Origin of the sequence: Streptomyces sp. RKAG293 (assembly GCF_023701745.1) — a bacterium.
GTDB lineage: Bacteria > Actinomycetota > Actinomycetes > Streptomycetales > Streptomycetaceae > Actinacidiphila.
In genome coordinates this window covers 4,941,732-4,995,000 of the sequence record NZ_JAJOZB010000001.1, presented here as the reverse complement: position 1 = coordinate 4,995,000, position 53,269 = coordinate 4,941,732, and the positions used below count along the sequence as shown (strand labels likewise).

Genomic DNA, 53,269 nt, shown 5'->3' with positions numbered 1-53,269 from the left:
GACGTGACAGACCGCCTACGAGCTCTTTACGCCCAATAATTCCGGACAACGCTCGCACCCTACGTATTACCGCGGCTGCTGGCACGTAGTTAGCCGGTGCTTCTTCTGCAGGTACCGTCACTTGCGCTTCTTCCCTGCTGAAAGAGGTTTACAACCCGAAGGCCGTCATCCCTCACGCGGCGTCGCTGCATCAGGCTTTCGCCCATTGTGCAATATTCCCCACTGCTGCCTCCCGTAGGAGTCTGGGCCGTGTCTCAGTCCCAGTGTGGCCGGTCGCCCTCTCAGGCCGGCTACCCGTCGTCGCCTTGGTAGGCCATTACCCCACCAACAAGCTGATAGGCCGCGGGCTCATCCTTCACCGCCGGAGCTTTTAACCCACCCCCAGGAGGAGGAGAGTGTTATCCGGTATTAGACCCCGTTTCCAGGGCTTGTCCCAGAGTGAAGGGCAGATTGCCCACGTGTTACTCACCCGTTCGCCACTAATCCACCCGAAGGCTTCATCGTTCGACTTGCATGTGTTAAGCACGCCGCCAGCGTTCGTCCTGAGCCAGGATCAAACTCTCCGTGAATGTCTCCACGCAAGAGCGGCACCACCGGCCGGAATAAGGCCCGTGGTGCACAGCGTCCTCGCTGTGTAATTGCCTCCCACCAGTTCCCGTCCCGAAGGACCGGAGGGCGGAAGGACTTTTTCAAAGGAACCACCAAACGAAACCCGAATGGGTTCCGCCCGGGGTGTTTTAAGTCTGGCGTTGACTTTTGGCACGCTGTTGAGTTCTCAAGGAACGGTCGCTTCCTTTGGTGCCGTTTCACCGGCGCCCTCCGGGCTTCCCTTCGTGTTTCCGACTCTATCAGACGCTTTCGCGTCCGATTCCCAGTCAGCGGGTTCCGCCTTCTGCGCTTTCGCGCTTTCCGGCGATTCCGACTCTATCAGAACCTTTCGGGCCTGACTTCCAGTCAGCGGGGCTTGCCATCCGGGCCGTTGAGCCCTTCCGACGAGTGAAACTTTAGCGGAACTTCGGCATCCGATCCAATCGGCTGCTTTCTGTTCCCATTCCGAAAACGCGCACGAAAACAAAACGACTGAGCGTCGTTCGTTCGAATGGTTGTGATCTGGAGTGGCTGCCTCGGGACCGACTCGCGTCGGCGTTCACCGGCGGGCAACTCGGAGAACACTACGCATCCATCCGCAGGGTGTCAACCCCCGCCCGTCCGCCCGGCGAAGCCCCGTCGAGAGTCCTGCCGGGGCCCTGCCCGGAGCCCAGCCGGAACCCCGTCAGTCGAGGTCTTCCAGCCGGCCGCCCGCGTCCGGCTGGGCCACCTCCACGCGGCGCAGCAGGCGCTGGAGCACTTCGCCCAGGACTGCTCGTTCGTCCGTGGAGAGGTCCTGGAGCAGGTCGGCCTCGAAGGCGGCGGCCATGCGCATGGTCTCCAGCCACTTGCCGCGGCCCTCGTCCGTCAGCTCGACGATGACCCGTACGCGGTTGGACTCGTCGCGGTCCCGGGTGACCAGGCCCTCCGTGACCATGCGGTCGATGCGGTGGGTCATGGCGGCCGGGGTGAGGCCGAGTCGCTTGGCGAGGTCGCCGGGGCCGAGGCGGTACGGCTTGCCGACGACGACGAGAGCCTTGAGGACCTCCCACTCGGCGTTGCTGATGCCGAGGGCCGAGAGGTGCCGGCCGTAGCCGACGTTCATCCGGCGGTTGAGCCGGCCCAGGGCCGTGACGACCTTCTCGACCTGGGGGTCCACCTCGGGAAACTCGCGCTGGTAGGCCGCGATCTGTTCATCGAGGTCCAGCTCTTGCGGGGGACTGGCGGGACCGTCTGCTGCTGGCATGGGCCGAGTATCGCACGTAACCGCTTGGCGCTAAAGCCCTTCTCTGTGTACTCTTTAGGTTCTAACTTTAACTTTGAAGTCTTCGAGACTCAACGACAACCGAGGTAGGTGAGTGTGACCACCGAGATGGGCGCGGCTCTGCGCCGGATCCAGCTGGGCAACGCGCTGAGCGCGTTCGGCAACGGCTTCACGGTCCCGTTCCTGTTCATTTACGTGGCACAGGTAAGGGATCTTGGTGCGACGACGGCCGGGGTGGTGCTGGCCGCCTACGCCGTGGCCGCGCTCTGCGTGCTGCCGTTCACCGGCCGGGCCATCGACCAGCGGGGCCCGCTGCCCGTGGCCATGACCGGTGCGGTGCTCGCCGCCATCGGCGCGATGGGCTTCGGGCTCGCCTCGACCGCGGTGACCGTGGTCGCTGCGTCGGCCGTCATGGGCGCCGGGGTCGCGATCATCGCGCCGTCGCTCGCGACGCTCATCGTGTGGTGCTCCACCACGAAGACCCGTTCGCGGGCCTTCGCGACGCAGTTCTTCCTCAACAACCTGGGCCTGGGCATCGGCGGCCTCATCGGCGGTCTGATGGTCGACACCTCGCGGCCCGGCAGCTTCACGCTGCTGTTCTCGATCGAGGCCGTGATGTTCCTGGTGCTCGGCGCGGTGGTCTGCACCGTGCGGCTGCCGAGGACGTCGCGGATCGAGTGCGCGCCGTCGGACAAGGCCCCGGGCGGCTGGCGGATGCTGGTCAGGGACCGGGCCATGGTGCAGCTGTGCGTGCTCGGCGGCGTGATGTTCTTCGCCTGCTACGGACAGTTCGAGTCGGGCCTGGCGGCGTTCGCGACCGAGGTCACCCGCATCCAGCCGGCGACGCTCGGCATCGCCCTCGCGGCGAACACGGCCGTCATCGTCGCTGCGCAGTTCCTGATCCTGAAGAAGATCGAGCGGCGGCGGCGCAGCCGGGTGATCGCGGCGGTCGGGCTGATCTGGACGGTCGCCTGGGCCGCGGCGGGTGTCTCGGGTCTGCTGCACGGGAGCCACGCGGTGGCGACGGTGACGCTGATCTCCACGTACGCGCTGTTCGGACTCGGCGAGGCGATGCTGTCGCCGACCGTCGCTCCGCTCGTCGCCGATCTGGCGCCGGCGCGGATGATCGGGCAGTACAACTCGGCGTTCGCCCTCGTGAAGCAGCTGGCCCTCGCGGTCGGGCCCGCGGTGGGCGGGCTGATGGCCGGGGCCGGGATGTGGGGCGCCTACATCGGCATGCTGATCGCGTTCTCGCTCGGCATCACATGGCTGGCGCTCCGGATGGGCCGTGGGCTCACTCCCGCCCAGGACAACCCGCACGCGGTCGTTCCGGCGCCGCGTGAGCCGCTGGCGGCCGACCACCCGCTGGTGACCGGCCGGCCGGTCGAGGCCTCCGTCGGGGGCTGAGCCCCGGACGCGCCGCAGAACGCGAAGCACGCAGCACGCAGCACACTGCCCCGGCCGGTCGGCCGGGGCAGCTGTCGTTCTCAGGCCTCGTTTCTCAGGCCTCGTGCTCAGGCCACGCTCTCAGGGCTCAGGCGCGTGGAAGGGCGAACTCGCACCAGACGGCCTTGCCGCCGCCCGGCGTCCGGCGGGAGCCCCAGCTGGAGGCGATCGTGGCGATGATCGAGATCCCGCGGCCGGCCTCGTCCGCAGGCTCCGCGCGGCGGCGGCGCGGCAGGTGGTCGTCGCCGTCGGTGACTTCGATGATGAGCCGGCGGTCGGTGCGGCGGAGCCGGAGCTTCATCGGCGGGGTGCCGTGCTGCAGCGAGTTGGCGACCAGCTCGCTGGCGGCGAGGACGCCGAGGTCGCGCAGCTCGGCGGGGAAGCGCCAGCTGGACAGGACGCCGGTGGCGAAGGCGCGGGCGCGGGGCGCCGCCTCGATACCGCCGAGGAGCTCCAGCGAGGCGTTGCGGAAGAGCTCGGCGTCGGCGCCGGCGTGGTCCGGGTACTGCAGGACCAGGACGGCGACGTCGTCGTCGTGCTCGGAGGTCACGCCCAGGGCGCGCAGCAGCCGGTCGCAGATGACCTGCGGGGTGCCGGTGGCACCGGCGAAGGCGCTCATCAGGGAGTCGATGCCGACGTCGATGTCCTCGCCGCGCCGCTCGACCAGGCCGTCGGTGTAGAGCACCGCCATGGAGCCGGGGCCGAGCGGGATGGATCCGGAGGTGTGCACCCAGCCGCCGGTGCCCAGCGGCGGGCCGGTCGGCTCGTCGGTGCGGTGCACCTGGCCCTCGGGGTCGCGGACGAGGATCGGCAGATGGCCTGCGGTGGCGTACGAGAGCCGGCCCTCGCTGGGGTCGTGGACCGCGTAGACGCAGGTGGCGATCTGGGTGGCGTCGATCTCGGAGGCGAGGCCGTCGAGCAGCTGGATGACCTCGTGCGGCGGGAGGTCGAGCCGGGCGTAGGCGCGGACCGCGGTACGGAGCTGGCCCATCACGGCGGCGGCACGGACGCCGCGGCCCATGACGTCGCCGATGACGAGGGCCGTGCGGCCGGCGCCGAGGGTGATCACGTCGTACCAGTCGCCGCCGACGGCGGCGTCGGTGCCGCCGGGCTGGTACGTGGCGGCCACCCGCAGATCGTCGGGCTGCTCCAGTTCCTGCGGGAGCAGGCTGCGCTGGAGGGTGACGGCGGTGGCGTGCAGCCGGCGTTCACTCTCCCGGAGGCGCTCTGCGGCCTGCACCTGGTCCGTGACGTCGGCGGCGAAGACGAGGACGCCGCGCTTGGCCTCGGGGGCCTCCTGGGTGCCGTGGGCGGCGCTGTGGGCGGTGTTGTGCGCGGCGCTGTGGGTGCCCTGCGCGCCGGGGGCGCCCTGGGTGCCGTCGTGGCCCGCGCCGGTGTGCACCGGCGTGCAGGTGAAGGTGAAGTAGCGGTCCCGGTCGGGGAGGGTGACCTTGCGCGCCTTGACGGTGCGCGGCTTGCCGCTGCGGTGCACCTGGTCCATGAGCGGCAGCAGCCCGAGCTCGTCGAGCTCGGGAAGTCCTTCGCGGGCGGGTTCACCCGTTCTGCGCGGGCCGAAGACCTCGGTGTACGCCTCGTTGACGTACGCGATGCGGTGCGCGGCGCCGTAGGTGATGGCGATCAGCGCGGGGACCTGGCTGAGGACGTCGTTGACGGAGAGCGCGTCGACGGCGCACGCCGGCGCTTCCGGGTGCTCGGCGCGGGCCGCGGGCACGGCTCCGCCGGCCGTCGGCGCGCTGGGGGCGGCGGGGGCGGCGTCGGGCGTGCGCCCGGCCGCGGCCGTACGGCGCTGTGTGCCGGGGAGCCGGGCGCTCCAGCGGGTGAGGTTCACCGAGCCCCACCTCGCGGTGTTGTTCGGGGCAGCCCGGACCGCCTGGCTCTGCGCGGGGGTACGGGGGGTCGCTCCCCGGGAGAATTCAGCAAACGTCCGATTCCTCGTATTTGTCACGCTTTGCAGGTGCTGGCGCACACATGGTCACACGCCCAGTGTGGCCGACCCGCGGCCCGGGGGGAATCGCGAGGCTCAGGGCGCGTCCGGCTTGGGGAGCCCTCCAGCGGCCAGTTCGAACTCGGCGCGCGGGTGTTCCAGCGAGCCCAGCGAAACGATTTCCCTCTTGAAAAGACCGGACAGTGTCCACTCGGCGAGCACTCGCGCCTTGCGGTTGAAAGTGGGCACCCGGCTGAGGTGGTAGGCGCGGTGCATGAACCACGCGGGATAGCCCTTGAGCTTGCGTCCGTAGACGTGGGCGACGCCCTTGTGCAGCCCGAGGGAGGCCACGGAGCCGACGTACTTGTGCCGGTACTCCTTCATCGGCTGTCCGCGCAGCGACGCGAGGATGTTCTCGGCGAGCACCTTGGTCTGGCGGACGGCGTGCTGCGCGTTGGGGGCGCACTCCTTGCCGGGCTCCTCCGCCGTCAGGTCCGGAACGGCCGCGGCGTCGCCGGCCGCCCAGGCGCCCTCGACACCGTCGATCATGAGGGTGGCGGTGCCCTTGAGCCGGCCGCGCTCGTTGAGCGGCAGGTCGGTGGCGGCGAGGATCGGGTGCGGCTTGACGCCCGCGGTCCAGACGACGGTGCGGGTGGGCAGCCGGGTGCCGTCGGAGAGGACCGCGACCCGGTTCTCGCACGAGTCCAGCCGGGTGCCGAGCCGCAGGTCGATGTTGCGGGCGCGCAGCTCCCGGATGGCGTACCTGCCCATCTCCTCACCGACCTCGGGGAGGATCTTCTCGGTCGCCTCGACGAGCACCCACTTCATGTCCTCGGGGCGCAGGTTGTGGTAGTACCGCGTGGCGTAGCGGGCCATGTCCTCCAGCTCGGCGAGCGCCTCGACGCCCGCGTAGCCGCCGCCGACGAAGACGAACGTGAGCGCGGCGTCCCGTACGTCGACATCACGGGTCGAGGAGGCGATGTCGAGCTGCTCCAGGACGTGGTTGCGCAGGCCGATCGCTTCCTCGACGGTCTTGAAGCCGATGGCGAACTCGGCGAGGCCCGGGATGGGCAGCGTGCGGGAGACGGAACCGGGGGCGAGGACGAGGTGGTCGTACGGGATCTCGATCCCGGAGGTGCCCTCCTCCTCGGTGGCCAGGGTCGCCACGGTCGCGACCCGCTTGGAGTGGTCGATGTGCGTCGCCTCGCCCACCACCAGCCGGCACTTGCTGAGCACCCGGCGCAGCGGCACGACGACATGCCGGGGGGAGATCGACCCGGCGGCCGCTTCGGGGAGGAACGGCTGATAGGTCATATAGGGCTGCGGGTCGACGACGATCACTTCCGCTTCCCCGCGCTTCAGCTTCCGCTGCAGGCGCAGGGCGGTGTACATGCCGACGTATCCCCCGCCGATCACGAGAATGCGCGGGCTGGTCCTGGCTCTTGACTGGGCTGCCGACTCCGTCATTGCTCCATGACGCAATGGATGAAGGACGTTTGTCCACAGGGCGTACCGCAGTGATTCACCGGATACGCGGATCCGGCAGGTCAGGGATGTGTCGTTGACCGGGCAAAGCCGGTGAAAGAAGAACAGCCGGGCCCGCTACTCCGATCGGGGACGCGCCGGGCGGAACGGACCCCCTTCTTTCCTGACCTCGGCTCAACTATGTTCGTACTCCATCGGGGTACGTTCGTCGTGCGCCGATGATCATTACGGGTGGGGAGTCTCCGGGGGGAGACGTCATAACCGGGGGATACACATATGCACATTCAGGACTCTCAATGGACGGTAGCGGCAGGCGCGGAGGGTAACGGCGGCAGCAGCCGCGCGACCCCGCTGCGGGTGGACGCCCAGCGCAATCTGGAACATGTGCTGAGGGCCGCGCGTGAGGTGTTCGGGGAGCTGGGCTACGGGGCGCCGATGGAGGACGTGGCACGCCGTGCGCGCGTCGGCGTCGGCACCGTGTACCGGCGGTTCCCGAGCAAGGACGTACTGGTGCGGCGGATCGCCGAGGAGGAGACCTCCCGGCTGACCGAGCAGGCGAGGACCGCTCTCGGGCAGGAGAACGAGGCGTGGTCGGCGCTGGCGCGCTTCCTGCGGACCTCGGTGGCCTCGGGTGCCGGGCGGCTGCTGCCGCCGCAGGTGCTGCGGGTCAGGACCGGGGCGCCGGCGGCATCGGGCGGCTCCGGTGGATCCGGGTTCGCCGTCGAGTCGGCGGTCTCCGCGCTGTCCGGGCTGCCCGCGCATTCCGGGCTCTCGGAGGAGGCGGCGCGGGTTCCACAGCAGCGGGCGCCGCTGAGCGTGGCGGCGGAACCGGGCGAACCGTCGACAGGACCCGCGGGTCCTGCGTCGGCGGCCGATGCGTCGGCCGATGCCTCGGCCGATCAGCCGGCCGGTGCGGCTCCGGTGCTCGACGCCGGCGTTCCCGACGGTGCCGGGGAAGGCGACGACGCCGGGATTCCCGCGCTGCTGGAGGTCGTCGGCCAGCTCGTCGACCGGGCGCGGGCGGCGGGCGAACTGCGCGGTGATGTCTCGGTGGCCGACGTGCTGCTGGTGATAGCCACCGCGGCGCCCTCGCTGCCCGATCCGGCACAGCAGGCGGCGGCGTCGGCACGGCTGCTGGAGATCCTGCTGGACGGTCTGCGCTCGCGCCCGGCCACGGCGCACGGGGCCGCGGAGGGCTCTTCGGCGCCGTCCGCGCTCAGTTGGAGCACTGCCCCGGTCGAGTAGACCGGGCGAAAAGGCGATCAATGGTGAAGGACCGGTGAGCGAAAGCTCCCCGGACGAGTGGTTCCCTGTCGCGGCATATCTCGGGATGCACCAGGTGTGACACCCTGGCGCGGTGGACGAGGCAAACGGCGAGTCGAACGCTGCTGCAAGTGCGGAAGCGGGCGGCGGACTGCCATCGCGCCGGGTTCCCGAGCAGCGTGAACCGGAGTCCCACGTACCGCTGTCGGACGCCGATCTGGTCGCCCGGGTACGCGGTGGTGACGACAGCTCGTACGAGGAGCTGTACCGGCGCCACGCCGACTCGGTACGCCGTTATGCCCGCAGCTGCTGCCGGGACGCGCACACCGCGGAGGACCTGACCGGCGAGGTCTTCGCGCGCACGCTCCAGGCGGTGCGCGGCGGCAGCGGGCCGGACTCGGCGGTGCGCGCCTACCTGTTGACGACGGTCCGGCGCGTCGCCGCGTCCTGGGGCAACACCGCCCGGCGCGAGCAACTCGTCGAGGACTTCGCGGTGTTCGCGGTGACGGCGGCGGGCTCGTCCACGAACGAGGACACGCTGGACCTGGGCGCGGACGTCCGCGCGATGCACGACGCCGAGCAGTCGCTGGCCATCCGGGCGTTCCGTACGCTGCCCGAGCGGTGGCAGACGGTGCTGTGGCACACCGCCGTCGAGGAGGAGTCGCCGAGCGAGATCGCACCGCTGCTCGGTCTGACCGCCAACGCCACGGCGGTACTGGCGCACCGGGCCCGCGAGGGCCTGCGGCAGGCCTATCTGCAGGCGCACGTCAGCTCGACGCTGACCACCGGTAGCAGTTGCGCGCGCTACGCCGACCGGCTCGGCGCGCATGCGCGCGGCGGTCTGCGGATGCGTGCGGACCGGGAGTTGAGCAAGCACCTCAAGGAGTGCGAGCGGTGCCGGGCGGCGGCGCTGGAGCTGGCCGACGTCAACTCCGCGCTCAAGGGCCTGCTGCCGGTCGCGGTCATCGGCTGGTTCGCCGCCGCGTACGCGGCGAAGGTGGCCGGCATCGTGGCAGGGGTCGGAGTGGCGAGTGCCGCCGGAGGTGCGGCAGCCGCCGCCTCGGGCGCCGCGTCGGGTGGCGGTGCGGGAGCCGGCGCCGCCGGCGGAGGCGCCGCGGCCGAGGGTCTCGGCGCGCCCGTGAAGGCCGGGATCGTGGCGGCCGTGGTGGTCGCCGCCGCCGGTATCGCGTTCGCCGCGATGAACATCGGGGACGGCGCGCCCGCGCCGAAGCCGCAGGCCAAGCCGGCGGTGGTGGCGCCCGTCACCACACCACCGCAGACACCGCCCCCGAAGCCGAGGCCGAGTCCTGAACCGCCGAAGGCGGCACCGAAGCCGCCGGCGCCGAAGCCGACGCCCAAGCCCGCCGTTCCCGTCGCTCAGCCGAAGCCGAAGCCGAAGCCGTCGCCGACGCCCGCCCCCACGCCGACCCCCGCCCCGGAGCCGACACCCACACCCACGCCCACCCCCAGTCCCGCCCCGCCCCCCGCTCCCACCGTCTTCCAGATCAACCAGCTGGGGTGGAGCGGGGTCGGTGACGACACGAAGCCGACGGTGCGGCTCGGGCGCAGCAGCTGGGTCTGGGACCGCTGGGGCCTGAACATCGGCGGCGAGGAGTACGAGCACGGCATCACCGTGCGCTCCCCGTCGTCCGTGCTCATCGACCTCAACCGCAGCTGCACGACGTACGACGCACTGGCCGGTGTCGACGACATGACGATGGGGCTGGGCGCGGTCCGCTTCTCCGTCTACGGCGACAACGGGCGGCTGTGGCGCTCGCCGGTGGTGCGCGGGGGCGACGCGGCGGTGCCGGTGAGTGTCGGGATCGCCGGGCAGAAGACGATCCGGCTGGTCGTCGAGTCCGCCGAGCGCTACCAGTTCGTGAACGTGGCGGACTGGGCGCAGTCCAGCATCAGCTGCCAGTAGGGGCTGTTCCTGATCGGCCGGGGTCAGCCCTGGTGGTCGCTCTAGTGCTCGTGGTCCTTCGCCGGGACCTCGCAGGCTCCGTCGGCGCACGCGCCGCCGTCCTGGTCCGTCACGACCGTTCCGGTGTCCTTGGCGACCTGTTCCAGGGCACGGAGGAACGTGGACGTCTCCTGGCCGCCCTGGACCATCCACTTGCCCTCGAAGACGAAGGTCGGGACGGCCGTGATGCCGAGCTGCCGGGCCTCGTCGATCTCCCCGGTCACCTCGTCGACGAGGTCGTCACCGGCGAGGAACTCGGCGACCGGCGCACGGTCCAGGCCGACGGCCACGGCGGCGTCGGCGAGGCGCTCGCGGTCGCCGATGTCCAGGCCCTCACCGAAGTGGGCGTCGAGGAGCCGGCCCTTGAGGCGCGTCTGCGCGGCGTGACCGTAGGTGTCGAGCACGAAGCGCAGCAGGCGGTGGGCGAGCAGCGAGTTGTTCTCGACGACGGTGTCGAAGTCGAAGGTCAGGCCTTCGGCCGCGCCGAGCTGGGTGATCTTCTCGTCCATGGCGAGGGCCTGCGGCCCGTACTTGGCGGCCAGCACCTCGCGGTGCGGCTGCGGCTTCTCGGGGGCGGCCGGGTCGAGCTGGAACGGCCGGTAGACCACTTCGACGGACGCGGCCCCCGGGAAGGCGGCGAGGGCGCGCTCGAAGCGGGCCTTGCCGACGTGGCACCACGGGCAGGCGATGTCGCTGTAGATCTCGACCTTCACGGACACTCCCAAATTGCTTGAATGATCAATATTCAGCAACGGTGACCGGCGCGGAGCTATTCCCCGGCAGAGGTGGAGGCGGGGGCAGGGGCGGCGGCTGCCGCTGCCGCTGCCGCTGCCGCTGCCGCTGCCGCTGCCGCTGCCGCTGCCGCGAGGGTGGCGGCCGTGGCCTCCAGGTCCAGTCCCTCGCCGTCCCTGTACGCGGCCTCGTATCCGGCGTCTCCCAGCGCGGCACGCGCGCCCGCCTCCGCCTCGCGGAAGCTCACCGTCTCGGGCACCGTACGCGGCAGCAGCGGCCCGCGCAGCGCCGACGACGCTCCCTGCAGCCGTGCGGCGGCGGCCGGCTCGCCCAGCTCGACGAGGAGCTCGACCCCGTACTCCAGCAGGCCCGCGATCATCGGCTCCGTACAGCCCGTGTCGATGCCCAGCCGCACCGCGCCACTCGCCTGGGCCAGCGCGTCCCGCGGATCGCCTTCCGCGGCCGCGATCCGGGCGAAGAGGCCGGCGAGAACCACCGCGAAGACCGGCGGCGGAGTCCCCTGGCTCGCCTCGTCACGGGCCAGCACGCTCAGCTCACGGGCCCGCCGCACATCGCCGCGGCGCAGCGACAGCCCCGCGGACAGGGCGCGGACGTAATTCCGCGCGTCCATCACCCCGAACTGTTCCGCCCCCTCCTCGGCCCGGCGGCAGAGCTTCTCGGCCTCGGCGTAGTCACCCGAACGAATGGCCAGCTCGGCCATCCTCCCGACGAGGAACGGCCCCTCGGCGCGGGCGCCGAGCTCCTCGCCGAGCCGGAGCGCCGCCTCGAAGTCGGCGCGGGCCGCCGCGTACTCGCCCCACATGACCTCCATCTCGGCACGCGCGCCGTGCACCTGCGCGAGCATCCAGCGGTCGCCGACGCGGCCGCTGAGGGCCGTCAGCTCGCTCCAGTCGTCGGTGGCGCGGGCCAGTCCGCCGGGCAGGTCGATGGTGACGTGCGTACGGAACATCAGCGCGGCCGCGAGCGCCCAGTCGTCGCCGTACTCACGGCAGTTGGCGACGACCATGTCCGTGCACTCGCGGATCGCCAGCCGGCCGCCGCCGACGTAGCTGGCGATCGGCCACAGCAGGCCGGGGAAACGGGCCGAGGCCGCAACCGCCTCCCCGTACACGTCGGCGATCAGCGCGGCCGTCTCCTGCACCGGCGGAGTGTTCAGGAACTCCTCCGAGGCGTGGTCCGTGCTCACGAAGAACAGCAGCAGCCGGGCGTCCATCCGGTCCCAGTAGGACGGGCCGTCGTGCTCGCCCGGTTCGCTCATCGCGATGACCCGGCCCAGCCAGCCGGCGCCCTCCTCCCGGTAGTTGCGCAGCCACCAGAACCAGCCCATGTCCACGGCCAGGGGCAGCGCGTCCGCCTCGTCCCGTGCCGTGATCGCCCGTTGCAGTGCCGCGCGGATGTTGTCCAGCTCGGCCTCCACCCGGCGCAGCCAGACCAGTTGGCGGGCGGTGCGCAGTTGCGGGTCGGCGGCCCGCACGAAACCGCGGAAGTAGTGGGTGTGGCGGCGGGCGGCCGCGGCCAGCTCCTGCGGGCGCTCCAGGGCGCGTTCGGCCGCGTACTCGTGGATCGTCTCCAGGAAGCGGTAGCGGACGCCGTCCTCGGTCTGGATCGCCGTGCCGGTGCCGGTACCGGTACCGGTCTCCGGCTCAGTGCCGGTCTCAGTGCCGTCGTCCTCGGTGTTCTTGTCCGGCTGCGCCGCGACCACCAGGGACTTGTCGACCAGCTGGCCGATCAGCTCGATGACGTCGTCCCCGCCGACCACCGCCTCGGCGGCGGCCAGCGTCCAGCCGCCCGCGAAGACGCTCAGACTGCGCAGCGCCGCGTGCTCCTCCTCCGACAGCAGGTCCCAGCTCCAGTCGACGACCGCACGCAGCGTCTGCTGACGCGGCAGGAGCGTACGGCTGCCGCTGGTGAGCAGGCGGAACCGGTTGTCCAGGCGGTCGGCGATCTGCCGCGGGGACAGCATGCGCAAGCGAGCCGCGGCCAGTTCGATCGCCAGCGGCAGACCGTCCAGCCGGCGGCAGATCTCGTCCACGGCCGCCACGTCCTGCTCCGGGTCGAACCCCGGGCGCACGGCCGCGGCGCGCTCGGCGAACAGCCGGTGCGCGGTCGTCGGCGACAGCGGCTCCACCGGGCGCACCGTCTCGCCCGGCACTCCCAGCGGCTCCCTGCTCGTCGCCAGCACGGTGACGCCGGGGCACGCGGCGAGCAGTTCGGCCGCCAACTCGGCGGCGGCGCCGATCACATGCTCGCAGTTGTCCAGCACGAGCAGCAGCCGGCGATGCGCGCAGTGCTCCAGCAGGCGCACGGTCGGATCGCCGGGGTCGGCGCCCGCGCCGCCGACCGAACCCTTGATGCCCTCGCGGGCCACGCCGAAGATCGTCGTGTCCCGGCGGCCGAGAGCGCTCAGGACCGCCTGCGGCACCGCTTCGGGGTGGTCGAGCGGCGCCAGTTCCGCGATCCAGACGCCGTCGGGGTAATCGGATCCGGTCAGCGCCGTGCCCGCCTCTTCCGAGAGACGGGTCTTACCGGAACCGCCGGGTCCGGTGAGCGTCACCAGGCGCGACTGCGCCACGTCGGCCCGGATTTCGAGGAGTTCGAGCTCGCGGCCCACGAAGCTGGTGAGTCTGGGGCGCAGGTTTCCCTGCGGGGCTTTGGGGGGTGGGGGTGCGGGGGTCGGGGTGGTGGGGGTGGGCGTGGTTGGTGCGGGTGCTTCGTCGGTTGCCAGGAGTTGGGCGTGCAGCTTGCGGAGTTCCGGGCCCGGGTCCGCGCCCAACCGGTCCGCCAGCGCTCTGCGGGCCTGTTCGTACGCCACGAGCGCGTCCGCGGAGCGGTGCGCGGCGCGCAGCGCCCTGATCAGCTGTACGTGGAACGGCTCGTCCAGCGGATGGTCCGCGACCAGCTCCCGCAGCTGGGGCAGCGTCTCGGCCGCGCGTCCACAGGCCAGGTCCGCGTCGATCCTGCGGTGCAGCGCCGTGAGGCGCAGCGCTTCGGGGCGGGCCGCCGCCGACAGCCGGTCCGGCAGATCCGCGAACGCCGGGCCGCGCCACAGGGCGAGTGCCTCGCGCAGTGTGCTCGCGGCGGTCTCCGGGTCGCCCGCGTCGAGGGCGGCGGCGCCTTCTGCGGCGAGCCGCTCGAAGAGGTTGAGGTCCACGTCGCCGGGTCCGGTGCGGAGGCGGTAGCCGCCGGGGCCGGAGGTGACGACGTCCTTGCCGAGGGCGCGGCGCAGACGGGAGACGAGCGCTTGCAGCGCGCCGCTCGCGTCGTGCGGCCGGTCGGCGTCCGGGCCCCAGACCTCCGCGATGAGGGCGTCGGCGGAGACGGGGCGGTCGGCGTGGAGGGCGAGGGCGGCGAGCAGGGCGCGGAGCCGGCTGCCGCCTAGGGGGACGGGGGCGCCGGCGGGGTCACGTGCTTCCGTGGTGCCGAGGATCAGGTACCGCACGTCGTCCATTCTGCCGGGTTGGTGTGCGGGTGGTTCGTGGGTGCGGGGGCCGGGCCCTCCGGGGCGGGGCTTCGAAATCGACTGTTTACGGGCGTGGCCGCCCACAAATAGCTCGGCAGCATTTCGAAACCCCACCCCTGCGGACCCGTCCCCCTCACGTCACCACCGGCTCGCGGGTGCCGACGCACGTCCGCCCGTGCCGGCGATGGCCGGGTGGGTGGGCGAACAGCCTGCCGCAGGCGTGACGGCGGGACGGCCGCTGATGTACCCGCACCCCCACCGCAGGCGCGCACCGGCCCGCGCGGCCGTCGCACGCCGCACCCCCTGCCGGTAGGCACATGGGCGGGTGGGCCAACAGCCCGCCGCAGGCGCAACGGTGGGGCGGGCGATGACGTACCCGCACCCCCCGCCGGAGGCTACCGGCCCGTAGGGCCGTCGTCGTCGTGGGAGCCCAGGAGTTCGTCCGCCAGGGTGGGGAGGTCGTCCAGGGGGGTTTCCTCGGCCCAGTCGGAGCGGGGGCGGCGGGCCGGGGGGGCCTTGTCCGGGTTGATCGCGGGGAGTTCGCGGGTGCGCTCGTTGTCGGGGGTCGTCTCCGGGCGGAAGAAGCCGGGCGGGACGCGGTCGGCCGGGCCGCGGTCCGCAGGTTCCGGGCGGACCGGCGGCAGGACGGCCGTCTCGTCGGCGGCCGAAGGCGGGACCGGCGGCAGGACGGCGGTCTCATCGGCGGCGGACGCCGGAGCCTTCGGGATCCTCGGAGTCTTCGGGAGGACGGCGGTCTCGTCCGCAGCCGGGGTCCTCGGAGTCTTCGGGAGGACGGCGGTCTCGTCCGCAGCCGGGGTCCTCGGAGTCTTCGGAAGGACGGCCGTCTCGTCCGCCGCCGGGGCCTTCGGGGTCTTCGGGACCTGCGGGAGGACGGTGGTCTCCGCCTCCGGGGCCTTGGGGGCCGGCTTCGGGGTCTCCACGGTCTGCGTGGCGTTGCTGGCGGCGGCCGCTGCTGCCGCCGCGGCAGCGGCAGCCGCCGCGCGGGCCGCTTCGGCGCGGCGCAGAGCGTCCTCGGCCTTGCGCTGCTTCTCCAGGCGGCGGGCCTCGGCCTCGGCGCGGAGCCGGGACTCCTCCTCGGCCTGGCGGCGCAGCCGGTCCTGTTCGGCGCTGCGGGCGGCCGCTTCGGCGGCGAGCCGGAGGCGTTCCTCCTCGGCGAGGCGGGCGGCCTCCTCGGCGCGCAGGCGGGCCGCTTCGGCCTCCTGCTCGGCGGCCTCGCGGCGGGCGGCCTCCTCGATCTCCCGCTGGCGCTCGGCCTCCTCCTCGCGGAGCCGGGCGAGCTGGGCCTGGCGTTCGGCTTCGAGGCGGGCTTCCTCGGCGAGCCGGGCGGCCTCCTCCTCGGCGCGGATGCGGGCGGCTTCCTCGGCCTGGCGGCGGGCTTCCTCGCGGGCCTCGATCTCCTGCTGGGAGAGCGGCAGGGCCTGGTCGAGGCGGTGCCGGACCACGGTGGTGACCGCTTCGGGCTCCTGGCCGGCGTCGATGACGAGGTAGCGGGAGGGGTCGGCGGCGGCCAGGGTCAGGAAGCCGGCGCGGACCCGGTGGTGGAATTCGGCGGGCTCGGACTCGAGCCGGTCCGGTGCCTCGGTGAAGCGCTCACGGGCCGCTTCGGGCGAGACGTCGAGGAGGACCGTCAGGTTGGGGACCAGTCCGTCGGTGGCCCAGCGGGAGATGCGGGCGATCTCCGTGGGGGCCAGGTCGCGGCCGGCGCCCTGGTAGGCGACGGAGGAGTCGATGTAGCGGTCGGAGATCACGACGGCGCCACGCTCCAGGGCGGGACGGACGACGGAGTCGACGTGTTCCGCCCGGTCGGCCGCGTACAGCAGCGCCTCGGCGCGGTGCGACAGGCCGGCGGACGAGACGTCGAGCAGGATCGAGCGCAGCCGCTTGCCGACGGCGGTCGCGCCGGGTTCGCGGGTGACGACGACCTCGTGGCCCTTGGCGCGGATCCATTCGGAGAGCGCCTCGACCTGGGTGGACTTCCCGGCGCCGTCGCCACCCTCTATGGCGATGAAGAAGCCGGTGGCGGAGGGTGCCGCGGCGGGCTCGCCGCCGCGCAGGGCCTCGCGCAGGTCGCGGCGGAGCGGTACGCCCTGGCGGTCGTCGGTCTTGCCCAGGACGAGTGCGGCGACCGGCAGCAGGAGCGCGCCGATCAGGATGAGCGTGAAGGCGGCGCCGCCGTGCTGGAAGGTGAAGTGCCCGTTGGCGAGGCGGTGCGGGCCGATGAGTCCGGCGAGCACCGGGGCGCCGATGGCGGCGACGGCGACCGCAACGCGGACGACGGCGTGCAGGTGGTCGGTGGTGCGCGCGCGGCGCTGCTCCTCGGCCTCCTGCTCGATGAGGAGGTGGCCGGTGTTGGCGGTGACGCCGGCGGCCGTGCCGGCGAGGGCCGCCAGCAGCAGGACGGTGGTCTGGTCGGGGACCAGGCCGGTGAGCAGCAGCGCGAGGCCGGTGACGGCGATGGCGATGGCCAGCAGGCGGCGGCGCGAGAGGGTCGGCAGGGTGCGCGGTCCGACCCGGATGCCGGTGACGGTGCCCGCGGTCAGTGCCAGGACGAGGAGTCCGAAGCCGACCGGGCCGAAGCCGAGGTCGAGTGCGTGCAGCACCGACAGGGCGACGGCGGCGGCGATCGAGCCGGCCACGCCCGCGGTGGCCAGGACGAGGAGCGGGAGGGCGCCCGTGCGGCCGCGCTCGGAGCCGTCGGGTCCCTTGGGGAGCCGGAGGCCTTCGAGCGGGGAGTGCGGGCGGACCGTTGTGGTGTCGGGCAGTTCGAGGAAGTACAGGACCGCGATGGACGCGGAGAACAGCCCGGCGGCGACGTAGGAGGACAGCGCGACCTGGTGGAGGTCGAACCAGTCCACGCCGAGGGCGAGCAGGCTGTTCAGCAGGGTCACGACGACGAGCGCGGCCGCGGCGATCGGCAGGGCGGCGAACCCGGTGCGCAGGTCGAGGCGGTGGAGCGTCGCGAGGTGGTCGGGAGCGGGGCGTACGGCCGTGTCACCGGGGGTCGGGACGGGGAGCAGCCCGGGGGCCGCGCCGTCCTTGGCGACCGTCCACAGGCGTTCGGCGATACCGGCCACGAAGGCGGTGACGAGCAGCCAGGTGACGGCGGAGGACGGGACCCAGGTGATCCACAGCGGGGCGACGATGAACAGCGCCAGCCGTGCGCCGTCCGCGCCGATCATGGTCCAGCGGCGGTCGAGGGCGCCGGCGGTCGCGGTGAGCGCCGACAGCGGGCCGAGCAGCACGGCGCCGAAGAGCAGGGTGGACGCCAGCCGGACGCCGAGCACCGCGGCGACGGCGAAGGCCGCGCCCCGGTAGCCGCCGCCGAAGGACCCGGCGAGGACGGCCGCCTGCACGGTCAGCCAGATCAGCACCAGCATGCCGAGCCGGTCGGCGATGCCTCCGGTGAGCTGGGCGCTCCACAGCTTCCGCAGCGGCGGGATCTTCAGCAGGGCACCTACCGCCCGCTCGCGCGAGTCCGCCGCGAGGTCGCCGGCGAAAGCGTCGGTCACGTCCCTTGGCCGCTCGATTCGCGTCATTCGGACAGCCTATCCGGAGCACGGAAATCCATGACCCCCCGCCCGAACAAACAGGCGGGGGGTCATGGACGGGCCGGCGTTACGGCGGGTTATTCGGTGGTCTGCGCCGCCGTGGTCTTCTTCGCGGTGGTCTTCTTGGCCGTGGTCTTCTTCGCCACGGTCTTCTTGGCGGCCGTGGTGGTCTTCTTCGCCGCCGCCTTCTTGGCGGGGGCCTTCTTCGCCGTGGCCTTCTTCTTCGCCGGACCCTTGGCACGCTTCTCGGCGAGCAGCTCGTAGCCGCGCTCCGGCGTGATGGTCTCGACGTCGTCGTCGGTCCGCAGGGTCGCGTTCGTCTCGCCATCGGTGACGTACGGGCCGAAGCGGCCGTCCTTGACGACGACCGGGCGCTCGCTGACCGGGTCGGTGCCCAGTTCCTTGAGCGGCGGCTTGGCGGCGGCGCGGCCGCGCTGCTTGGGCTGCGCGTAGATCGCCAGTGCCTCGTCGAGGGTGATGTCGAAGAGCTGGTCCTCGGTCTCCAGGGAGCGCGAGTCGGTGCCCTTCTTCAGATACGGGCCGTAGCGGCCGTTCTGCGCGGTGATCTCGACGCCTTCGGCGTCCGTGCCGACGACGCGCGGCAGCGACATCAGCTTGAGGGCGTCGGCGAGCGTCACCGTGTCGAGCTGCATGGACTTGAAGAGCGACGCGGTACGCGGCTTGATCGCGTTCTTGCCGGTCTTCGGGGTGTCCTCGGGCAGCACCTCGGTGACGTACGGGCCGTAGCGGCCGTCACGGGCGATGATCGGGCGGCCGGTCGCCGGGTCGGTGCCCAGCTCGAAGTCGCCGCTCGGCTTGGCGAACAGCTCCTCGGCGTACGCGACGGACAGCTCGTCCGGCGGGAGCTCCTCGTGGACGTCCGCGCGCTGGTGGTTCTCCTCGCCCTTCTCGCCCCGCTCGATGTACGGGCCGTAGCGGCCGACCCGCAGCACGATGCCCTCACCGATGGGGAAGGAGGAGATCTCCCGGGCGTCGATGGCGCCGAGGTCCTCGACGAGCTCCTTGAGGCCGCCGAGGTGGTCGCCGTCGCCGTTGCCGGCGTCGGCCGCGGAGGCCTTGGCGGCGGAGTCGTTGCCGCCGAAGTAGAAGTGCCGCAGCCACGGCACGGCCTGGGCCTCACCGCGGGCGATGCGGTCGAGGTCCTCCTCCATGGAGGCGGTGAAGTCGTAGTCCACGAGCCGGCCGAAGTGCTTCTCCAGCAGGTTGACCACGGCGAAGGAGAGGAAGGACGGCACGAGGGCCGTGCCCTTCTTGAAGACGTAGCCGCGGTCCAGGATCGTGCCGATGATCGACGCGTACGTCGACGGGCGGCCGATCTCGCGCTCTTCGAGCTCCTTGATCAGCGAGGCCTCGGTGTAGCGGGCCGGCGGCTTGGTGGCGTGGCCGTCGACGGTGAGCTCTTCCGCGGTCAGTCCGTCGCCCTCGCTGACCTGCGGCAGCCGCCGCTCACGGTCGTCGAGCTCGGCGTTCGGGTCGTCCGCGCCCTCCACGTAGGCCTTCATGAAGCCGTGGAACGTGATGATCTTGCCGGAGGCGGAGAACTCCGCCGCGCGGCCGTCGCTCGACGTGCCACCGATCTTCACGGTGACGGAGTTGCCGACCGCGTCCTTCATCTGGGACGCGACGGTCCGCATCCAGATCAGCTCGTAGAGCCGGAACTGGTCGCCGGTCAGACCGGTCTCCGCGGGGGTGCGGAAGCGGTCGCCGGAGGGGCGGATCGCCTCGTGCGCCTCCTGCGCGTTCTTCACCTTGCCGGTGTAGACGCGCGGCTTCTCCGGGAGGTACTCGGCTCCGTAGAGCTGGGTGACCTGCGCGCGGGCGGCCTTGATCGCGGTCTCCGACAGGGTCGTGGAGTCCGTACGCATATAGGTGATGAAGCCGTTCTCGTACAGCTTCTGCGCTACCTGCATCGTCACCTTGGCACCGAAGCCCAGCTTGCGCGAGGCCTCCTGCTGCAGGGTCGTGGTGCGGAAGGGAGCGTACGGAGAACGGCGGTAGGGCTTGGACTCGACGCTGCGGACGGCGAAGGCGCTGTCGGCGAGCGAGGCGGCCAGCGCGCGGGCGTTGGCCTCGTCCAGGTGGAGGACGGTCGCGTTGTCCTTGAGCTGCCCGGTCGACGCGTCGAAGTCGCGGCCCTGGGCGACGCGGCGTCCGTCGACGCTGGTCAGCCGGGCGGAGACGGTCGACGGGTCGGAGGCGTCACCCGTGCGGCCGGTGGCGAAGGTGCCGCTCAGGTCCCAGTACTCGGCGGTGCGGAACGCGATGCGCTCACGTTCCCGCTCGACGACGAGCCGGGTGGCGACGGACTGGACACGGCCGGCCGACAGGCGCGGCATGACCTTCTTCCACAGGACCGGCGAGACCTCGTAGCCGTAGAGGCGGTCGAGGATGCGGCGGGTCTCCTGGGCGTCGACGAGCGGCTGGTTCAGCTCGCGCGGGTTCGCCACCGCGGCCTGGATCGCTTCCTTGGTGATCTCGTGGAAGACCATCCGGCGGACCGGGACCTTGGGCTTGAGGACTTCCTGCAGGTGCCAGGCGATGGCCTCGCCCTCGCGGTCCTCATCGGTGGCGAGGAAGAGTTCGTCGGAGTCCTTGAGCAGGTCCTTGAGCTTCTTGACCTGCGCCTTCTTGTCGGCGTTGACGACGTAGATCGGCTCGAAGTCACTGTCTACGTTGACGCCGAGGCGAGCCCACGGCTGGCCCTTGAACTCCGCCGGCACTTCGGCGGCCCCGTTGGGGAGGTCGCGGATGTGCCCGACGCTGGCCTCGACCACGTAGCCCGGGCCGAGGTAGCTCTTGATCGTCTTCGCCTTGGCAGGCGACTCGACGATGACGAGTCGGCGGCCGCTCTTTGCGGTCTCGCGGGTCGGGGACAACTTCGCTCTTCTCTCCGGGTCGAAGGGGGTTCGCTGCGGAGTGTGACCGTACATCCCGGTCCCATGTCAAACGCGAAAAGTCCGCAACGCCACTCGAACGGTAACCCGACAACCGTCATTCCTGCCGCACGGCCCGGCGGCTCCGTCCGTTTCCAGGCGGCGTGACGTGCGCTTATACCTGTGCGAGACACCAGACGCCGGCGAGCAGTGACACCGCTCCGAAAAGAATGGTCAGGGCCGCCCCCACCGGGCCGCCGCCCTGGGTCACCGGCGCACGGCCCGCCGTGCGCGCCCCCGCCCAGACCAGGAGCGCCGCCCCGAACAGCGCGAAGACCATTCCGGCGAACAGCGCGGGTGTGCTCTCCATGCCCGTCCCCCTTCTTCCTGCGGCTCCACGGTCTTTTTACGGCTCGCGCCGGAGACTCGCACCTCCGTACGGCGTCCGGGCGAACCCCGGGTGAATGGCGGCCGACAACCGAGCGCTACATCACATCGAGCGTGGCTCGTTTCCGACTGCCGCGCTCGAAGATCCGCAGCAGGACGACGGCCAGCACGGTGTACCCGGCGGCCACCGCCAGCTCCGCCCCGATCCCGGGCAGCGCGGCCCGCCAGCTGCCCCCGGCGGCGAGCGCGCGGGCGGCCCCGGTCGCGTGGGTCAGCGGCAGCAGGTCGCCGGCCGTCCGCATCCAGCCGGGCAGCGTCCCGCGCGGCACGTTCGCGCCGGTGAGCAGGAGCAGGACGGCGCTCGCGACGTTCGACACGAGGAAGACGTCGCGGAACCGCAGCCCGAGCGCGCCCAGGGTGATCCCGAAGGCCGAGCACGACAGGGCGGCCGCGCCGATCGCGGCGGCCAGCCCCGGCAGGGCGGCGGCCGGGATCCGCAGCCCCAGCAGCAGGGCACCCGCCGCAAGGGTGAAGGCGGTGACGAACAGACCGTTGACGACGTAGGGCAGCGCGCGGCCGGTCCACAGGGCGGTCCTGCTGCGCGGGCTGAGCAGCACCGCGCCGAGCGTGCCGTAGCGGCGCTCGTTCGCGACGGCCATCGTGCCGCCGTACACACAGGCGGTGGACGAGGCCAGCACCGCGTTGCCGAGGATGTAGAACCGGTCGTCGGCGACCCCGAGCTGACGGCCCAGGAAGGTGAAGAAGACCAGCTGGAGCAGCGGCCCGGCGAGCAGGGTGCCGGTGAACATCGCGGGCGAGGTCCAGTTGAACAGCGCCCGGTAGGAGATGGTGCCGCCGACCACGACGAGGCGTGCGGTGCGGGTGAGGTGACGCATGGTCGGCTCCTTACGTGAGGGCGAGGGTGGCGGCCGCGCGGGCGCGGCGTTCGACGCGGGTCAGGGCGAGCAGGGCCAGCAGCAGCCAGAGCGCGCCGACGCCGAGACCGGTGAGCATCGGCGTGACGACCTCGCCCCCGGCGGTCGCGGCGTGGACGGCGCGGGCGCCCCAGGTGGTGGGCAGCGCCCAGGACAGCGGTCGGGTCCAGCTGGGCAGGACGGTGATCGGCACGAGCATCCCGGAGAGCATCCAGACGGGGTGGTCGAGCGGGTTCGCCAGCGCGTTCGCGTTGCGCAGCAGCACGAACGCCGAGGCCAGCAGCATCCCCATCATGCCGAGCGACAGCACGCAGACCGGGACCGCGACGAGGAAGAGCAGCGGGTGCGCGAAGGTCAGCGGCACCCCGTAGAGCACGGTGCCCCAGAGCAGTGTCGCGCCCATCGCGTACGTGCCGACGACCGCGGTCGCCAGCGTGATCGGCAGCAGGATCAGGCCGAGCGGCGCGGGTGCGGCCACCAGGGTCTCCAGCGTGCCGAGCCAGCGCTGGTTCTGCACCGCCCCTCCCGAGCCGAACAGCACCGACGACCAGATCCCCATCAGGCCCGCGCCGACGGACGCTTCGAGCAGCCGCTCGGGGTGGTCCGCGGCGCGGAAGAGATAGACGGCCAGCGTCGCGTAGACGACCGGGACGATGACGGCGAAGGTGATCTCCAGCGGGGAGCGCGACATGTAGGAGACATGCGTGCGGACGCCGACGGCGATGAGGCGCAGGGCCCTGCGCGCCGCGCGCATCACGCGGCCACCTCGGGGAGCGGCGTTTCGGCGGCCGTCTCCGGGAGCGGCGTTTCGTGGGTGCCCGCGGTTTCGTGGGCGGCGCGTTCGTGGGCGGTCGCGTCGTGGGCGGCGGCGTGGGCGGCGGCTCCCTCCACGATCGCCACGTAGGCGTCCTCCAGTGTGGGTTCGCGGCTGGTGATCCGGCCGAGGCGGACACCGTCGAGGGCCCCGAGCACGGGCCCGTGCAGATCCGCGTCGCGTTCCGCCTGGACGGTCAGCACCTGGACATGGCCGCGGTCCTCGACGGCGACACCGCGTACGCCCGGCAGCGCCCGGATTCCCGCCAGCTGCTCCTCGGCCGCCCCGTACGCCTCGATCTCGGTGACCGCGCGCTCCTGGACGCGCGTCTTCAGCCGCTCCGGGGTGTCGAGCGCGCGGATCTCACCGCCCGCGATGACGGCGATGCGGTCGCACAACTCGTCGGCCTCGGCCATGTAGTGGGTGGTGAGCAGCACGGTCGTGCCGCCCGCCCGCAGGTCCGCGACGGTGCGGCGCAGTTCGCGGGCGGCGACCGGGTCGACGCCGATCGACGGCTCGTCGAGGAACAGCACCTCGGGCCGGTGCAGCAGCCCGCGGGCGATGTGCAGCCGCTGGCGCATTCCGCGCGAGTACCCCTCGACGCGTTCGCGTTCGCGCCCGGTCAGCCCGGTGAGGTCGAGGAGTTCGGCGATCCGGCGCTTCTGCTCACGGGGTTCGACGCCGTACAGCTCGGCGAAGTAGCGGAGGTTGTCGAGTGCGGAGAGGCGCTCGTACAGACCTCGGTCGCCGCCGAAGACGTAGCCGATCCTGCGGCGTACGGCGACGGGGTCGGTGGCCACGTCATGGCCGAGGACCCGGGCCGCGCCGCCGGTGGGCAGCAGCAGCGTGTTGAGCATCTTGATGGTGGTGGTCTTGCCCGCGCCGTTGGGGCCGAGCAGCCCGAACAGCTCACCGCGCCGCACCTGGAAGGTGACTCCGCGGACGGCCTCGGTCTCGGTGGTGCGCGGGCGCAGCCATCCGGTGCGGGAACGGTAGGTGCGCCGCAGCTCGTGCGCGTCGATTGCCAGCATGCGGGCGACGCTACGAAGCGGGGGCGGGCGCCGGCGACTGATTCGGTGGCCCCCGAATCGTCACCCGTTCCGCCGGTCACGGCCGGCCGGGGGCCCGGGCGTCAGGAGACCGCTTGGAGCACGTTCTCCCCGCTGAGCAGCGCGAGCAGCGCCCGGCCGGTGTCCGTGAGCTGGTAGTAGACGCTGCGGCCGACCCGGTGGCGGCTGACGACGTCGGCCTCGGCGAGCACGGACAGGTGCTCCGAGACCGTCGAGGGCGCCAGCCCCAGCCGGTCGGCGAGGCCGGCCGTGGTGAGCGGCGCGGCCAACTCCCGCAGCACGGTCGCCCGCCCGCGCCCGAGCAGCGCGCCGAGCCGGTCGTCGGTGCGCTCCTCGGGCTCGTCGCGCAGCGCGCCCGCGCCGCGGGCCTGGAAGGAGACGGCCATGACGCCCGGGTCGTCGGTGGAGTACAACCGGCAGCCCTCGGCGAAGACCAGCGGCACCAGCAGCAGACTGCGCTCCCCCGCCCGGTAGTCGGCCTCGATGTGCTTGGTCAGTTCCAGGACCGGCGGGTTCCAGCGGGCGCGGGCCTCCAGGCCGGCGAAGAGCGCGTCGACGCCCTCGGTGGCGAACGTCCGGGCCCGGATGAGGACCTCGTCCTCGACCAGCCGGCGCATGACCGGCCAGTGCGGTTCGAGGACGGCGTACCAGTAGGCGGCGTAGGCGTCGGCGAGCTCGCCGCAGGCGCGGCGCGGATCGTCGAGGTAGGGGCGGTACAGCTCGGGCAGCCCGTCGGGGAAGTGCTCGGCGATCTGCAGCCGCACCGTTTCGCCCGTGGTGGCCCGCAGCACGTCCAGTTCCGCCTCGACCGAGCTGGTGCCGAGCGGCCGCGGCAGCATGAAGTCGGGGAAGCCGAGCGGGCCGTCCAGCAGGGCGCGCAGCGGTTCCGTCCGGTCGTCGGACGCCAGGACGTGCCGGGCCCGGCCGACCCATTTCCGGTACGGCCAGGACGGCTCCCGGCCCGGCTTCGCCAGGTGGAGGCTGCAGAACGCGTCCCACAGGGGACTCATGGCGATGCGTGTGCGGCCGAGCGACGCCTCGTCGAGTTCTATGCGGATCACCCTCGCATTCTGCCCCGGGCGGGACGTGCACTCGGGCGAGCTGGAAAGATGTGCGGCGTCGACCGAAAAACGATGTGTCCGACGCCCGACGTTTCTCAGCAGGGGGAGCCACCCGCCATGTCCGACCAGAACCCGTACGGCCAGCCGCAGGACCCGCAGCAGCAGCCGGGCGCGGCATACGGCTACCCGCAGTACGGCCAGCCGCAGCAGCCCCCGCAGAACCCGTACGGCCAGCCGGCCGGCGGCCAGCCCGGTTACGGCTACCCGCAGCAGCCGGGCATGCAGCCCGGCTACGCGCAGCCCGGCGCGTACACCGGCGACCCGGCCGCCCCGTACGGCTACGACCCCTACGGCCGCCCGTACTCCGACAAGTCGAAGGTGACGGCGGGGCTGCTCTCGCTGTTCCTGGGCGGCTTCGGCGTGGGCCGGTTCTACACCGGCCACATCGGCATGGCGCTCGGCCAGCTCTTCACGCTCGGCGGCTGCGGCATCTGGTCGCTGATCGACGGCATCATCCTGCTGACCGGCAACAACAACACCGACTCGCAGGGTCGCGTCCTGCGTGGCTGAAACCCGACTGCGGCCGACCGCCGGCCGGGTGCGGCGCCTCGTCTCGCACCCGGCCTCGGTCCCGCTCACGCTCCTCGCGGGCGCCGGGTACCTCTGGACGACCAACCCGCACGAACCGGGGCACCTGTTGCCGCGCTGCCCGTTCAACTGGGCGACCGGGCTGCTCTGTCCCGGGTGCGGTGCGACGCGCATGGTCTATGACCTGATGCATGGTGATGTGCCCGGCGCATTCCATGACAACGCCGCCCTGTTCGTACTCGCGCCGGTGGGCCTGTTCCTCTACGGCCGCTGGCTCGCGGAGGGGCTGCGCGGCCGGACGTACCGGCCGGTGATCCCGGGCCGGTACCAGGCGGTCCTCATCGCGGGGGCGCTGGTCTGGGGTGTACTGCGGAACATCAACTAGCACACCTCTGATCACGTTTTCATGAAGTCCGGTCAAATGATGTGACTCCCGACAGGCGTTGCTGCCAGGATCAGGCCACGCATCGGGGGCGGGGCACCTACGCACGTCCCTTTGGTGTTTCGTCCCCAACGCAAGGAGCCATCCATGGCCACGCCCACGCCCGACGCCCCGTTCGGTTACGACCCGCAGGGTCGTCCGCTGTCGGACAAGTCCAAGATCACCGCGGGTCTGCTGCAGCTCTTCCTCGGCACCCTCGGCATCGGGCGCTTCTACACCGGCCACACGGGCATGGCCCTCGGCCAGCTGTTCACCCTCGGCGGCTGCGGCATCTGGTCGTTCATCGACGCCATCATCTTCTTCACCAGCAAGGACCGCACCGACTCCAACGGTCGTGTGCTGCAGGGCTAGTCCCCGGCCCCGCTGATCGCCCCGCCTCGGCCCGCTCTCCGTACTCCGCTCGGGAGCGGGCCGAGGTGTGTCCGGCGCGCACCAGTGCCCGATGGGCTCCGGTCAGTTGTCCACCGGGTCCAGGAACCCCTGCTCGACGAGGAGCCGGATCGATTCCGGCGTCCGGTCGCGCAGTATCACCGGGTCCTCCCCCAGCAGCTGCGCGATGGCGTCGAGGATCCGGCCGGCCGGCAGCGTCCCGTCGCACACGCCCGCGAAGCCCGCGCCCACCGTGTCGACCTTGGTGGCGCGCCGCATACCGCGGTTGGCGCGCAGCACCACGTGCTCCGGGTCCTCGGCGCCCGGCAGGCCCACCTGCTCCTGCACCACCTCGTCGGCGAGCCGGAAGCGCGCCTCCAGCAGCGCCGCGTCGTCGTGCGTGCGCAGGAAGTCCTGGCGGACGAACCAGTCCTTGATGTGCGCGCCGAGCGGCTGCTCCACGGGGTGCGGCCATTCCTCGGCGGTGATCGCCGGCCGGTCGGAGCCGGACTTGCGGAGGGTGATCCAGCCGAAGCCGATGCCCTTGACCTTGCGCTGCTCGAACTCGTCCAGCCAGGCGTCGTAGCGGGCCGCGTACCGCTCGGGGTCGTCGCGGTGGTCACCGCCGTCGCGCAGCCACAGCTCGGCGTACTGGGTGATGTCCTGGACCTCGCGCTGCACGATCCAGGCGTCGCAGCCGCGCGGCACCCAGCCGGCCAGCCGCTCCCGCCAGTCCTCGCCCTCGGTGTGCTGCCAGTTGGCGAGGAGCTGGCAGTAGCCGCCGTCGTTGAGGTGCGCGGCGGACTGCTGGACGAGGGTGCGGCACAGGTCGTCGCCCCGCATCCCGCCGTCGCGGTACGTGAAGCGGCCCGCCGGGGAGATGACGAACGGCGGGTTGGACACGATCAGGTCGAAGCGGTCCTCGCCGACCGGCTCGAAGAGGCTGCCCTGCCGCAGATCGGCCTCCGGCGCGCCGGAGAGCGCGAGGGTGAGCCGCGCGAAGTGCAGGGCGCGGGCGTTCACATCGGTCGCGGTGACGCGGGTGGCGTGCCGGGAGGCGTGCAGCGCCTGGACGCCTGAGCCGGTGCCGAGGTCGAGCGCGGAGCCCGCCGGGTCGCGGACGGTGAGGCCCGCGAGCGTCGTGGAGGCCCCTCCGACGCCCAGCACCAGATCGGCCCGGTCCACGCCGGGCGCCGTGCCGATGCCGCCGGCCCCGCCGACGGCGCAGCCGAGGTCGGAGACGATCCACCAGTCCTCGCCGCCGTCCCCGGCGTACGGGCGTACGTCCACGGTGGCGCGCAGCTCGTCGCCGTCCCTGACCAGCCAGCCGTCGGCGAGGCACACGTCGACGGGCAGCGCGGCGCGCAGCCGCTCGTGGGTCACCGGCCGCTGCAGCAGGAAGAGCCGCACCAGCGACTCCAGCGGGCTGCCGCCGCGCGTGGCGCGCAGCGCGGGCACGGTCTCGGCCCGGGACAGGGCCGCGTAGGCGGTGGCGCCGAGCAGATCGAGGCAGCCGTCGGCGGTGAAGGCGGCGGCCCGCAGGGCGTCACGCAGCTGTTCCGCGTGGTCCGGGGCGGGGAGGGGCGGGGCTTTGGAGAGGGGCGGGGTACTCACGCCCCCATTGTCGCGGACCGAGCGCGGCCCGGCGCCCCCCGGAGGGGTGCCGGGCCGTGTCGGATCCTCGGATCGGGTCAGGGACGCGCCGGGCGCGTCATGTCGCCGGTCCGGTCAACGCGTCATGTCGCCGGTCGGGGTCGCCGGTCCGGTCAATGCGTCATGTCGCCGGTCCGGTCGCCGGTCCCGGTCAGGTGGCCGACGGTGAGGCTCCGGTCTTGCAGCCGGGCTGGTTGGCCATCGCCTTGCCGACCTCACCCTCGCGCAGGGTGTTGAGAGCCGTCTCCGCGGTCTTGTTGGCCTTGTCGGCCGCGGCCGAGGCCACGGTGAGGCCGTCGGCGAACTTCGCCTGGTCCGCCGTGTCGAGCTTGTCGACCGTGGTCTTCACCGCCGCGTAGGCGACCGACGCCTTGGTGAGGTCGGCGACCGCGTTCTTCTGCTGCTCCGTGCCGTTGTCGACGGGTGGCGCCCCGGCCTTGCCCACGATGACGGCGAGGGACGCGTACGCCTGGGAGATCTGCTGGAAGGCCGCGGAGTCCGCCGCCTTCACATCCGCCGGCTTGCCGTTCTTGTCGACCTTCGTGATGGCCGTGTTCGCGTCGTTGATCTTCTGGGTCTGTGCCGAGGCCTGGTCGCAGACGGTCTTCGCCCAGGCGTCCAGCTTGTCGTTCGAGTCGTCGCTGCTGCATCCCGTCAACGCAAGGAGCAGAGCGGCACCGGACAGCGCGCCCACGAGCTTCTTCTTCACCGGTTGTGTCCCTTCCATGGCTCTACGGCCCCGGAACTTACACGCCAAATGGGTGTCGACCACGAGTCCGAAGGAAGATTCATCCCCTATTGAAGCCATTTGCACCAAGGATCGGCCGGTGTCGGTACACTCGCGCACGGCGGCGGGCGGCACCCAAAAGGTGCCGCCCGCCGCCGTTCTGACGTGCCGTCGGTCCTGATCCGGATCAGTGGATCCCGGTCAGGAGACCGACGCCGGATCGGCCGAGCGTTCCGGCGTCGGCGCGTTGTTGTTGTCGTCACCCATCGCGATGCCACGTCGCTTGGAGTTGTAGACCGCGCCGACGATGACGGCGATCGAGACCACCGCCACCGTGATGCGGACCCCGAGGTTCGCGTCGTCGCCGTACGAGAACTTCACCACCGCCGGGGCGATCAGCAGCGCCACCAGGTTCATGACCTTGAGCAGCGGGTTGATCGCCGGTCCTGCGGTGTCCTTGAACGGGTCGCCGACGGTGTCACCGATGACGGTCGCGGCATGCGCCTCGCTGCCCTTGCCGCCGTGGTTTCCGTCCTCGACCAGCTTCTTGGCGTTGTCCCAGGCGCCACCGGAGTTGGCGAGGAACACCGCCATCAGGGTGCCGGTGCCGATCGCGCCCGCCAGGTACGAGGCGAGCGAGCCGACGCCGAGGGAGAAGCCGACCGCGATGGGCGCGAGGACGGCGAGCAGACCGGGGGTGGTCAGCTCGCGCAGCGCGTCCTTCGTGCAGATGTCGACCACCTTGCCGTACTCCGGCAGCTCGGTGCCGTCCATGATCCCGGGGTGTTCGCGGAACTGCCGCCGCACCTCGTAGACCACCGAACCCGCGGAACGCGAGACGGCGTTGATGGCGAGGCCGGAGAACAGGAACACCACGGCCGCCCCGAGCAGCAGCCCGAACAGGTTGTTCGGCTGCGAGATGTCGAGGCTGAGCCATCGCAGGTCCGACGTGGAGATGTGGGCGCCCGCGACAGCGGTGTCGATCGCCTCCTTGAACGCGCCGAAGAGCGCGGTCGCGGCGAGCACCGCCGTGGCGATGGCGATGCCCTTCGTGATCGCCTTGGTGGTGTTGCCGACCGCGTCCAGGTCGGTGAGCACCTGGGCGCCCTCGCCGTGCACGTCCCCGGACATCTCCGCGATGCCCTGGGCGTTGTCGGAGACCGGGCCGAAGGTGTCCATGGCCACGATCACGCCGACGGTGGTGAGCAGGCCGGTGCCGGCCAGCGCGACGGCGAACAGCGCGAGCCACACCGAGGTGCCGCCGAGCAGGAACGCCCCGTAGACCGACAGCCCGATCAGCACCGCCGAGTAGACCGCCGACTCCAGGCCGATGGCGATGCCGGCGAGGACCACGGTGGCCGCGCCGGTCAGCGAGGACTTGCCGATGTCCTGGACGGGACGCCGGCTGGTCTCGGTGAAGTAGCCGGTGAGCTGCTGGATGAGCGCGGCGAGCACGATGCCGATGGCGACGGCGACGAGCGCGAGGACGCGCGGGTCGCCCGGGTGGCCGGCGATGTCGGTTGGGACGCCCTTCAGCTCCGCGTAGGTGGCCGGCAGATAGAGGTAGACCGCCACGGCGACGAGCACCAGGGAGATGACGGCGGAGATGAAGAAGCCGCGGTTGATGGCGGTCATCCCGCTGCGGTCGGAGCGGCGCGGCGCGACCGCGAAGATGCCGACCATCGCGGTGAGCACGCCGATCGCGGGGATGAGCAGCGGGAAGGCGAGCCCGGCGTCGCCGAACGTCACTTTGCCCAGGATGAGTGCGGCCACCAGGGTGACGGCGTAGGACTCGAAGAGGTCGGCGGCCATACCGGCGCAGTCACCGACGTTGTCGCCCACGTTGTCCGCGATGGTCGCGGCATTGCGCGGGTCGTCCTCGGGGATGCCCTTCTCGACCTTGCCGACCAGGTCGGCGCCCACGTCGGCGGCCTTGGTGAAGATGCCGCCGCCGACACGCATGAACATCGCGAGCAGGGCCGCGCCGAATCCGAATCCCTCCAGCACCTTGGGCGCGTCGGCCTTGTAAAGGAGCACGACGACCGAGGCACCCAGCAGACCGAGGCCCACCGTGAACATGCCGACCACACCACCGGTGCGGAAAGCGATCTTCATCGCGCGGTGCGAGACATCGGTCAGATCCGCTTTCGGCTCCCCCGGCGCGGGGGTGGCCGACCGCGCGGCGGCCGCCACGCGCACATTGGCGCGCACCGCCAGCCACATGCCGACATAACCGGTGACCGCCGAGAAGACGGCGCCCACGAGGAAGAACACCGAACGGCCGATTCGCTGCGAAGTGTTGTCCGAAGGCAACAGCATGAGCAGGAAGAACGCCACCACGGCGAAGATCCCCAACGTACGGAACTGCCGTGCCAGGTAGGCGTTCGCGCCTTCCTGCACGGCGGCCGCGATGCGCTTCATGCCGTCGGTGCCCTCGTCCGCCGAGAGCACTTGACGTACCAGCACTCCGGCGAGCGCCAGTGCCGCCAGTGCGACGACCACGATGATCAGTACGAGATTCCGATTGCCGTCGGTCAGTACCGGCCCGGCGGCCAGTGCCTGAGCGATGTCGTGCGTGTGAGGGGTAAGTGGCCCCGCCATTCGTCCTCCTTGACGTTTGGCGCATGGGCGCGCGGCTCCTGCGACTCCCACAGCCGCGACGCTCAGCGAGCTGAGCAAAGATGGACGGATTGTAGGGAGCGGGACTAGATCAAAACAGTGCGCGGGATCAGAATTCGCCTGTGTCGGGGAAGCCGGAATTCCCCTCGGGCGCGTAAACCACCGAATGCGGTGAAGAATCGGGCACGGGGAAGGCGGCGCCCAGGGCCGCGTCACGGCGCGCGAAGGCGGCATCAGGGCAGCGCGGAGGCAGCGGGGGCCGGCGCGGCGGGCGGCGTCATGGAGACGGCGCCGGGCAGCGCTAGGAGGGCCGCCGCGGGGGCCCGTTCCGCCCGTCGCGGATGAGCGATACGGGTGAGGCGCGTGCTGCCGGTGCTGCGGTTGGGCCGGTTGGGCCGGTTGGGCCGTCCGGTTCAGGGACGGCCGGGGTGGTCCTAGGGGAGCACGGCAGCGGACGCCGTCGGCCAGCTCATGCGGATGATGCCGCCGTGCTCGCCGACAGTGACCTCGACGTCGTCGACCAGACCGCTGATGACGGCCAGGCCCATCTCGCCCTCGTCGTCGGAGTCATCGGCGCCGGACCCGCGCGCCGACGGGACGGAGCCCGCCGGTGAGCCCGGTGCCTCGTCGCCGACCTCGATGGAGAACTTCTTCTCCTCCTCGGTCAGCAACACCCGCACGGGCCGGTCCACGCCGTTGCTCAGGTGCAGGCCGACAGCTCGGCTGCACGCCTCGCCCACGGCAAGCCGCACCTCGTCAAGGACTGCCTCGTCCACCCCCGCCCGGCGCGCTACCGCAGCCGCTACGAGCCGTGCGGTGCGCACGTGCTCGGGCTGAGCGCTGAAGAGCAGTTCTACGGTGGGCATGGCCTCCCCCTCGCTCCTATGGGTGGGCATCACAGGGGTCCGGGCGACGAAACCGCCCGGTACCCCCGTCCTGCGACGATCGGGATGATCAGTCGTTCGCCGCGACAGCCTCGTCGACCGAGGTGTGGATCGGGAACACCTTGGTCAGGCCAGTAATCCGGAAAATCTTAAGAATGCGCTCCTGATTGCATACCAGGCGCAGCGAGCCTTCGTGAGCACGCACCCGCTTGAGACCGCCGACCAGTACACCCAGACCGGTGGAGTCGAGGAAATCGACTCCCTCCATGTCCACAACCAGGTGATAACTGCCGTCGTTCACCAGCTCTACCAGCTGCTCACGCAGCTTGGGCGCGGTGTACACATCAATCTCGCCGCCGACCTCGACGACCGTACGGTCGCCAACGGTTCGAGTCGACAGGGACAGGTCCACGGATCCTCCAGCACCTTGCATCGAGCGGCGCCGCCCCCGGGGACCTCCCCGCCGAAGGGGAGGGGACGGATCGGCAGCCGCGATGGCATTCAATCACTTCACAGCGGGCCAGCACGACGCCTTCCTGCGATTGTCCGTCACGCCGGTGACACACTGAGTGCCGATGGCTAAGGATCAACTTCCGCAGTCGGCGCACGGCCGGCCGTCCCCCCGCACCGTTCTCGAGCGGCTCGCCACGGGGGCAGGCCGAGCCGCACGCATCACCCATACGGAGCACTTGCCCCCGCGGGTCGGTCGCCATGCCGATTGGCCTGATCAGATCCGTCCGGAGGTGCTGGAGGCCATCCGGACGGCCGGTATCGCCCGTCCCTGGGAGCACCAGGCGCTCACCGCCGGACACGCCATGCGGGGCCAGTCGGTGGTCGTCGCCACCGGAACCGCCTCCGGCAAGTCCCTCGCCTACCTCGCCCCGGTCCTCAGCGCCCTCCTGGACGGCTCCGAGGCTCCGAACGGCCGTGGGGCCACCGCGCTCTATCTGGCGCCCACCAAGGCCCTCGCAGCGGATCAGCGGCGGGCGGTCGCCGCGCTCGCGAAACCGCTCGGTTCTGCGATCCGTCCCGCGCTCTACGACGGCGATACTCCGTTCGAGGAACGCGAGTGGGTCCGCCAGTACGCCACGTACGTCCTCACCAACCCCGACATGCTGCACCGCGGCATCCTTCCCGCCCACGCCCGCTGGGCCTCCTACCTGCGCCGACTGCGGTATGTGGTCATCGACGAGTGCCACACCTACCGGGGTGTCTTCGGCTCGCACGTCGCCCAGGTGCTGCGGCGGCTGCGGCGGCTGTGCGCCCACTACGGCGCCGATCCGGTCTTCGTACTCGCCTCCGCCACCGCCGCCGACCCCGCGGCGGCCGCCGGCCGTCTCACCGGCGTCCAGGTCGTGGAGGTCACCGACGACGCCTCCCCCCGCGGCGAACTGGCCTTCGCCCTCTGGGAACCGCCGCTGACCGAGATGAGCGGCGAGCACGGCGCGCCCGTCCGCCGCACCGCCACCGCCGAGTGCGCCGACCTCCTCACCGACCTCGTCGTCCAGGGCACCCGCACCGTCGCCTTCGTCCGCTCCCGGCGTGCCGCCGAGCTGATCGCCCTGATCGCCCAGGAGAAACTGGCCGCCGTCGACCCCTCGCTGCCCTCCCGGGTCGCCGCCTACCGCGGCGGCTACCTCGCCGAGGAGCGCCGCGCCCTCGAACGCGACCTGCACTCGGGCCGGCTCCTCGGCCTGGCCTCCACCACCGCCCTGGAACTGGGCGTCGACGTCTCCGGCCTCGACGCCGTCCTGCTGGCCGGCTATCCCGGCACCCGCGCCTCGATGTGGCAGCAGGCGGGCCGCGCCGGGCGCGCCGGGCAGGGCGCGCTCGCGATCCTCGTGGGCCGTGACGACCCGCTCGACACGTATCTCGTCCACCACCCCGAGGCGATCTTCCAACGCCCGGTGGAATCCACCGTCCTGGACCCCGACAACCCCTACGTCCTCGCCCCCCATCTGTGCGCCGCCGCCGCCGAGCTCCCGCTCACCGACGACGATCTGACGCTCTTCGGCCCCGAAACCGCCGCCCTGCTCCCCCAGCTGGTGCGCCGCGGCCTGCTGCGGCGCCGGGCCGGCGGCTACTTCTGGACCCGCCGGGAGCGCGCCGCCGACCTCACCGACATCCGGGGTGCCGGCGGAAAGGCCGTCCAGGTCGTCGAGTCCGCCACCGGGCGGCTGCTCGGCACCGTCGACGACGCCTCCGCCCACACGTCGGTCCACGACGGCGCGGTCCACCTCCACCAGGGCCGGACGTATCTGGTCGAGCACCTGGACCTCGAGGACGCCGTGGCCCTGGTCGGCGAGGCCGACCCCGACTACTCGACGATGGCCCGTGAGACCACCTCCGTCACCGTTCTCTCCACCGACCTGGAGGAGTCCTGGGGCGCCGCCAGCGTCCACTTCGGCTCGGTCGAGGTCACCCATCAGGTCGTCTCCTTCCTGCGCCGCCGGCTGATCACCGGTGAAGTGCTCGGCGAGACCAAACTCGACCTCCCGCCACGCTCGCTGCGCACCCGCGCGGTGTGGTGGACCGTCACCGACGACCAGTTGGACGCCGCGCGGATCCACCCGGAGGAGCTCCCCGGCGCCCTGCACGCCGCCGAACACGCCTCCATCGGCCTCCTCCCGCTCTTCGCCACCTGCGACCGCTGGGACATCGGCGGCGTCTCGATCCCCCTGCACGCCGACACCGGCCTGCCCACCGTCTTCGTCTACGACGGCCACCCCGGCGGCGCGGGATTCGCCGAGCGCGCCTTCCACACCGCCCGCGGCTGGCTCACCGCCACCCGCGAGGCCATCGCCTCCTGCGAGTGCGAGTTCGGCTGCCCCTCCTGCGTCCAGTCCCCCAAGTGCGGCAACGGCAACGAGCCCCTGGACAAACCGGCCGCCGTCCGTCTCCTGGACTGCCTGCTGGCCCGGGAGACGCCCCCGGAGTCAGGTGCGGATCCAGCGGCCGATGCAGCCACTGGCCCCGGCGGGGATCCGGAAGCGGGCCCGGCCCCGGTCGGGGAGTGAGGGCCCGGGGCGGCGGGCCCGGCACGGGAGCGGACCCGCGCCCGGCCCACGGCGGCGGTGACGTCGGCGATCTCCCCCGTCACCGCACACCGCACGAGCCGGGCGCCCTGCGCCTCCGCCGTCCGCGCGGCCCGCGCGCAGGCGGCGACCGGGCCGTCCAGCGCGTGGCCGGCCGCGGCCAGGGCCGCCAGATCCGCCGCGCCGCCCGCCCGATGGCGGGCGGCGACCGCCTGGCCCATGGCCAGGACCGCGCCGAACGCCAGGCACAGCACGCCGGTCAGCAGCGCGGACCAGACCGTCGCCGAGCCCCGGTCCTCGCGCCACCCGCCCCTCATCGGACGGTGTCCTCGGCGAGCGCCGCCGCTTCCGCGTGCAGCGCGACCTCCAGCACCGGCGCCCGGGCGGTGACCCGTACCCTGACCAGCTCACCGTCCCGGGCCAGCGACACCGCTGCCCCTCGCGGAGCGGCGGCGCGGGCCGCCGCCAGCGCGGCGGCCTCCGGCTCGGACCGGGCCGCGGCCCGTGCACCCGCCCGCGCCGCGTCCACGCACTGGATCTGTGCCGCCACGGCCATCAGCCCGCTCAGCAGCCCCGCGGTGAAGAGCACCATGACCGGTAGCGCGACCGCGGCCTCCGCGGTGACGAACCCCCGCTCACCCCACCGCGCCCTCGCTGAAAGCCGCTGGGTGGGCGGTTTCGGCGGCGGCTCCGAGGGCGGCTCCAACGACCCTGTCGAAGGGCTCTCGGAAGGAGACTCAGAAGGACACATCGAGCGCCCTCTCGATCAGACCGCTGAGCGCCGATTTCACCGCGCCACTGGTCACGATCTTGTAGAGCACGGCGGCGAATCCGCAGGCCGCCAGTGTGCCGACGGCGTACTCCGCCGTGGTCATTCCCGCGTCCGCCGCCGACCGAAGCCGCCCGGCCGTCGCGCGAAGCATCCGGACCACCATGACATTCCCCCTAGTATCGGTATGTGTTGAATGACGTTCGTATGCCGTGATCGGGCCAGCCCCTGCCCTGGCTCTAGCCGGAGCCGCCCGCGAGGATCCCCGCCGCCAGCCCCATCACCACCGGAATCACCCCGACGAGCAGGAAGGCCGGCAGAAAGCACAGTCCGAGCGGGGCCGTGGCCAGCACTCCCGCGCGCCGGGCCCGGGCGAGTGCCGAACGGCCGCGTGCCGCGCGGTAGTCGGCGGCGAGGCGTGCCACCTCGTCGACCGGTGCCACTCCGCTGTGCGAGGCGCGGGACAGGCAGCGGGCGAGCCCCTTGACCGCGGGCAGCCGGCCGAACCGTTCCCAGCACCGCTCGGGGTCACCGCCCAGCCGGAGTTCGGCCGCCACCCGTATGAGCCCGTCGCCCAGCGGCCCGCCCAGTGAGCGGCCGACCGCTTCGGCCGCCTCGCCCGGCCGGGCGCCCGCCGCGAGGCAGGCGGCCATCAGATCGGCGCAGAGCGGCAGTTGACGCCCGGCGCCCGCGTCGCGGTCCTGGCCGCCGGCCGTCCGTGACCGACGCTGCCAGCGCCGTATCCCGTACGCGGCGAGCAGCCCCGTCACACAGCCGGGGATCCCTCCGACGAACACGGCCGCGCCGAGCGCGACCGCTGCCACCGGACCCCAGGTCCGCAGCGCGGGCCCCCTGGTCCACCACGCGGCTGCGGGACGCCTGGCGACCCGCACCCCGAACAGCAGCCGGAGCCTGCCGAGCGCGGCGCGTTCCCGCCGGGCCTCGATCACCGTCACCACGACGCACAGGACGGCGGCGCCGACCGAGACGGCTGTCCCCAGGCTGTGGACACGGTCGCCGGTCACCAGGACTCCTCGGCGGACCGCACGATGCGTCCGGTCCAGGCGAGCCCCGCCCACTCCAGCAGGCCGCCCGCCAGCAGGCAGGCCAGCCCGGTCGGGGTGCCCAGCAGCATCCCCACCGGATCCGCCCCCAGTCCCGCGCCCAGCACCACTCCGAACAGCGGGAGCAGGGCCAGCATCAGCGCGGTCGAGCGCGGACCGGCCAACTGGGCTCGTAGATCCTCCTGTTGATCGCGCTCGGCGCGCAGCGCGGTGGCGATCCGGTCGAGGCCCGCGGCCAGTCCGGCGCCGCCATCGACGGCGACCTGCCAGCAGGCGGCGACGGCCGCCAGCCCCTCGGCGCCCTCCTGACGCGCGGCGGCCCGCAGCGCTTCCGGCACATCCCCGCCGAACCGTGCGGCGGCCAGCAGCAGCCGCGCGGCGTCCACCAGCTCGGGAGCGTCCGGCCAGCCGTCGTCCTCGATCGCGCCCGCCAGTGCCGTGTGCGGCGGGCTTCCGGCCCGCAGATCACCGGCGACCGTCCCGCAGAGGGTGCCCACCGCGGTCACCCGCCGCTCCGCCGCCACCCGCCGTGCCCGCTCGCGCAGTTGGCGGCCGGCCAGCGGCACGGCGGCGGCCCCGGCCAGCGCGGGCAGCACCGAATGCGCCACCAGCGCGAGCAGCAGTCCGGCGGGCAGGCAGAGGAGTTCACGTCCGAGCCGCCATCCCAGCCGCTCCCGCAGCGGTGCCAGCAGCGCCTGCCCGCAGGCCACCGGCCCGCGCCACATCCCGGGCCCCCACTCCCACCCGGTGACAGGCCGCCGGCTGCCGACGAGCATCAGCCGGGCCCGGCGCAGCACGGCGTCCCTGCCGTACATCAGCCAACCGGCGGCCCCAGCACAGAGCACGGCCGCCCACAGCGTCACCAGCGCCGACCCGGGCCTCATGACGCACCCCGCTCGCACAGGACCGCCAGCCGGTCCCAGCCCGGCCCCCGCTCCCCGGCGCCGTGAGCGCCGCGCACCACGGCCGGGACGGTGACGACCAGCCCGTCGGCGCGGCGTTCCAGTACATGGATCTCGGCGACCCGGCGCAGCCCGGACCGGTCCCTGGCCAGATGGACGACGACGGACAGCGCGGCCGCCAACTGGCTGTGCAGGGCGGCCCGGTCGAGACCGGCGGTCGAACCGAGCGCCTCCAGCCGGGCCGGCACGTCGCAGGCCGCGTTCGCGTGCACCGTTCCGCAACCGCCCTCGTGCCCGGTGTTGAGCGCGGCGAGCAGTTCGGTGACCTCCGGTCCGCGGACCTCGCCGACCACCAGCCGGTCCGGGCGCATCCGCAATGCCTGGCGCACCAGGTCCCGGAGCTCCACCAGACCGGCACCCTCCTGATTGGCCGGCCGGGTCTCCAGGCGTACGACATGCGGGTGGTCGGGCCGCAGTTCCGCGGAGTCCTCGGCGAGGACGATGCGCAGATCCGGTTCCACCAGGCCCAACAGACAGCTGAGCAGGGTGGTCTTCCCGGTGCCGGTGCCGCCACTGATCATGAAGGAGAGCCGGGCGTCGAGGACGGCCCGCAGCAGCCGGGCGGTCTCGGCGTCCATGGTGCCGGCGGCGATGAGCTCGTCCAGGGCGAAGGCACGGGCCCGCACCACACGCAGCGACAGACACGGCGACCCGACGACGACAGGCGGCAGTACGGCATGCAGCCGGGTGCCGTCCGGCAGCCGGGCGTCGACCCACGGCCGGGCGTCGTCCAGCCGCCGCCCGGCGGTGGTCGCGAGCCGCTGGGCGAGCCTGCGCACCGCGGAGGCATCGGCGAAGCCGACGTCGCTGCGCTCCAGGCCGTGCCCGCGGTCGACCCACACCTCGTCCGGACCGTTGACGAGCACATCGGTGACGTCCGGATCCGCGAGCAGGGGTTCCAGCGGTCCCGCGCCGACCATTTCGGAGCGCAGCGCGGTGACGACGCCGAGCACTTCGGTGTCGCCCAGCAGCCGCCCTTCGGCGCGCAGCGCGGCCGCGACCCTGCTGGGCGTCGGGTCCCCGCTGTACTCCGCGAGGCGGAGTCTGACGGCGTCCAGGAGCGCCGCCCTCGGTTCCGCACGGTCCGCGCTCATACCGGCACGCTCCCGCCGCTGGGCAGGGCCTGGGCCAGGAAGGCGGAGCAGAAGCGGGCCAGCGGCCCGCGGCCGCTCGCGCCGGGCGGCCCGCCGCCGTCCCGCGCATCGAGGAGGTCCGGTTCCGACGGCAGTTCGCCGGCCAGCGGCAGGCCGACGAGCTTGGCGATCTCCTCGTCCCCGAGCCCGGAAGCGAAGGGCCCCCGGGCGACCACCCGCAGGTCCTTGAGGACCATGCTGACGGCCGAGGCGACCCGGGTGGCCGCGGCCACCGCCCGCAACTCGGCCGGGACGACGAGCAGTCCGACGTCGATCTGGGCCAGGGATTCCGCGACCGCCTCGTCGACCCGGCGGGGCAGGTCCACGACGACGACACCGCCCCGGCGCCGCGCGGCACCCAGCACGGACCGCATGGCCTGCGGCGGGATGACCACCGAGTCGCTGCGGTCCCAGCTGAGGACGCTCAGCGCGTCGAGCCGCGGCAGCGACTCCTCGAGCGCACCGCTGTTGACGCGCCCCCGCGAGTCGGCGAGGTCGGGCCAGCGCAGTCCTCCGGTGCGCTCGGCGCCGAGCAGGATGTCGAGGCCTCCGCCGAGCGGGTCGCCGTCGATGAGCATCGCGCGGCGGCCGTCGCGGGCCGCGGTGACCGCGAGGGCGCAGGCCAGGGTGCTGGCCCCGGCACCGCCGCGGCCGCCCACCACCCCGATGGTCAGGGCGGGTTCGGCGACTCCCTCGGCCGCATCGGCGATCCGGTCGACCAGCCAGGTCTCGGCATCCGGCAGAAAAAGTACGTGATCGGCGCCGATGTCGACCGCTCTGCGCCACACGTCCTGGTCGTCCAGATCCCGGCCGACGAGCAGCACGCCCTTTCGCCGGACGGCGCCGCGGAGCCGGGTGGTGTCGTCGGAGCCGACGAGGACCAGCGGCGCGGATTCCCAGCTGCCCGCACGGGGCGGGGCCCCGAAGGCCACTTCGGGTTCGGCGCCGGCCGCCGCGCACAACCGCAGCAAATCGTCGAGCAGCGCCTCGTCCTGAGTGACGATCAGCGGTCCGCCCGGCTCCTCCGCCGCTGCCGGCCTCCGGTCGGGTGTGATGGATTCAGCCACGGCCCTGTCCCCCTCGTTCGTCCCGCGAGCACGGTGGTGCATCGCCTGCGAACAGAGTCCGGCCGTTCCGGAGCTTCAGATGATCTTGGTCGGTTCCGGTGGATAACTCAGCGGTTGTGGATAACTCCGCCACTCGAACGGGTGAGTTCGCCACTGAGGCGCAACGATTACGGAACGTGACACGTCGTACCCGATACAGGCAGCACAAGGGGAGGCGGAGCTACCGCATAAAAGGAAGGAGAGCTACCGGGACGTCGGTCCGAAAAGACATCCGGACATGCGACGACCCCCGCCGGGGGGGAGAGCGGGGGTCGTCCCCACAGTCCGACTCGGGGGGGGAGGAGCCAGACCGGGTTAGCACGGTCGCGAACGATCCGTGACTTCCATGGTGTACCCGACAGCCTTCTCAGGCAAACCCACGCGCCTGAGCTTACGCCGAATGGTGGTTGCTTATGCTCGTGCTCGTGGAAAACCACCTGTCCCCGCGCACCGCAGCATTCTTCGACCTCGACAAGACCGTGATCGCCAAGTCGAGCACCCTCGCCTTCAGCAGATCCTTCTACCAGGGCGGCCTGATCAACCGAAGGGCCGTGCTGCGCACCGCCTACGCCCAGTTCGTCTATCTCGTGGGCGGCGCCGACCACGACCAGATGGAGGGGATGCGCAAGTACCTCTCCGAGCTGTGCCGCGGCTGGAACGTGCAGCAGGTCAGGGAGATCGTGGCCGAGACCCTCCACGACCTCATCGACCCGATCATCTACGACGAGGCCGCGTCCCTCATCGAGGAGCACCACGCCGCCGGCCGGGACGTGGTGATCGTGAGCGCCTCGGGTGCCGAGGTCGTCGAGCCCATCGGCCGGATGCTCGGCGCCGACCATGTGATCGCCACCCGGATGGTCGCCAAGGACGGCTGCTACACGGGCGAGATCGAGCACTACGTCTACGGCCCCGCCAAGGCCGAGGCCATTCTCGGGCTCGCCGACACCGAGGGATACGACCTGGAACGGTCGTTCGCGTACAGCGATTCGGTGACCGACATCCCCATGCTGGAGGTCGTCGGCCACCCGTACGCGGTGAATCCTGACCGCGGGCTGCGCCGCGAGGCGACCGGCAAGGAATGGCCGATCCTCACCTTCAACCGGCCGGTCCGGCTCAACCAGCGGATCCCGTCGCTGTCGATGCCGCCGCGCCCGGTGCTCGCCGCGGCCGCGGTCGGAGCGGCCGCCGCCACCGCGGGACTGGTCTGGTACGCCGCCCGCCGCCGACGACCGTCACTTTTGTCCTGATTGAAGGCAAAAGTAAAGAAGTGCGCTCAGGGGTTCCGCTTCGGCCGTGGCGGCGGTAGAAAGGACTCAGAGGCCCGCGAGACCACGGACGTTCCGAGAGGAAGACCGCAGAGTATCTGGCCACACGGACCCAGCATGGAAGTCGGGCACCCACGCGCAGCCGACCCGCTAACCGGGCCAGCCGTACCAGGTGACGGGCAAAGTCCCGACCTGATCGGCAAAAACCGAGCACGCATGGTAACGCGACGGACATGTCAGCGGCGGCACCCCCTGGGTGCCGCCGCAACCCTTTCCGGCCTCCGGCCTCAGGCCGCGCCGCGCTGCAGCGCCTCGCACACCGCGACGCTCTCGCGCACCCCGAGTTCCAGCGCCTTCCCGCAGTGCCCGATCCACGCGGCCATACCCTCCGGTGTCCCGGACGCGTAACCCTCCAGCGCCTTGAGGTAGTCGGCCCGCCCGAGTTCGGCGTGGCCCACCTCGGCGGGACAGATCGACTTGGGGTCGAGTCCGCTGCCGACCAGCACGATCCGCTCCGCGGCCCGCGCGACCGGCCCGTTGAACGAGCCGAAGGGCCGCAGCGACAGCAGTTCGCCGTGCACCACCGCGCCGACGACGAGCGCGGGCGCCTCGCTCCCCGCACGCAGCAGTCCGACCAGCCCGTCGAGCCGGGCGGCCACCTCTCCCGACTCCGGGAGCGGGAGCTCCACCAGCGGCTCGTCGACCGGCTCCCCGGCCAGCCGCGGCCGGCCGACCGTGTCGTCCGGAACGGCGCCGCCCGCCGCCACCAGGTGCAGCCGCGCCAGCGCCTGCACCGGCGACTGGCGCCAGACGCTGAGCAGCTGCCCGGCCTCGGCGGTCAGCCGCAGCGCCGCGCCCACCGTGCGGGCCTCGGCGTCCGCGGAGAAGTCGCTGCGCCGCCGCATCTCCTCCAGCGGCCAGTCGGCGCCGGCCAGCGCGGCGGAACCGCGCGCTCCGCGCAGCGCCGCCTCGGACGTCACCTCTTCGGACCGGCGGCGCATCACGCGGTGGCCGTAGACCTTGTCCACGGACTGCCGCACGGAGTCCACCGCGTCGGACACGCCGGGCAGGGAACCGAGGATGGCGAGCGGATCAGCGTTCGTACCCATGAGTACGACCCTACGCACAGCGGAACGCGCCAATGGACCCCGATCGAGTGGCCTTCCCCACTCCAAACCGTCACCGCCCGTAGATGTCCGACTACTCTTGGCGAACATGAAGATCGCTTTCGTTGGAAAGGGCGGCAGCGGCAAGACCACGCTGTCCTCCCTGTTCATCCGCCACCTCGCGGACGTCCGTGTGCCCGTCGTCGCCGTTGACGCGGACATCAACCAGCACCTCGGCCCGGCCCTCGGCCTGGACGAGGAGGAGGCCGCCGCGTTCCCCGCGATGGGCGCCCACCTGCCGGAGATCAAGGAGTACCTGCGGGGCACCAACCCGCGGATCGCCTCCGTCGAGACCATGATCAAGACGACTCCGCCGGGCAGCGGCTCGCGCCTGCTGCGGGTGATCGAGGAGAACCCGGTCTACGCGGCGTGCGCCCGTACGGTCCCCCTGGACGACGGCGCTCAGGTGCGGCTGATGGCGACCGGCCCGTTCAACGAGTCCGACCTCGGTGTCGCCTGCTACCACTCCAAGGTCGGCGCGGTGGAACTGTGCCTGAACCATCTGACCGACGGCCGCGACGAGTACGTCGTGGTGGACATGACGGCCGGCAGCGACTCGTTCGCCTCCGGGATGTTCACCCGGTTCGACATGACGTTCCTGGTCGCCGAGCCGACCCGCAAGGGCGTCGCCGTCTACCGCCAGTACAAGGAGTACGCCCGCGACTTCGGCGTCGCGCTGCGCGTCATCGGCAACAAGGTGCAGGGCCCCGACGACCTGGCGTTCCTGCGCGACGAGACCGGTGACGACCTGCTGGCCACCGTCGGCCACTCCGACTGGGTGCGCGCGATGGAGAAGGGCCGTCCGCCGAGCTTCGAGCTGCTGGAGGAGACCAACCGCCGCGCGCTGCGGACGATGCACGAGACGGCCGACGCCTCGTACGACGCCCGCGACTGGGACCGGTACACCCGGCAGATGGTGCACTTCCATCTGAAGAACGCGGAGAGCTGGGGCAACGCCAAGACGGGCGCCGACCTGGCATCCCAGGTCGACCCCGTCTTCGTGCTCGGCGAGTCCGCGGCGATGACCGCCGCCGGCGCGCTGTCGCCTAGCTGACCCTCGACCCGGATCCGGCCGCGCCCGCCGGAGCCGCGGCACCAGGAGTCTCGGGTGCGCCAGGAGCCGCGGGTGCGCCAGGAGCCGCAGGTGCGCCAGGAGCCCCAGGTGCCGCGAGGAGGGCCGGCCAGCCCTCCTTCGGCGCCTGCCCGACGTCCAGGGTGCGCAGCTTCCGCAGCACCGCCGGATCCTGCGCGTCCATCCAGTCCGCCATCTGCTTGAACGACACGCACCGCACGCCGTCCTTGCGGCACACCGACTTGATGGTGGACTCGACGGCCTTCATGTAGACGCCGCCGTTCCACGACTCGAAGTGGTTGCCGACGAACATCGGCGCCCGGTTGCCCGTGTAGGCGCGGTCGAAGGCGGCGGCCAGCCCGTTCTCCATCTGCCGGCCCCAGTAGTCGCGCATCGACGGGTCGCCCTTGGTGGTGCCGGACTGGTTGGCCAGGAAGTTGTAGTCCATGGAGAGCGTCTCGAAGGCGCGGCCGGGGACCGGGATGTCCTGGAGCGGGAAGTCCCAGACGCCGTCGATCTGCGAGGGCCAGACCTGCCGCCCGCCGACCGAGCTGGCGTCGTAGCGGAAGCCCATCTCCTTGGCGGCCGGGATCAGGTTCCGCTGGCCCTCCAGACAGGGGGCGCGGCCGCCGACCAGCTCCTTGCTGTAGTCGAAAGGCAGCGGGGCGAGCCGGGTGAGGCCGCTGTTCGTCTTCCAGTTCTTGACGAAGCCCTCGGCCTGCTCGATCTCGCTCTTCCACTCCTCGGACGACCAGGTGCCGACCCCGCCGTTCGGCCCGCAGAAGTGGCCGTTGAAGTGGGTGCCGATCTCGCTGCCGTCCTGCCACGCCAGCCGGATCTGCTCCAGCGTGTCGGTCATCTCCGGGCGGTCGGTGAAGCCGATGTCGGAGGCGCCGCGCGAGTGCCGCGGCGGCGCGTAGACCTCCTTGCGGTCCCCGGGCAGCAGGTAGACGCCGCTGAGGAAGTACGTCATGGCCGCGTTGTTCTCCTTGCCGACCTCGCGGAAGTGCGAGAACAGCTTCTGGCTGTCCTCTCCCGCGCCGTCCCAGGAGAAGACGACGAACTGCGGGGGCTTCTCGCCCGGCGCGAGCCGCTCGAACCGGGGCTGGTTGGGCTGTGCCCCGGTCTCGGCGGTGGAGCCGTCGCCGATCAGCTTCATCACCCGTGCCGGTGGTTTCCGCACGGCCGCGGCAGGACCGTCGTGCTGCCGGCTGCTCTGCCCGGACCCTCCAGAACTGGAACCGCTTGAACCGCTCGAACCGCTCGAACAACCCACCGCGCCGAATGCCAACGCGGTTACAGCGGCCAGGGCCGTGGTCTTCCGCATGGAATACATACGAACCTCGATCCAAAGGGAAAGCAGTGATTCGAGAGCAAAAAGTGACATGCTCCCGCGATTTGCCGGTCACGACCGGCCAAACCACTCCTCGATTCACCCGATAGGAGCAAATCTCCGCCCGAGTGGATCTACGGACTTCACCGAACCGTATATCCGCATTACTCTCCTTTTACCGACGCTTGAGCGTAGCCATATAGTTACGTACGGCTACCACGTCCCGCCGCCCTGAAGGAGACGGGAACCATGCAGACGCCTCACAGGTCCGATCTGTCCGCCTCGATCACTGTCTTTCTGATCGCCGTGCCGCTGTCGCTCGGTATCGCCCTCGCCACCGGTGCGCCCCTCCAGTCCGGCCTCGTCGCCGCAGCCGTCGGCGGTATCGTCGCCGGGCTGCTGGGCGGGGCCCCGTTGCAGGTCAGCGGGGCTGCCACCAGCCTCGTGGTCGTCACCGCCGAACTCGTACAGCGCTACGGATGGCGCACCACCTGCGCCATCACCGTGCTCGCCGGCCTCGCCCAGGCCGCCCTCGGCGCCCTGCGGGTGGCGCGGGCGGCGCTCGTCGTCAGCCCCGCCATCGTGCACGGCATGCTCGCCGGGATCGGCGTGTCCATCGCCGTCGGGCAGCTGCACGTCATCCTCGGCGGCACCGCTCAGGGCTCCGCCCTGGCCAACCTCGGTGCGCTGCCACGCCAGTTGGCGGCCACCAGCCCGGCCACCCTGGGGATCGGCGCGCTCACCGCCGTCGTCCTGGTCGGCTGGCCGCGGCTGCCCGGAAAGAACGTCAGAAACAGAGCCGTGCGCGCGCTGCGGGCGGTCCCGGCGGCGCTGGCGGCGGTCGCCGTCGCCACGGCCGCGGGTCTGGCGCTGACCGTGCCGCGCGTCGATCTGCCGTCGTGGAACACTCCGGTGCTGCCCCGGCTGCCGGAGGGCCCGGTGCTCGGGCTGCTCGCCGCGGTCGTCACCGTCACCCTCGTCGCGAGCATGGAATCGCTGCTGTCCGCGGTCGCGCTCGACAAGATGCAGTCCGAGTACCCGGACCGGCGGGCCAGACCCGCGCGGCTCGACCGTGAACTGCTCGGCCAGGGCGCGTCGAACGTGCTCTCCGGGCTGCTCGGCGGCCTGCCGGTGGCCGGCGGCGCGATGCGCGGCTCGGCGAACATCCGGGCCGGGGCCGTGACGCGCTGGTCCACGGTCCTGCACGGGGTGTGGGTGGTGCTGTGCGCGAGCCTGCTGGCCGGCGTGCTGGATCTGATCCCGCTCGCCGCCCTCGCCGTCCTGGTCCTGCTCGTCGGCGTGAAGATGGTGAGCTTCGCGCACATCAAAAACGTACGGCGGCACCAGGAGTTCCCGGTGTACGTCACCACCATCGGCGGAGTGGTGCTGCTCGGCGTCCTGGAGGGCGTGGTGGCCGGGATCGCGGTCGCGGCGTTCACCGCGCTGCGCCGCCTCACCCGCACCCGGATCACCGTCTCCGAGGAGGCGGGCGGCTACCGGGTGCGGGCCCGCGGGCAGTTGACGTTCCTCGCGGTGCCCCGGCTCACCCGGGCCTTCGCCCAGGTACCCGACGGGGCGCACGCGGTCGTCGAGCTGGACGGCTCGTTCATGGACCACGCGGCCTACGAGGCGCTGCAGTCGTGGTGCGACCGGCACCGTGCCCGCGGCGGCTGGGCCATGCTCGGCGACCGCACCGGAGGGACCGTCAGCGAACCGGCGAGCGCGCACGCCTGCCGGCCCTGGACTCCGTGGCGCAACCACCACTGCACCCGGCCGAGCGCCGCCACCGTCACCGCACCGGGCGGCAACCAGCTGCTCGGGGGCGTCAGCAACTTCCAGCGCAACACCGCACCCCTGGTGCGCGACGAGCTGGCGCGGCTGGCCCGGGAGGGCCAGCGGCCCACCCAGCTCTTCCTCACCTGCGCCGATTCCCGGCTGGTGACCAGCATGATCACCTCCAGCGGGCCCGGTGACCTCTTCACCGTCCGCAATGTCGGGAATCTGATGCCGCCGCCGGACTCGGACAACTCCTGCGACTCGGTGGCCGCGGCCGTCGAGTACGCGGTGGACGTACTGAAGGTCGGCAGCATCACGGTCTGCGGGCACTCCGGCTGCGGCGCCATGCAGGCGCTGCTCGGCAGTGATCACGAGCCCGGCGCGCAGACCCCGCTGGCCCGCTGGCTGCGCCACGGCCGGCCGAGCCTGGAGCGGCTGGCGCGGGGCGGCCCCGGGATGACGGACCGGGCGCCGGCCGACGATCTGGAGCGGCTGAGCCTGGCCAATGTGGTCCAGCAGCTGGAGCACCTGCTCGACCACCCGTGCGTGGCCCGCCGCTACGCGGAGGGCAAGCTCCAGCTCCAGGGCATGTACTTCCATGTCGCAGAGGCCCAGGCGTACGTCCTGGACCACGCCACGGGGTCGTTCTCCGCGGTGCATCCGGAGGTGCTGGACGCGGTCTGACACCGTTCGGGGCCGGGCGGCGGAACGACACGCCGCGCGGCCCCGACGGAGCCGCTCACACTACAGGTCTAAACCAATTATCCTGCGACTCTTGTCATCGCGCCCGCGGCCTGATGAGCTATGGCTGGGACATCTGGGACAGTCTGACAAGGAGTTGGCGTGAGCAGCAACGAGAGCCTGGCCAATCTGTTGAAGGAGGAGCGGCGTTTCGCTCCGCCGGCCGAGCTGGCCGCATCCGCCAACGTCACCGCGGATGCGTACGCACGGGCCGAGTCCGACCGCCCGGCCTTCTGGGCCGAGCAGGCGCGCCGGCTGAGCTGGGACACCGAGCCGACCGAGACGCTGGACTGGTCGAACCCGCCGTTCGCCAAGTGGTTCGCCGACGGCAAGCTCAACGTGGCGTACAACTGCGTCGACCGGCATGTCGAGGCGGGCAACGGCGACCGGGTCGCCATCCACTTCGAGGGTGAGCCCGGCGACAGCCGCTCCCTCACCTACGCCGAGCTCAAGGACGAGGTCAGCCGGGCCGCCAACGCGCTCACCGAGCTGGGCGTCGAGGCCGGCGACCGGGTCGCGGTCTACCTCCCGATGATCCCCGAGGCCGTGGTCGCGATGCTGGCCTGCGCCCGGATCGGCGCCGCCCACTCCGTGGTCTTCGGCGGCTTCTCGGCCGACGCCGTCGCGTCCCGCATCCAGGACGCCGACGCCAAGCTCGTCATCACCTCCGACGGCGGCTACCGGCGCGGCAAGCCGTCGGCGCTCAAGCCCGCCATCGACGAGGCCGTAGCCAAGTGTCCGCAGGTCGAGCACGTCCTGGTGGTCCGCAGGACCGGCCAGGAGACCGCGTTCACCGAGGGCCGTGACGTCTGGTGGCACGACATCGTCACCCGGCAGTCGGCCGAGCACACACCGCAGGCGTTCGACGCCGAGCACCCGCTCTTCATCCTCTACACCAGCGGCACGACGGGGAAGCCGAAGGGCATCCTGCACACCTCGGGCGGCTACCTCACCCAGACCTCCTACACCCACCACGCCGTCTTCGACCTCAAGCCGGAGACCGACGTCTACTGGTGCACGGCCGACATCGGCTGGGTGACCGGCCACTCGTACATCGTCTACGGGCCGCTCTCCAACGGCGCCACCCAGGTGATCTACGAGGGCACCCCGGACACCCCGCACCAGGGCCGCTTCTGGGAGGTCGTCCAGAAGTACGGCGTGACGATCCTCTACACCGCGCCGACCGCGATCCGGACGTTCATGAAGTGGGGCGACGACATCCCCGCGAAGTTCGACCTGTCCTCGCTGCGGGTGCTGGGCAGCGTCGGCGAGCCGATCAACCCCGAGGCGTGGATGTGGTACCGCGAGCACATCGGCGGCAACCGCTGCCCGATCGTGGACACCTGGTGGCAGACCGAGACCGGCGCGATGATGATCAGCCCGCTGCCGGGCGCGACCACCACCAAGCCGGGTTCCGCGCAGCGCGCCCTGCCGGGCATCGCCGCCACCGTCGTGGACGACGAGGCGCGCGAGGTGCCGAACGGCTCCGGCGGGTACCTGGTGCTGACCGAGCCGTGGCCGTCGATGCTCCGCACCATCTGGGGCGACGACCAGCGCTACATCGACACCTACTGGTCGCGGTTCGAGGGCCGCTACTTCGCGGGTGACGGCGCCAAGAAGGACGAGGACGGCGACATCTGGCTGCTCGGCCGGGTGGACGACGTGATGCTGGTGTCGGGCCACAACATCTCGACCACCGAGGTCGAGTCGGCGCTCGTCTCGCACCCGAAGGTCGCCGAGTCTGCGGTCGTCGGCGCGGCCGACGCGACCACCGGCCAGGCCATCGTCGCGTTCGTCATCCTGCGCGGCACCGCCTCGGACTCCGACACGCTCGTCGCCGAGCTGCGCGACCACGTCAGCAAGACGCTGGGCCCGATCGCCAAGCCCAAGCGCATCCTGATCGTCAGCGAGCTGCCGAAGACCCGTTCCGGCAAGATCATGCGCCGGCTGCTGCGCGACGTCGCGGAGAACCGCGAGCTCGGCGATGTCACCACGCTGACGGACTCCTCGGTGATGGACCTGATCCAGACCAACCTGCCGGGCGCGACCAGCGAGGACTGACCGCAGGGCCTGAGAGGGTCCACACGGCCGACAAGGGGCTCCCGGCATCAAGCCGGGGGCCCCTTATGTCCGTAATATGAAGATCGCCGGACGGCACAGCGCGCGACCCGATAGGCTGGTCCCCGCGTCAAGAACGCGTCAGTACACAAGGTGCGCCGGGAAGTCTGGTCGGCAACGGAGTCAGCCATGTCCAGTGGATGACCAACCGACCGGAGGTCTTCGACCCGTGACCGAGCGACCTGTGACCGAGCGGCCCGCCACCGACCGGCCCGAGACCGAGCCCACCCGCCGCTCCGTCCTCCTCGGCCGGCTGTCCCTCCCCGAGCGGACCTTCGTCGCCGACGCGCTGCGCACCGAGACCGTGGGCGGCGTCCTGTTGCTCATCGCCGCCGTCGCCGCGCTGATCTGGGCCAACACCCCGGCGCACGAGACCTACGAGACGGTCAGGGAATTCCACTTCGGGCCGTCCTCCCTGGGGCTGGACCTGTCGGTGCAGCACTGGGCGGCCGACGGCCTGCTCGCCATCTTCTTCTTCGTCGCCGGCATCGAGCTCAAGCGCGAGCTGGTCGCCGGCGAGCTGCGGACACCGTCCGCAGCGGCGCTCCCGGTCATCGCCGCCGTCTGCGGCATGGCGGTGCCCGCCCTCGTCTACCTGGTGGTCAACACCGTCGGCGGCGGCGCGCTGGACGGCTGGGCGGTCCCGACCGCCACCGACATCGCCTTCGCGCTGGCCGTCCTCGCGGTCATCGGCACATCGCTGCCGTCCGCGCTGCGCGCCTTCCTGCTGACGCTCGCCGTCGTCGACGACCTCTTCGCGATCCTGATCATCGCGGTCTTCTTCACCTCCTCGATCGACTTCGTGGCCCTCGGCGGCGCCGCGCTGGGCCTGCTGGTCTTCTGGCTGCTGCTCCGCAGGGAAGTGCGCGGCTGGTACATCTACGTGCCGCTCGCCCTGGTCATCTGGGGGCTGATGTACAACAGCGGCGTGCACGCCACGATCGCGGGCGTGGCCATGGGCCTGATGCTGCGCTGTACCCGCCGGGACGGCGAGGACCACTCCCCCGGCGAACGCGTCGAGCATCTGGTGCGCCCCGTCTCCGCCGGTCTGGCGGTACCGCTGTTCGCCCTCTTCTCGGCGGGTGTCGCCATCTCCGGCAGCGCGCTCACCGATGTCTTCTCGCAGCCCGAGACGCTCGGCGTGGTCCTCGGCCTGGTGGCCGGCAAGACCCTCGGAGTGTTCGGCGGCACCTGGCTCGCGGCCCGGTTCACCCGTGCGGAGCTCAACCCGGAGCTCCGCTGGCCCGACGTCCTCGCCGTCGCCTCACTGGCCGGGATCGGCTTCACCGTGTCGCTGCTGATCGGCGAACTCGCCTTCGCCGAGGACCCGGTGCTGGCCGACGAGGTGAAGGCGGCCGTCCTGATCGGCTCGGTGATCGCGGCCGTCGTGGCGGGCATCCTGCTCAAGCTCCGCAACAACAAGTACCGGGCGATGTGCGAGGAGGAGGAACGCGACGAGGACGGGGACGGCATCCCGGACATCTACGAGCAGGACAAGCCGGAGTACCACCTGCGGATGGCCGAGATCCTCGAACGGAAGGCCGTCGAGCACCGCAGGCTCGCCGAACTGGCCCGGGTCAGAGGCGCGGGTGACGGGGACTGAGGCATGATCTGTGGGTAACAGTCCCTACCACCTGGTAGCCGGGCATGACGGATACCGACGGAGGATGCGATGAGCGCAGTGGAGCAGGCCGAGGGCGCGAGCCGCAGTCTCGGACAGCTGTTCGCCTCCGCCACGGCGGAGATGTCCGCCCTGGTGCACGACGAGATCGCCCTCGCCAAGGCGGAACTGCGCGAGGACGTCAAGCGGGTCGGCCTCGGCAGCGGCGCGATCGTGGGCGCCGTCACCCTCGCGTTCTTCGCCCTGCCGATGTTCAGCATGGCGGCGGCCTACGGCATCCACGCCCTCGGGCTGGGCCTGGCCTGGTCGTTCCTGATCGTCGGCGGCGCGTACGTGGTGATCGCCCTGATCCTCGGGGTGTTCGCGCGGGCGAAGTTCAAGAAGGTGAAGAAGCCGGAGCGCAGCATCGCCTCGGCCAAGCAGACGGCGGCCGTACTCCAGAGCGTCAAGCCGCATCCGCGCCCCCTGGAGTCCAGCACCACGGACGACCTCAAGGTGTGACACGCTCAGCTTCATGACGGTCGCTGGTAATTCCTCGGTTGCACGGCTCGACGGGCCCTGGACACACCGGGATGTCGCCGCGAACGGCGCGCGATTCCACATCGCCGAGGCCGGCGACGGCCCGCTGGTGCTGCTGCTGCACGGCTTCCCGCAGTTCTGGTGGAGCTGGCGGCACCAGCTGACGGCGCTCGCCGACGCGGGGTTCCGCGCGGTCGCGATGGACCTGCGCGGGGTCGGCGGCAGCGACCGTACGCCGCGCGGCTACGACCCCGCGAACCTGGCGCTGGACGTGACCGGGGTGATCCGCTCGCTCGGCGAGCCGGACGCCGCGCTGGTCGGCCATGACATCGGCGGCTACCTGGCCTGGACCGCGGCGGTGATGCGGCCGAAGCTGGTGCGCCGGCTGGCGGTGTGCTCGATGCCGCACCCGAGGCGCTGGCGCACGGCGATGCTCACCGACATGAAGCAGAGCGCGGCCGGCTCCTACATCTGGGGCATCCAGCGGCCGTGGCTGCCGGAGCGGCAGCTGATCGCGGACGACTCCGCGATGGTCGGCCGGCTGATCCGGGACTGGTCGGGACCGCTGCTGCCGGACGAGGAGACGGTCGACGTCTACCGGCAGGCGATGCAGATCCCCTCGACGGCGCACTGTGCCGTGGAGCCGTACCGCTGGATGGTCCGCTCGATGGCCCGCCCCGACGGCATCCAGTTCAACCGGCGCATGAAGCGTCCGGTGCGGGTCCCGACGCTGCATCTGCACGGCTCGCTGGACTCCGCGATGCGCACCCGCAGCGCCGCCGGCAGCGGCGAGTACGTGGAGGCGCCGTACCGCTGGCGGCTCTTCGACGGGCTGGGGCACTTCCCGCACGAGGAGGACCCGGTCGCGTTCTCGACCGAGCTGATCAACTGGCTGAAGGACCCCGAGCCGGACCGCTAGTCACTCCGCAGGTCCGGCGGCCGGATCGGCCGCCGGACGGGACGTCAGACGGGTGGACAGTCCGGTACGACTGTCTGACGATCAGCCAAATGCCGGACGCATAGGCCAATTGGCCGACCGCCGCACGATTACCGACCTTGGGGCGCGGGCACGTAGCTCGGTATGGGTTGGACGCACGACTACCGTGATGTATCACGCACCCGCCGCAATCCCGTCGCAGCTGTCAACCGCGCGACGCCTGTGGCCGTACTCCCCGAGGGGGAGCATCAGATCGGTATTCCCCGCATTCTCCGGCGGCGCGCCCGCTGGGTGGGCGCGCGCCTGCGGCACCCCCGCAGCGACTGACCGCCGGGCAGCGCCTCACGGGCCGTTCGGCCGATCCCGAACGGCACACGGTGGGCTTCCGGAATCCTTTCCGGAATCCTTTGCGGAGTCCTTTGCGGAGTCCTTTGCGGGGTCCTTCTAGAGCGCGCAGCCCTGGCTGTCGACCT

Annotated in this window: 40 protein-coding genes, 1 rRNA gene and 1 pseudogene (2 of these 42 only partly in view); 14 read left to right on the top strand and 28 right to left on the bottom strand. The window is 71.8% G+C overall.

Going from position 1 to position 53,269, the window contains the following annotated elements:
- A 16S ribosomal RNA gene (locus tag LNW72_RS22215) occupies positions 1-569 on the bottom strand; it reaches 954 nt to the left of the window's first position.
- Between the two features lie 704 nt (positions 570-1,273).
- Complete coding sequence (locus LNW72_RS22210) at positions 1,274-1,834, bottom strand: MarR family winged helix-turn-helix transcriptional regulator (protein WP_138359283.1); 561 nt, start codon at positions 1,832-1,834, stop codon at positions 1,274-1,276.
- Between the two features lie 114 nt (positions 1,835-1,948).
- On the opposite strand from LNW72_RS22210, the gene LNW72_RS22205 reads away from it, so the two are divergent.
- On the top strand, positions 1,949-3,259 hold the full coding sequence (locus LNW72_RS22205) for an MFS transporter (protein WP_250977012.1): 1,311 nt from the start codon (positions 1,949-1,951) through the stop codon (positions 3,257-3,259).
- A 127-nt stretch (positions 3,260-3,386) separates the two neighbouring features.
- Here LNW72_RS22205 and LNW72_RS22200 read toward each other — a convergent pair whose 3' ends face one another.
- Complete coding sequence (locus tag LNW72_RS22200; protein ID WP_250977011.1) at positions 3,387-5,147, bottom strand: SpoIIE family protein phosphatase; 1,761 nt, start codon at positions 5,145-5,147, stop codon at positions 3,387-3,389.
- A 192-nt stretch (positions 5,148-5,339) separates the two neighbouring features.
- On the bottom strand, positions 5,340-6,710 hold the full coding sequence (locus tag LNW72_RS22195) for an NAD(P)/FAD-dependent oxidoreductase (RefSeq protein ID WP_250977010.1): 1,371 nt from the start codon (positions 6,708-6,710) through the stop codon (positions 5,340-5,342).
- A 294-nt stretch (positions 6,711-7,004) separates the two neighbouring features.
- On the opposite strand from LNW72_RS22195, the gene LNW72_RS22190 reads away from it, so the two are divergent.
- Together LNW72_RS22190 and LNW72_RS22185 are read left to right on the top strand one after the other, a co-directional pair.
- On the top strand, positions 7,005-7,973 hold the full coding sequence (locus tag LNW72_RS22190; RefSeq protein ID WP_250977009.1) for a helix-turn-helix domain-containing protein: 969 nt from the start codon (positions 7,005-7,007) through the stop codon (positions 7,971-7,973).
- Between the two features lie 112 nt (positions 7,974-8,085).
- Positions 8,086-9,915 (top strand): sigma-70 family RNA polymerase sigma factor, encoded by a 1,830-nt coding sequence (locus LNW72_RS22185; protein ID WP_374117308.1) that lies wholly within the window; start codon positions 8,086-8,088, stop codon positions 9,913-9,915.
- 41 nt (positions 9,916-9,956) lie between these two features.
- Here LNW72_RS22185 and LNW72_RS22180 read toward each other — a convergent pair whose 3' ends face one another.
- The 9 genes from LNW72_RS22180 to LNW72_RS22140 form a co-directional block, all read right to left on the bottom strand.
- The gene (locus LNW72_RS22180) at positions 9,957-10,667 is read right to left on the bottom strand and encodes a DsbA family oxidoreductase (RefSeq protein WP_250977008.1); all 711 of its coding nucleotides are present in this window, start codon (positions 10,665-10,667) and stop codon (positions 9,957-9,959) included.
- 56 nt (positions 10,668-10,723) lie between these two features.
- Positions 10,724-14,155 carry a BTAD domain-containing putative transcriptional regulator gene (locus LNW72_RS22175; protein WP_250977007.1) on the bottom strand — a complete coding sequence of 1,144 codons (3,432 nt, stop codon included), beginning with the start codon at positions 14,153-14,155 and terminating at the stop codon, positions 10,724-10,726.
- Between the two features lie 407 nt (positions 14,156-14,562).
- Entirely contained in the window at positions 14,563-17,724 is a 3,162-nt protein-coding gene (tmk, locus tag LNW72_RS22170; protein WP_250977006.1) for a dTMP kinase, read from the bottom strand.
- Between the two features lie 89 nt (positions 17,725-17,813).
- Positions 17,814-20,633 (bottom strand): type I DNA topoisomerase, encoded by a 2,820-nt coding sequence (topA, locus tag LNW72_RS22165; RefSeq protein WP_250977005.1) that lies wholly within the window; start codon positions 20,631-20,633, stop codon positions 17,814-17,816.
- 172 nt (positions 20,634-20,805) lie between these two features.
- Positions 20,806-21,000 (bottom strand): hypothetical protein, encoded by a 195-nt coding sequence (locus LNW72_RS22160; RefSeq protein ID WP_250977004.1) that lies wholly within the window; start codon positions 20,998-21,000, stop codon positions 20,806-20,808.
- Positions 21,001-21,115: 115 nt separating this feature from the next.
- On the bottom strand, positions 21,116-21,913 hold the full coding sequence (locus LNW72_RS22155) for an ABC transporter permease (RefSeq protein WP_250977003.1): 798 nt from the start codon (positions 21,911-21,913) through the stop codon (positions 21,116-21,118).
- A gap of 10 nt (positions 21,914-21,923) precedes the next feature.
- On the bottom strand, positions 21,924-22,706 hold the full coding sequence (locus LNW72_RS22150; protein ID WP_250977002.1) for an ABC transporter permease: 783 nt from the start codon (positions 22,704-22,706) through the stop codon (positions 21,924-21,926).
- Positions 22,706-23,797, bottom strand: a complete 1,092-nt coding sequence (locus LNW72_RS22145; protein WP_250977001.1) for an ABC transporter ATP-binding protein — start codon at positions 23,795-23,797, stop codon at positions 22,706-22,708. Before LNW72_RS22145 ends, LNW72_RS22150 begins: the two co-directional genes overlap by 1 nt.
- 101 nt (positions 23,798-23,898) lie before the next feature.
- A complete protein-coding gene (locus LNW72_RS22140) occupies positions 23,899-24,897 on the bottom strand; it encodes a winged helix-turn-helix domain-containing protein (protein ID WP_250977000.1) in 999 nt (332 codons plus the stop codon).
- 117 nt (positions 24,898-25,014) lie between these two features.
- On the opposite strand from LNW72_RS22140, the gene LNW72_RS22135 reads away from it, so the two are divergent.
- From LNW72_RS22135 to LNW72_RS22125, 3 genes are all read left to right on the top strand, one after another.
- Positions 25,015-25,467, top strand: coding sequence for a TM2 domain-containing protein (locus LNW72_RS22135; protein ID WP_138357098.1), 453 nt, complete (start codon positions 25,015-25,017; stop codon positions 25,465-25,467).
- The gene (locus tag LNW72_RS22130; RefSeq protein ID WP_250976999.1) at positions 25,460-25,870 is read left to right on the top strand and encodes a DUF2752 domain-containing protein; all 411 of its coding nucleotides are present in this window, start codon (positions 25,460-25,462) and stop codon (positions 25,868-25,870) included. Before LNW72_RS22135 ends, LNW72_RS22130 begins: the two co-directional genes overlap by 8 nt.
- Positions 25,871-26,014: 144 nt before the next feature.
- Entirely contained in the window at positions 26,015-26,278 is a 264-nt protein-coding gene (locus LNW72_RS22125; protein ID WP_138357097.1) for a TM2 domain-containing protein, read from the top strand.
- Positions 26,279-26,380: 102 nt separating this feature from the next.
- Here LNW72_RS22125 and LNW72_RS22120 read toward each other — a convergent pair whose 3' ends face one another.
- From LNW72_RS22120 to bldG, 5 genes are all read right to left on the bottom strand, one after another.
- Positions 26,381-27,910: a methyltransferase gene (locus LNW72_RS22120; protein ID WP_250976998.1), complete on the bottom strand. Its 1,530-nt coding sequence runs from the start codon at positions 27,908-27,910 to the stop codon at positions 26,381-26,383.
- A gap of 190 nt (positions 27,911-28,100) precedes the next feature.
- On the bottom strand, positions 28,101-28,658 hold the full coding sequence (locus LNW72_RS22115; RefSeq protein WP_308402003.1) for a small secreted protein: 558 nt from the start codon (positions 28,656-28,658) through the stop codon (positions 28,101-28,103).
- A gap of 219 nt (positions 28,659-28,877) precedes the next feature.
- Complete coding sequence (locus LNW72_RS22110; protein ID WP_250976996.1) at positions 28,878-31,277, bottom strand: sodium-translocating pyrophosphatase; 2,400 nt, start codon at positions 31,275-31,277, stop codon at positions 28,878-28,880.
- 452 nt (positions 31,278-31,729) lie between these two features.
- Positions 31,730-32,161, bottom strand: coding sequence for an ATP-binding protein (locus LNW72_RS22105; protein ID WP_250976995.1), 432 nt, complete (start codon positions 32,159-32,161; stop codon positions 31,730-31,732).
- A gap of 88 nt (positions 32,162-32,249) precedes the next feature.
- Positions 32,250-32,591, bottom strand: a complete 342-nt coding sequence (gene bldG / locus LNW72_RS22100; protein WP_138357092.1) for an anti-sigma factor antagonist BldG — start codon at positions 32,589-32,591, stop codon at positions 32,250-32,252.
- A gap of 163 nt (positions 32,592-32,754) precedes the next feature.
- On the opposite strand from bldG, the gene LNW72_RS22095 reads away from it, so the two are divergent.
- Positions 32,755-35,196 (top strand): DEAD/DEAH box helicase, encoded by a 2,442-nt coding sequence (locus LNW72_RS22095; protein ID WP_250976994.1) that lies wholly within the window; start codon positions 32,755-32,757, stop codon positions 35,194-35,196.
- A gap of 80 nt (positions 35,197-35,276) precedes the next feature.
- Here LNW72_RS22095 and LNW72_RS22090 read toward each other — a convergent pair.
- The 7 genes and pseudogenes from LNW72_RS22090 to ssd form a co-directional block, all read right to left on the bottom strand.
- Positions 35,277-35,531 (bottom strand): annotated as a pseudogene (locus LNW72_RS22090) (Rv3654c family TadE-like protein); the annotation flags it as partial.
- Positions 35,528-35,806, bottom strand: coding sequence for a TadE family type IV pilus minor pilin (locus tag LNW72_RS42120; protein WP_250976993.1), 279 nt, complete (start codon positions 35,804-35,806; stop codon positions 35,528-35,530). The pseudogene LNW72_RS22090 and the gene LNW72_RS42120, both read right to left, overlap by 4 nt.
- A gap of 145 nt (positions 35,807-35,951) precedes the next feature.
- Positions 35,952-36,137 carry a DUF4244 domain-containing protein gene (locus LNW72_RS22080; RefSeq protein ID WP_250976992.1) on the bottom strand — a complete coding sequence of 62 codons (186 nt, stop codon included), beginning with the start codon at positions 36,135-36,137 and terminating at the stop codon, positions 35,952-35,954.
- An 85-nt stretch (positions 36,138-36,222) separates the two neighbouring features.
- Positions 36,223-37,008 carry a type II secretion system F family protein gene (locus LNW72_RS22075; protein WP_250976991.1) on the bottom strand — a complete coding sequence of 262 codons (786 nt, stop codon included), beginning with the start codon at positions 37,006-37,008 and terminating at the stop codon, positions 36,223-36,225.
- The gene (locus tag LNW72_RS22070; RefSeq protein ID WP_250976990.1) at positions 37,005-37,931 is read right to left on the bottom strand and encodes a type II secretion system F family protein; all 927 of its coding nucleotides are present in this window, start codon (positions 37,929-37,931) and stop codon (positions 37,005-37,007) included. The genes LNW72_RS22075 and LNW72_RS22070 overlap by 4 nt, the downstream gene beginning before the upstream one ends.
- Positions 37,928-39,103 (bottom strand): TadA family conjugal transfer-associated ATPase, encoded by a 1,176-nt coding sequence (locus LNW72_RS22065; protein WP_250976989.1) that lies wholly within the window; start codon positions 39,101-39,103, stop codon positions 37,928-37,930. The genes LNW72_RS22070 and LNW72_RS22065 overlap by 4 nt, the downstream gene beginning before the upstream one ends.
- On the bottom strand, positions 39,100-40,209 hold the full coding sequence (gene ssd, locus LNW72_RS22060; RefSeq protein WP_250976988.1) for a septum site-determining protein Ssd: 1,110 nt from the start codon (positions 40,207-40,209) through the stop codon (positions 39,100-39,102). Before ssd ends, LNW72_RS22065 begins: the two co-directional genes overlap by 4 nt.
- 452 nt (positions 40,210-40,661) lie before the next feature.
- Here ssd and LNW72_RS22055 point away from each other — a divergent pair, with 452 nt between their 5' ends.
- Positions 40,662-41,495, top strand: a complete 834-nt coding sequence (locus LNW72_RS22055; RefSeq protein WP_250976987.1) for an HAD family hydrolase — start codon at positions 40,662-40,664, stop codon at positions 41,493-41,495.
- A gap of 305 nt (positions 41,496-41,800) precedes the next feature.
- On the opposite strand, the gene LNW72_RS22050 is transcribed toward LNW72_RS22055, so the two are convergent.
- On the bottom strand, positions 41,801-42,622 hold the full coding sequence (locus LNW72_RS22050; protein ID WP_250976986.1) for an oxidoreductase: 822 nt from the start codon (positions 42,620-42,622) through the stop codon (positions 41,801-41,803).
- A 106-nt stretch (positions 42,623-42,728) separates the two neighbouring features.
- On the opposite strand from LNW72_RS22050, the gene LNW72_RS22045 reads away from it, so the two are divergent.
- Complete coding sequence (locus LNW72_RS22045) at positions 42,729-43,733, top strand: ATP-binding protein (RefSeq protein WP_250976985.1); 1,005 nt, start codon at positions 42,729-42,731, stop codon at positions 43,731-43,733.
- Here LNW72_RS22045 and LNW72_RS22040 read toward each other — a convergent pair.
- Positions 43,726-45,087 carry a hypothetical protein gene (locus LNW72_RS22040; protein WP_250976984.1) on the bottom strand — a complete coding sequence of 454 codons (1,362 nt, stop codon included), beginning with the start codon at positions 45,085-45,087 and terminating at the stop codon, positions 43,726-43,728. The two genes, LNW72_RS22045 and LNW72_RS22040, sit on opposite strands and share 8 nt — an antisense overlap.
- A 246-nt stretch (positions 45,088-45,333) precedes the next feature.
- Between LNW72_RS22040 and LNW72_RS22035 the strand changes: the two genes are divergently transcribed.
- The 5 genes from LNW72_RS22035 (at position 45,334) to LNW72_RS22015 (ending at position 52,778) form a co-directional block, all read left to right on the top strand.
- Positions 45,334-47,544, top strand: coding sequence for a SulP family inorganic anion transporter (locus LNW72_RS22035; protein ID WP_250976983.1), 2,211 nt, complete (start codon positions 45,334-45,336; stop codon positions 47,542-47,544).
- A gap of 159 nt (positions 47,545-47,703) precedes the next feature.
- Positions 47,704-49,662: an acetate--CoA ligase gene (acs, locus tag LNW72_RS22030; RefSeq protein ID WP_250976982.1), complete on the top strand. Its 1,959-nt coding sequence runs from the start codon at positions 47,704-47,706 to the stop codon at positions 49,660-49,662.
- A gap of 241 nt (positions 49,663-49,903) precedes the next feature.
- Positions 49,904-51,322 carry a Na+/H+ antiporter NhaA gene (gene nhaA, locus LNW72_RS22025; RefSeq protein ID WP_250980254.1) on the top strand — a complete coding sequence of 473 codons (1,419 nt, stop codon included), beginning with the start codon at positions 49,904-49,906 and terminating at the stop codon, positions 51,320-51,322.
- Positions 51,323-51,391: 69 nt separating this feature from the next.
- Positions 51,392-51,841 carry a phage holin family protein gene (locus LNW72_RS22020; RefSeq protein WP_250976981.1) on the top strand — a complete coding sequence of 150 codons (450 nt, stop codon included), beginning with the start codon at positions 51,392-51,394 and terminating at the stop codon, positions 51,839-51,841.
- A gap of 13 nt (positions 51,842-51,854) precedes the next feature.
- Positions 51,855-52,778: an alpha/beta fold hydrolase gene (locus tag LNW72_RS22015; RefSeq protein WP_250976980.1), complete on the top strand. Its 924-nt coding sequence runs from the start codon at positions 51,855-51,857 to the stop codon at positions 52,776-52,778.
- Positions 52,779-53,240: 462 nt separating this feature from the next.
- On the opposite strand, the gene LNW72_RS22005 is transcribed toward LNW72_RS22015, so the two are convergent.
- On the bottom strand, positions 53,241-53,269 hold the 3' portion of the coding sequence (locus LNW72_RS22005; protein ID WP_250976978.1) for a MarP family serine protease. It continues 1,171 nt past the right edge of the window; 29 of the gene's 1,200 nt are visible here — the last part of the coding sequence; its start codon lies off the right edge, out of view — the gene reads right to left on this strand; the stop codon is at positions 53,241-53,243.

Bases quoted from the DNA above. Each gene is read 5' to 3' on its own strand.
- LNW72_RS22210 (WP_138359283.1), bottom strand. From the start codon at position 1,834: ATGCCAGCAGCAGACGGTCCCGCCAGTCCCCCGCAAGAGCTGGACCTC.
- LNW72_RS22195 (WP_250977010.1), bottom strand. From the start codon at position 6,710: ATGACGGAGTCGGCAGCCCAGTCAAGAGCCAGGACCAGCCCGCGCATT.
- LNW72_RS22190 (WP_250977009.1), top strand. From the start codon at position 7,005: ATGCACATTCAGGACTCTCAATGGACGGTAGCGGCAGGCGCGGAGGGT.
- LNW72_RS22175 (WP_250977007.1), bottom strand. From the start codon at position 14,155: ATGGACGACGTGCGGTACCTGATCCTCGGCACCACGGAAGCACGTGAC.
- tmk (WP_250977006.1), bottom strand. From the start codon at position 17,724: ATGACGCGAATCGAGCGGCCAAGGGACGTGACCGACGCTTTCGCCGGC.
- LNW72_RS22160 (WP_250977004.1), bottom strand. From the start codon at position 21,000: ATGGAGAGCACACCCGCGCTGTTCGCCGGAATGGTCTTCGCGCTGTTC.
- LNW72_RS22155 (WP_250977003.1), bottom strand. From the start codon at position 21,913: ATGCGTCACCTCACCCGCACCGCACGCCTCGTCGTGGTCGGCGGCACC.
- LNW72_RS22150 (WP_250977002.1), bottom strand. From the start codon at position 22,706: ATGCGCGCGGCGCGCAGGGCCCTGCGCCTCATCGCCGTCGGCGTCCGC.
- LNW72_RS22145 (WP_250977001.1), bottom strand. From the start codon at position 23,797: ATGCTGGCAATCGACGCGCACGAGCTGCGGCGCACCTACCGTTCCCGC.
- LNW72_RS22135 (WP_138357098.1), top strand. From the start codon at position 25,015: ATGTCCGACCAGAACCCGTACGGCCAGCCGCAGGACCCGCAGCAGCAG.
- LNW72_RS22125 (WP_138357097.1), top strand. From the start codon at position 26,015: ATGGCCACGCCCACGCCCGACGCCCCGTTCGGTTACGACCCGCAGGGT.
- LNW72_RS22110 (WP_250976996.1), bottom strand. From the start codon at position 31,277: ATGGCGGGGCCACTTACCCCTCACACGCACGACATCGCTCAGGCACTG.
- LNW72_RS22105 (WP_250976995.1), bottom strand. From the start codon at position 32,161: ATGCCCACCGTAGAACTGCTCTTCAGCGCTCAGCCCGAGCACGTGCGC.
- LNW72_RS22095 (WP_250976994.1), top strand. From the start codon at position 32,755: ATGGCTAAGGATCAACTTCCGCAGTCGGCGCACGGCCGGCCGTCCCCC.
- LNW72_RS42120 (WP_250976993.1), bottom strand. From the start codon at position 35,806: ATGGTGCTCTTCACCGCGGGGCTGCTGAGCGGGCTGATGGCCGTGGCG.
- LNW72_RS22080 (WP_250976992.1), bottom strand. From the start codon at position 36,137: ATGCTTCGCGCGACGGCCGGGCGGCTTCGGTCGGCGGCGGACGCGGGA.
- LNW72_RS22070 (WP_250976990.1), bottom strand. From the start codon at position 37,931: ATGAGGCCCGGGTCGGCGCTGGTGACGCTGTGGGCGGCCGTGCTCTGT.
- LNW72_RS22065 (WP_250976989.1), bottom strand. From the start codon at position 39,103: ATGAGCGCGGACCGTGCGGAACCGAGGGCGGCGCTCCTGGACGCCGTC.
- LNW72_RS22055 (WP_250976987.1), top strand. From the start codon at position 40,662: ATGCTCGTGCTCGTGGAAAACCACCTGTCCCCGCGCACCGCAGCATTC.
- LNW72_RS22050 (WP_250976986.1), bottom strand. From the start codon at position 42,622: ATGGGTACGAACGCTGATCCGCTCGCCATCCTCGGTTCCCTGCCCGGC.
- LNW72_RS22045 (WP_250976985.1), top strand. From the start codon at position 42,729: ATGAAGATCGCTTTCGTTGGAAAGGGCGGCAGCGGCAAGACCACGCTG.
- LNW72_RS22040 (WP_250976984.1), bottom strand. From the start codon at position 45,087: ATGTATTCCATGCGGAAGACCACGGCCCTGGCCGCTGTAACCGCGTTG.
- LNW72_RS22035 (WP_250976983.1), top strand. From the start codon at position 45,334: ATGCAGACGCCTCACAGGTCCGATCTGTCCGCCTCGATCACTGTCTTT.
- LNW72_RS22020 (WP_250976981.1), top strand. From the start codon at position 51,392: ATGAGCGCAGTGGAGCAGGCCGAGGGCGCGAGCCGCAGTCTCGGACAG.
- LNW72_RS22015 (WP_250976980.1), top strand. From the start codon at position 51,855: ATGACGGTCGCTGGTAATTCCTCGGTTGCACGGCTCGACGGGCCCTGG.